This window comes from Chryseobacterium sp. BLS98 (assembly GCF_001045445.1).
Taxonomy (GTDB): Bacteria; Bacteroidota; Bacteroidia; order Flavobacteriales; family Weeksellaceae; genus Chryseobacterium.
Genome location: NZ_LFNF01000005.1, coordinates 346,030 through 403,700 on the forward strand (window position 1 = coordinate 346,030; position 57,671 = coordinate 403,700).

General features: G+C 37.9%; 55 protein-coding genes and 1 riboswitch (2 of these 56 only partly in view). Of the genes, 27 read left to right on the forward strand and 28 right to left on the reverse strand.

What is annotated here, in order from left to right:
* Nucleotides 1-1,686, reverse strand: partial view of a 1,4-alpha-glucan branching protein GlgB gene (glgB, locus tag ACM40_RS18950; protein ID WP_048504520.1) — the 5' portion only. It extends 264 nt beyond the left edge of the window; only the first 1,686 of its 1,950 coding nucleotides appear in the window; its start codon is at nt 1,684-1,686; its stop codon lies beyond the left edge, outside the window.
* Nucleotides 1,687-1,890: 204 nt separating this feature from the next.
* Here glgB and ACM40_RS18955 point away from each other — a divergent pair, with 204 nt between their 5' ends.
* From ACM40_RS18955 to ACM40_RS18995, 9 genes are all read left to right on the forward strand, one after another.
* A complete protein-coding gene (locus tag ACM40_RS18955; protein ID WP_048504342.1) occupies nt 1,891-3,012 on the forward strand; it encodes an alpha/beta hydrolase-fold protein in 1,122 nt (373 codons plus the stop codon).
* A 4-nt stretch (nt 3,013-3,016) separates the two neighbouring features.
* Nucleotides 3,017-4,432, forward strand: a complete 1,416-nt coding sequence (locus tag ACM40_RS18960) for a leucyl aminopeptidase family protein (protein WP_048504343.1) — start codon at nt 3,017-3,019, stop codon at nt 4,430-4,432.
* Between the two features lie 140 nt (nt 4,433-4,572).
* Nucleotides 4,573-5,784, forward strand: a complete 1,212-nt coding sequence (locus tag ACM40_RS18965; RefSeq protein WP_048504344.1) for an acetyl-CoA carboxylase biotin carboxylase subunit family protein — start codon at nt 4,573-4,575, stop codon at nt 5,782-5,784.
* 28 nt (nt 5,785-5,812) lie between these two features.
* Nucleotides 5,813-6,523 carry an alpha/beta hydrolase-fold protein gene (locus ACM40_RS18970; RefSeq protein WP_048504345.1) on the forward strand — a complete coding sequence of 237 codons (711 nt, stop codon included), beginning with the start codon at nt 5,813-5,815 and terminating at the stop codon, nt 6,521-6,523.
* A gap of 58 nt (nt 6,524-6,581) precedes the next feature.
* On the forward strand, nt 6,582-7,535 hold the full coding sequence (locus ACM40_RS18975) for a RimK family alpha-L-glutamate ligase (protein ID WP_048504521.1): 954 nt from the start codon (nt 6,582-6,584) through the stop codon (nt 7,533-7,535).
* Nucleotides 7,536-7,565: 30 nt separating this feature from the next.
* The gene (locus ACM40_RS18980) at nt 7,566-8,684 is read left to right on the forward strand and encodes a carboxylate-amine ligase (RefSeq protein WP_040994761.1); all 1,119 of its coding nucleotides are present in this window, start codon (nt 7,566-7,568) and stop codon (nt 8,682-8,684) included.
* Between the two features lie 35 nt (nt 8,685-8,719).
* Complete coding sequence (locus ACM40_RS18985) at nt 8,720-9,553, forward strand: type 1 glutamine amidotransferase (RefSeq protein WP_048504346.1); 834 nt, start codon at nt 8,720-8,722, stop codon at nt 9,551-9,553.
* Nucleotides 9,554-9,738: 185 nt separating this feature from the next.
* On the forward strand, nt 9,739-10,923 hold the full coding sequence (locus ACM40_RS18990) for a hypothetical protein (protein WP_048504347.1): 1,185 nt from the start codon (nt 9,739-9,741) through the stop codon (nt 10,921-10,923).
* Nucleotides 10,924-11,052: 129 nt separating this feature from the next.
* Entirely contained in the window at nt 11,053-11,547 is a 495-nt protein-coding gene (locus tag ACM40_RS18995; RefSeq protein ID WP_048504348.1) for a MepB family protein, read from the forward strand.
* Between the two features lie 369 nt (nt 11,548-11,916).
* On the opposite strand, the gene cphA is transcribed toward ACM40_RS18995, so the two are convergent.
* A complete protein-coding gene (gene cphA / locus ACM40_RS19000; protein WP_048504522.1) occupies nt 11,917-14,547 on the reverse strand; it encodes a cyanophycin synthetase in 2,631 nt (876 codons plus the stop codon).
* A gap of 200 nt (nt 14,548-14,747) precedes the next feature.
* Between cphA and ACM40_RS19005 the strand changes: the two genes are divergently transcribed.
* The 4 genes from ACM40_RS19005 to ACM40_RS19020 all read left to right on the forward strand — a co-directional run bounded on the left by ACM40_RS19005 (nt 14,748) and on the right by ACM40_RS19020 (nt 17,382).
* Nucleotides 14,748-15,635 (forward strand): cyanophycinase, encoded by an 888-nt coding sequence (locus ACM40_RS19005; protein ID WP_048504523.1) that lies wholly within the window; start codon nt 14,748-14,750, stop codon nt 15,633-15,635.
* A 39-nt stretch (nt 15,636-15,674) separates the two neighbouring features.
* Nucleotides 15,675-16,163, forward strand: coding sequence for a hypothetical protein (locus ACM40_RS19010; RefSeq protein WP_048504349.1), 489 nt, complete (start codon nt 15,675-15,677; stop codon nt 16,161-16,163).
* A 43-nt stretch (nt 16,164-16,206) separates the two neighbouring features.
* Nucleotides 16,207-17,049, forward strand: a complete 843-nt coding sequence (locus ACM40_RS19015; protein ID WP_048504350.1) for an isoaspartyl peptidase/L-asparaginase — start codon at nt 16,207-16,209, stop codon at nt 17,047-17,049.
* 96 nt (nt 17,050-17,145) lie between these two features.
* The gene (locus ACM40_RS19020) at nt 17,146-17,382 is read left to right on the forward strand and encodes a YtxH domain-containing protein (RefSeq protein WP_048504351.1); all 237 of its coding nucleotides are present in this window, start codon (nt 17,146-17,148) and stop codon (nt 17,380-17,382) included.
* 90 nt (nt 17,383-17,472) lie between these two features.
* On the opposite strand, the gene ACM40_RS19025 is transcribed toward ACM40_RS19020, so the two are convergent.
* From ACM40_RS19025 to ACM40_RS19050, 6 genes are all read right to left on the reverse strand, one after another.
* Complete coding sequence (locus ACM40_RS19025) at nt 17,473-18,264, reverse strand: class I SAM-dependent methyltransferase (RefSeq protein ID WP_048504352.1); 792 nt, start codon at nt 18,262-18,264, stop codon at nt 17,473-17,475.
* A gap of 83 nt (nt 18,265-18,347) precedes the next feature.
* Nucleotides 18,348-18,989 (reverse strand): GNAT family N-acetyltransferase, encoded by a 642-nt coding sequence (locus tag ACM40_RS19030; protein WP_228376220.1) that lies wholly within the window; start codon nt 18,987-18,989, stop codon nt 18,348-18,350.
* Nucleotides 18,990-19,014: 25 nt separating this feature from the next.
* Entirely contained in the window at nt 19,015-19,545 is a 531-nt protein-coding gene (locus ACM40_RS19035) for a PH domain-containing protein (protein WP_048504353.1), read from the reverse strand.
* A 97-nt stretch (nt 19,546-19,642) separates the two neighbouring features.
* Nucleotides 19,643-20,992 (reverse strand): histidine--tRNA ligase, encoded by a 1,350-nt coding sequence (gene hisS / locus ACM40_RS19040; protein ID WP_048504354.1) that lies wholly within the window; start codon nt 20,990-20,992, stop codon nt 19,643-19,645.
* Nucleotides 20,993-21,115: 123 nt separating this feature from the next.
* Nucleotides 21,116-21,571: an HRDC domain-containing protein gene (locus ACM40_RS19045; RefSeq protein WP_228376221.1), complete on the reverse strand. Its 456-nt coding sequence runs from the start codon at nt 21,569-21,571 to the stop codon at nt 21,116-21,118.
* Between the two features lie 14 nt (nt 21,572-21,585).
* Nucleotides 21,586-21,918 (reverse strand): single-stranded DNA-binding protein, encoded by a 333-nt coding sequence (locus tag ACM40_RS19050; protein ID WP_048504355.1) that lies wholly within the window; start codon nt 21,916-21,918, stop codon nt 21,586-21,588.
* Between the two features lie 170 nt (nt 21,919-22,088).
* Between ACM40_RS19050 and ACM40_RS19055 the strand changes: the two genes are divergently transcribed.
* From ACM40_RS19055 to ACM40_RS19075, 5 genes are read left to right on the forward strand one after another with little or no spacing between them, the layout of a single operon-like run.
* Nucleotides 22,089-23,000 (forward strand): arginase family protein, encoded by a 912-nt coding sequence (locus ACM40_RS19055; protein WP_048504356.1) that lies wholly within the window; start codon nt 22,089-22,091, stop codon nt 22,998-23,000.
* A gap of 2 nt (nt 23,001-23,002) precedes the next feature.
* Entirely contained in the window at nt 23,003-23,311 is a 309-nt protein-coding gene (locus ACM40_RS19060) for a hypothetical protein (protein ID WP_048504357.1), read from the forward strand.
* A gap of 17 nt (nt 23,312-23,328) precedes the next feature.
* A complete protein-coding gene (locus tag ACM40_RS19065) occupies nt 23,329-23,931 on the forward strand; it encodes an HPP family protein (protein ID WP_048504358.1) in 603 nt (200 codons plus the stop codon).
* Between the two features lie 5 nt (nt 23,932-23,936).
* A complete protein-coding gene (locus ACM40_RS19070) occupies nt 23,937-24,281 on the forward strand; it encodes a hypothetical protein (protein WP_048504359.1) in 345 nt (114 codons plus the stop codon).
* 35 nt (nt 24,282-24,316) lie between these two features.
* Nucleotides 24,317-25,225 carry a TIGR01777 family oxidoreductase gene (locus ACM40_RS19075; RefSeq protein WP_048504360.1) on the forward strand — a complete coding sequence of 303 codons (909 nt, stop codon included), beginning with the start codon at nt 24,317-24,319 and terminating at the stop codon, nt 25,223-25,225.
* A 41-nt stretch (nt 25,226-25,266) separates the two neighbouring features.
* Here the strand turns inward: ACM40_RS19075 and ACM40_RS19080 are convergent, their stop codons facing one another.
* Complete coding sequence (locus tag ACM40_RS19080; RefSeq protein ID WP_048504361.1) at nt 25,267-25,689, reverse strand: MarR family winged helix-turn-helix transcriptional regulator; 423 nt, start codon at nt 25,687-25,689, stop codon at nt 25,267-25,269.
* 48 nt (nt 25,690-25,737) lie between these two features.
* Here ACM40_RS19080 and ACM40_RS19085 point away from each other — a divergent pair, with 48 nt between their 5' ends.
* The 4 genes from ACM40_RS19085 to ACM40_RS19100 all read left to right on the forward strand — a co-directional run bounded on the left by ACM40_RS19085 (nt 25,738) and on the right by ACM40_RS19100 (nt 30,062).
* Nucleotides 25,738-27,993 carry an ATP-binding cassette domain-containing protein gene (locus tag ACM40_RS19085; RefSeq protein ID WP_048504362.1) on the forward strand — a complete coding sequence of 752 codons (2,256 nt, stop codon included), beginning with the start codon at nt 25,738-25,740 and terminating at the stop codon, nt 27,991-27,993.
* Nucleotides 27,994-28,126: 133 nt separating this feature from the next.
* Nucleotides 28,127-28,708, forward strand: a complete 582-nt coding sequence (nudK, locus tag ACM40_RS19090) for a GDP-mannose pyrophosphatase NudK (RefSeq protein ID WP_048504363.1) — start codon at nt 28,127-28,129, stop codon at nt 28,706-28,708.
* Complete coding sequence (locus ACM40_RS19095) at nt 28,709-29,392, forward strand: hypothetical protein (protein WP_048504364.1); 684 nt, start codon at nt 28,709-28,711, stop codon at nt 29,390-29,392.
* Nucleotide 29,393: 1 nt separating this feature from the next.
* On the forward strand, nt 29,394-30,062 hold the full coding sequence (locus ACM40_RS19100; protein ID WP_048504365.1) for a DUF2306 domain-containing protein: 669 nt from the start codon (nt 29,394-29,396) through the stop codon (nt 30,060-30,062).
* Here ACM40_RS19100 and ACM40_RS20430 read toward each other — a convergent pair.
* Together ACM40_RS20430 and ACM40_RS19105 are read right to left on the reverse strand one after the other, a co-directional pair.
* Nucleotides 30,012-30,209: a hypothetical protein gene (locus tag ACM40_RS20430; RefSeq protein ID WP_131705391.1), complete on the reverse strand. Its 198-nt coding sequence runs from the start codon at nt 30,207-30,209 to the stop codon at nt 30,012-30,014. The genes ACM40_RS19100 and ACM40_RS20430 overlap by 51 nt on opposite strands.
* 120 nt (nt 30,210-30,329) lie before the next feature.
* Complete coding sequence (locus ACM40_RS19105; protein ID WP_048504366.1) at nt 30,330-30,776, reverse strand: Lrp/AsnC family transcriptional regulator; 447 nt, start codon at nt 30,774-30,776, stop codon at nt 30,330-30,332.
* Nucleotides 30,777-30,881: 105 nt separating this feature from the next.
* On the opposite strand from ACM40_RS19105, the gene ACM40_RS19110 reads away from it, so the two are divergent.
* Entirely contained in the window at nt 30,882-31,334 is a 453-nt protein-coding gene (locus ACM40_RS19110; protein ID WP_048504367.1) for a carboxymuconolactone decarboxylase family protein, read from the forward strand.
* A gap of 61 nt (nt 31,335-31,395) precedes the next feature.
* On the opposite strand, the gene ACM40_RS19115 is transcribed toward ACM40_RS19110, so the two are convergent.
* Nucleotides 31,396-31,857 carry an Lrp/AsnC family transcriptional regulator gene (locus ACM40_RS19115; protein ID WP_048504368.1) on the reverse strand — a complete coding sequence of 154 codons (462 nt, stop codon included), beginning with the start codon at nt 31,855-31,857 and terminating at the stop codon, nt 31,396-31,398.
* Nucleotides 31,858-32,010: 153 nt separating this feature from the next.
* A riboswitch (cobalamin riboswitch) is annotated at nt 32,011-32,193 on the forward strand.
* A 179-nt stretch (nt 32,194-32,372) separates the two neighbouring features.
* Here ACM40_RS19115 and metE point away from each other — a divergent pair.
* From metE to ACM40_RS19130, 3 genes are all read left to right on the forward strand, one after another.
* Entirely contained in the window at nt 32,373-34,682 is a 2,310-nt protein-coding gene (gene metE / locus ACM40_RS19120; RefSeq protein ID WP_048504369.1) for a 5-methyltetrahydropteroyltriglutamate--homocysteine S-methyltransferase, read from the forward strand.
* Between the two features lie 153 nt (nt 34,683-34,835).
* Nucleotides 34,836-35,849 carry an HNH endonuclease gene (locus ACM40_RS19125; RefSeq protein ID WP_048504370.1) on the forward strand — a complete coding sequence of 338 codons (1,014 nt, stop codon included), beginning with the start codon at nt 34,836-34,838 and terminating at the stop codon, nt 35,847-35,849.
* 112 nt (nt 35,850-35,961) lie between these two features.
* A complete protein-coding gene (locus ACM40_RS19130) occupies nt 35,962-36,408 on the forward strand; it encodes a KTSC domain-containing protein (protein ID WP_048504371.1) in 447 nt (148 codons plus the stop codon).
* A 139-nt stretch (nt 36,409-36,547) separates the two neighbouring features.
* Here the strand turns inward: ACM40_RS19130 and ACM40_RS19135 are convergent, their stop codons facing one another.
* The gene (locus tag ACM40_RS19135) at nt 36,548-37,495 is read right to left on the reverse strand and encodes an NADP-dependent oxidoreductase (protein ID WP_048504372.1); all 948 of its coding nucleotides are present in this window, start codon (nt 37,493-37,495) and stop codon (nt 36,548-36,550) included.
* A 130-nt stretch (nt 37,496-37,625) separates the two neighbouring features.
* On the opposite strand from ACM40_RS19135, the gene ACM40_RS19140 reads away from it, so the two are divergent.
* Nucleotides 37,626-37,973 (forward strand): winged helix-turn-helix transcriptional regulator, encoded by a 348-nt coding sequence (locus ACM40_RS19140; protein WP_048504373.1) that lies wholly within the window; start codon nt 37,626-37,628, stop codon nt 37,971-37,973.
* 80 nt (nt 37,974-38,053) lie between these two features.
* Here ACM40_RS19140 and ACM40_RS19145 read toward each other — a convergent pair whose 3' ends face one another.
* The 15 genes from ACM40_RS19145 to recQ form a co-directional block, all read right to left on the reverse strand.
* Nucleotides 38,054-41,239: an efflux RND transporter permease subunit gene (locus ACM40_RS19145; RefSeq protein ID WP_048504374.1), complete on the reverse strand. Its 3,186-nt coding sequence runs from the start codon at nt 41,237-41,239 to the stop codon at nt 38,054-38,056.
* A gap of 7 nt (nt 41,240-41,246) precedes the next feature.
* Nucleotides 41,247-42,308 (reverse strand): efflux RND transporter periplasmic adaptor subunit, encoded by a 1,062-nt coding sequence (locus ACM40_RS19150; protein ID WP_048504375.1) that lies wholly within the window; start codon nt 42,306-42,308, stop codon nt 41,247-41,249.
* A 9-nt stretch (nt 42,309-42,317) separates the two neighbouring features.
* Nucleotides 42,318-43,670 carry a TolC family protein gene (locus tag ACM40_RS19155; protein WP_048504376.1) on the reverse strand — a complete coding sequence of 451 codons (1,353 nt, stop codon included), beginning with the start codon at nt 43,668-43,670 and terminating at the stop codon, nt 42,318-42,320.
* A 95-nt stretch (nt 43,671-43,765) separates the two neighbouring features.
* On the reverse strand, nt 43,766-44,359 hold the full coding sequence (locus ACM40_RS19160; RefSeq protein WP_048504377.1) for a TetR/AcrR family transcriptional regulator: 594 nt from the start codon (nt 44,357-44,359) through the stop codon (nt 43,766-43,768).
* 241 nt (nt 44,360-44,600) lie between these two features.
* Entirely contained in the window at nt 44,601-45,425 is an 825-nt protein-coding gene (locus ACM40_RS19165) for a S1 RNA-binding domain-containing protein (protein ID WP_048504378.1), read from the reverse strand.
* Between the two features lie 78 nt (nt 45,426-45,503).
* Entirely contained in the window at nt 45,504-46,346 is an 843-nt protein-coding gene (locus ACM40_RS19170; protein WP_048504379.1) for an arylamine N-acetyltransferase family protein, read from the reverse strand.
* Nucleotides 46,347-46,480: 134 nt separating this feature from the next.
* Complete coding sequence (locus tag ACM40_RS19175) at nt 46,481-47,611, reverse strand: cytochrome-c peroxidase (RefSeq protein WP_048504380.1); 1,131 nt, start codon at nt 47,609-47,611, stop codon at nt 46,481-46,483.
* 3 nt (nt 47,612-47,614) lie between these two features.
* Nucleotides 47,615-49,186 carry a DUF6850 family outer membrane beta-barrel protein gene (locus ACM40_RS19180; RefSeq protein ID WP_048504381.1) on the reverse strand — a complete coding sequence of 524 codons (1,572 nt, stop codon included), beginning with the start codon at nt 49,184-49,186 and terminating at the stop codon, nt 47,615-47,617.
* A 9-nt stretch (nt 49,187-49,195) separates the two neighbouring features.
* Nucleotides 49,196-50,563, reverse strand: a complete 1,368-nt coding sequence (locus ACM40_RS19185) for a DUF4876 domain-containing protein (protein ID WP_083996905.1) — start codon at nt 50,561-50,563, stop codon at nt 49,196-49,198.
* A gap of 24 nt (nt 50,564-50,587) precedes the next feature.
* Complete coding sequence (locus ACM40_RS19190; protein ID WP_048504383.1) at nt 50,588-53,326, reverse strand: TonB-dependent receptor; 2,739 nt, start codon at nt 53,324-53,326, stop codon at nt 50,588-50,590.
* 383 nt (nt 53,327-53,709) lie between these two features.
* A complete protein-coding gene (gene lpdA / locus ACM40_RS19195) occupies nt 53,710-55,113 on the reverse strand; it encodes a dihydrolipoyl dehydrogenase (RefSeq protein WP_048504384.1) in 1,404 nt (467 codons plus the stop codon).
* Between the two features lie 129 nt (nt 55,114-55,242).
* Nucleotides 55,243-55,641: a cupin domain-containing protein gene (locus ACM40_RS19200; protein ID WP_228376222.1), complete on the reverse strand. Its 399-nt coding sequence runs from the start codon at nt 55,639-55,641 to the stop codon at nt 55,243-55,245.
* A gap of 38 nt (nt 55,642-55,679) precedes the next feature.
* Nucleotides 55,680-56,024 carry a hypothetical protein gene (locus tag ACM40_RS19205; protein WP_048504385.1) on the reverse strand — a complete coding sequence of 115 codons (345 nt, stop codon included), beginning with the start codon at nt 56,022-56,024 and terminating at the stop codon, nt 55,680-55,682.
* A 60-nt stretch (nt 56,025-56,084) separates the two neighbouring features.
* Nucleotides 56,085-57,164: a glycosyltransferase gene (locus ACM40_RS19210; protein ID WP_048504386.1), complete on the reverse strand. Its 1,080-nt coding sequence runs from the start codon at nt 57,162-57,164 to the stop codon at nt 56,085-56,087.
* A 189-nt stretch (nt 57,165-57,353) separates the two neighbouring features.
* Nucleotides 57,354-57,671 carry the end of a DNA helicase RecQ gene (gene recQ / locus ACM40_RS19215; RefSeq protein WP_048504387.1) on the reverse strand. Its footprint extends 1,887 nt past the window's final position, so the window shows 318 of its 2,205 coding nt (coding positions 1,888-2,205); the start codon falls outside the window, past its right edge; its stop codon occupies nt 57,354-57,356.

Sequence of the window (57,671 nt, forward strand, 5' to 3'; positions counted from 1 at the left end):
CATTAAAACATCATCTCTCCTTTTGCCTTTTCTGAGGTATACGTAAACGGAATTTTCAAGGTCATCGGCCTCTATCCATTCAAAACCATGTTTATCAAACTGATTTTCATAAAAAGCAGTTTCATTGCGGTATAAGTGGTTCAGGTCTTTTACCAGAGCCAGCATTCCTTGATGAACAGGATACTGCAGCAGGTGCCAATCAAGGCTGCGGGTGAAATTCCATTCCCCGGTTTGTGCAAATTCATCACCCATAAAGAGAAGCTTAGCTCCCGGATGGGTATACATATAAACATACAAGGACCTGAGATTCGCAAACTTCTGCCATTCATCCCCAGGCATTTTATAGATCAGGCTTGCTTTTCCGTGTACCACTTCATCATGTGACAGCGGCATCATATAATTTTCATTATACATATACACAGAAGCAAAAGTAATTTTATGATGATGATACTTTCTGTTGACCGGTTCTTCTTTAAAGTAGTCCAGCGTATCATGCATCCATCCCATCATCCATTTCATTCCAAAACCTACTCCACCATCATGAACAGGTTTTGTAAGCATTGGGAAATCTGAACTTTCTTCTGCTATTGTCATAATACCGTCTCCGAATTCCTTATAAACCGCCGTATTGAATTCCTGCAGGAAAGCTTTGGCTTCAAAGTTAACATTTCCACCTTCAATATTAGGTTCCCACTCCCCTTCATTCCTTGAATAATCCAGGTGAAGCATTGAGGTGACCGCATCTACACGGAGCCCGTCTGCATGGTAACGTTCCAACCAGAACATAGCATTGGAAATAAGGAAGGATTTCACTTCATTCCTGCCGTAATTGAAAATATAGGATTTCCAGTCGGGATGAAATCCTTTTCTGGGGTCTTCATGTTCATAAAGGTAAGAACCATCAAAACGATGAAGTCCATTAGCGTCTCCCGGAAAATGGGATGGCACCCAATCCAGAATAACACCAATATCATTTTTGTGAAGTTCATTGATCAGGAACATGAGATCCTGCGGTGAGCCGAAACGAGAAGTAGCAGCATAGAACCCGGTAATCTGGTATCCCCAGCTCGGGTCATAAGGATATTCCATAACCGGCATGAACTCCACATGAGTAAAACCCATTTCCTTTATATAGGGAACCAGTTTTTCAGCAATATCACGATAATTTAAATATTGATCGGGAGCATTGACATCTCTCACCCAGGAGCCCAGATGAATCTCGTAAACGGATAAAGGAGCATTTAAGGCATTGTTTTTCCGGCGGTTCTCCATCCATTCCTTGTCGTTCCATTCATACCAGGTAGTGGAAACCAGCGAGGCCGCCTGCAGATTTTGCTCCCAGCTCAGGGCAAAAGGATCACTTTTCTCCAGGATTTCACCTCTGGCAGTTTCTATAGCATATTTATACAGTGTACCCCATGCAAGGCCGTCAATAAAACCTTCCCAGATCCCGGACCCGTCCCATCGCGGAAAAAGAATATGATCTTTATGATTCCAGTTATTGAAATTTCCTATAACGGACACTTTCGTGGCATTGGGAGCCCACACTGAAAAATAGATGCCTTTTACCCCATCTTTTTCAGCAGAATGTGCCCCAAATTTCCCATACAGCTTATAGTGCCTGCCTTCTTTGAAAAGGTAGACATCATGATCAGTAAACAGCGTATAGGTTTTAACAGAATTCATCAAGATATCGTTGTACTTTATTTTTCTTTGAAACTACGAAAATTCCCTGCAATAACGATTAATTATTGAACAAATAATTATTATGTTAATTCGGCTCTTTTTGGCCCATTTATCAAATATATTATTTTTTACATTCACTTTTTTATGATTTTAAAACAATCTTTTTTATAAATTTAGCTTCAAATTATTTTTTAAACACATACGATGAAGTTCGAACTTTATACTGAAGAAAGCGACGACAGACCGGTATACATCACCGGAAATTTCAACAACTGGAATCCCAGAGACTCCAATTATCAGCTTAAACAGCTGGATCCGAACAATTATTTCATAGAGATTGACGACCAGATCCTTCCCGATACCGTAGAGTACAAATTCACCAAAGGAGGCTGGGAAAATGTGGAGCTCGATAAATACGGGAATATCACACCGAACCGGAAAGCTGAAAAAACAGCCGGTAAAACATCGGATATCATAGAAAAATGGAGGCTCAACTGGGGCCCTTTTAAAAAAGAGTTTTTCCCGATTGCAGAAGTTATTTCGGATGAATTCTACATTCCGCAGCTTGACCGTTACCGGAAAGTATGGGCTGTACTTCCTTATGATTATTACGTTTCTGAAAAAAGCTATCCTGTGCTTTACCTTCAGGATGCCCAGAATCTTTTTAACGAAGGAAGCGGCTACGGAAACTGGGAAATAGATAAAAAACTGTCTATACTTGCTGAATACGGCCGTGGAGACATCATTATTATCGCCATAGAACATGGCAGTGAAGAACGTATCAAAGAATATATTTTCGATAATGATAATGTAGCGAACGGCTCAGAGGGCAAGAAATACATCCGCTTTATCACGGACACCCTGAAACCCTTCGTGGATGAACATTACAGAACCAAGAAAGACCGCGATAATACAGGTATAGGCGGAAGCTCCTTAGGGGCTTTGATCAGTATTTACAGTGGATTTCTTTATCCCGAAGTTTATTCCAAATTACTAATTTTCTCTCCCTCGCTTTGGGTAGAACCCAACAATAATTTCCCGATGATGAACTTCAGAATTCCATTTAAAACAAAAATATATTTGTACGGAGGAGGCCAGGAAGGATCTAAAATGGTAAAAAGGATCTATGTATTTGAAGAATACTTAAGACGTTGGGAAAAGAAAAACCTTTTTGACTTTGAGTTCAAAACCAGCATCAATCCGGAAGGAACCCACAGTGAATTTTACTGGTCGCAGGAATTCCCGAGAGCCATTGAATGGCTTTTCTATGACAACACAGAAAATCCTGTAGAAGTAACACCGCAGCAACAAAGCATTAAAAATTAAGCTTATGAAATTAATCAATAAAAAAAATAAAAAATATACCCAGATCTTTCAGCTTTTTACAGAGGAAGAATGGACAAAATCCGGTAAAAATTATAATAAAAATATTTCTTCCTTTTTCTCCGGAAAGAAATATGAGGTTTTCATTCTTACTAACGAGGAAAGCATTACCTATCTGATTGGGCTAGGGAAATCGGCAATGCAGAATTTTGAAATTCAGCAGGTTGCCATTAAATTTTCTCAAACGCAGAAAGAAAAAATCCAGATAGTTCCTACTCTTGTTTTAGCAGATTTCCTGAAAGAAAAACAGTTTGAAGAATTTGTAAAAGGACTGCTTTTCGGGACATACAAGTATCCTTTTGATAAGAAGCATGCATTTTGGAACCCTAAATTTGAGATTCATTTTGAAAATTTAAGCCAGAAAAAACTGGATTCAATCGGTGCAAAATCCGAAGCACTGGCGAATGGTCAAACTGCCTGCCAGGAATGGCTGAATAAACCCGCCAATTTTAAGAAGCCTGATATTCTAAGCTTATATTTAAAAAACCTGGCCAAGAAGTATGACTTAAAATATACCGTATTTAACAGAAAAAAATGTGAAGAGCTCGGGCTTGGTGCTTATCTTTCCGTTAACCAGGGAAGCGCTTATGATGCAGCGTTCACTATCATTGAATATAAAACAACAGTTAAAAATGCCAAAACATTTGGTCTGGTAGGAAAATGTGTTCTCTTTGATACGGGAGGTATTTCCCTGAAAGACCATAACAATATGCACTATATGAAATCCGATATGGGAGGCGCTACGGCCGTTATAGGAACCCTGATTTATGCAGCAGAAATGCAGATTCCCGTTAATATTGTAGCCATACTTCCTATCACAGACAATGCTATTTCTGAAAAAGCTTTCCTTCCAAGCGATGTCATTACGGCCTACAACGGTAAAACCATTGAGGTTCTCAATACAGATGCGGAAGGCAGGATGATCCTTGCCGACGGGCTTTCCTATATGGCTAAAAATTACAAAACAGATTTTCTGATTGATCTTGCCACACTTACTGGAAGCTCTGTCAGAATGTTTGGTGATACCTGCGGAGCTCTGTTTTCCAATAATGATGAGCTGAAAAACCTTCTGATAAAAACAGGAGACCAAACCAATCAGAGGCTGTGGAATCTTCCTTTATGGGAGATATGGAAAGACGATATCCAATCTGATGTGGCAGACCTAAAAAACATCTCTATGAAGCCTATTGGAGACTGCATTATAGCAGCCAAATTCCTGGAACAGTTTATAGAAAACCATCCTAAATGGGCCCATCTCGACATTGCAGGAGTAGCATTCGGAAGCACGGGATATTCAAAAGAAAAAGCAGCAACCGGCTTTGGAGTGCAATTATTGGCCGATTTAATTGAAAATTATCATTAAAAATTAGTTTTTTTCAAAATTTCTCTGTATACTTGATTAGGTGTTTTCAAAAACGCAGTTTATTATGATTTTTAACATTAATTAATCAATAAAAAATTGCTTTTATTTTTGATAATTTACCAAAAACTAAAAAACATTATATGGAGGAGAAAACTATAGTATGTATTTCGTGCTATTACAAGGGCTATGATTTCATGGATGAAATGAAAAAGCTCGGTAACAAAATTATCCTGGTAACATCAGAAGGCCTTAAAGAAAAAAACTGGCCATGGCATGCTATTGATGAAGTATTTTATATGGCTGAATTAAAGCCGTCTGTCTGGAACCTCGACCATCTTGTTCAGGGATTTTCACACCTGATGCAAACCAGAAAGGTAGATGCTGTAGTTGCATTAGACGACTATGATGTAGAAAAGGCAGCCCTGATCAGGGAAACATTCCGTATTCCAGGGATGGGACAGACTACACACCGCTATTTCAGAGATAAGCTGGCTATGCGTCAGAAAGCAAAAGATTCGGGAATTGGCGTTCCGGAATTTACAGCTGTTTTTAATAATGATGAAGTGAACAGCTTTACAGAGAAAGTTCCTGCTCCCTGGGTATTAAAACCCCGCTCAGAAGCATCAGCATCAGGAATTAAGAAATTTTCTTCCAAAGATGAGCTCTGGAACGAACTGAATGCCCTTGGTGAAGAACGGCATTTGTTTCTGCTGGAAAGCTTTAAACCCGGAGATGTCTATCATGTGGACAGCCTGACTTTTAATAAAGAGATTATATTTACTTCTGCTTCAAAATATCTTGCCCCACCCATGCAGGTCTCTCATGAAGGCGGTGTATTCAGGTCTAAGACCTTAGGAAGATATTCTGATGAATTTAAGGCACTTGAAGAAGCTAATGCCAAAGTTCTTTCCAGCTTCGGATTAATGAACGGAGCTACTCACACTGAATTTATCCGCGGAAAAGCGGACGGAAAATGGTATTTCCTTGAAACATCCTCCAGAGTTGGCGGTGCACACATTCCGGATCTTGTTGAAGCTTCAAGCAATATTAATATCTGGCGGGAATGGGCCAGGATTGAAGATGCCCTTCTCCGTGGAAAAAGCTATCAGGCTTCAAAACCCACAGGCTATTATTCAGGGCTCATCATTGCCCTGATAAAAGATAAAGAGCCCGATTACAGTGTTTTCAAAAGCGAGGAAGCGGTAAAATTTCTTCCTATTGACCATCATGTAGGAATTGTTTACAAATCCAGCGATCCGGATATTATACAGCAAAGGTTGGACAGCGCTGCCGAAAAGATCCAGGCTGAAATGCTGAATATTCTTCCACCCAAAAGCAAACTGACAAGCTAAAACACAAAATAATAAAAGAAACTAATCAATGCCGCATATAGAACATACAGATTATTATTCAAACATATTAGGAACAAGTCTTAAAGTAGAAGTTACGGGACATTACGGGTATCCCATTGTTATGTTTCCTACTTCCCAGGGACAATATACCCAAAATCACGACTTTCACCTCAACGGAAGCATCAACTGGTTTATAGAACAGGGAAAAGTAAAGCTTTATAATATTCAGACTATTGACAGCTGGAGTTTTTATGATGAAAAAATTTCTCCCCAGCAAAGAATTAAGAATTATGAGCTTTACGTACAGTTTCTGATTCAGGAATTCATCCCGTATATCCAGAAGATCCATCAGACACATCGGGTCGCAGTGGCGGGAGCAAGTTTCGGGGGGTATCATGCTGCCAATTTTGCTTTCAGATTTCCGGATGTGGTTTCTCATCTGTTCTGTCTTTCGGGAGCATTCAGCATCAGGAATTTCATGGACGGATATTCAGACGAGCTCGTTTACTTTAACTGTCCGAGGGAGTTCGTCAAGAATGACGAAGCCTGGAAATACAAACATATGCACATTGTACTGAGCACTTCAGATCAGGACATCTGCAGGGATAAAAACCTTGAAATGGCAGATATCTTAAGTTCAAAAGGAATTGATTTCTGGTACGATGAAAGAAAATGGATCAATCACGACTGGCCCTTATGGAGAATGGTCTTTCCAACCTTTATAGGTGCATTTTTTTAAAAACAGTATATCTAAGAAAATTAAAATAATAACATACACCAATTTAAAAACAGAAATTATGGCAAAAAAAGTGGGAATTCTATTCGGTATGGAGGATACATTTCCTTGGGCGTTTATCGACAAAGTAAATGAGCTGGGCGGCGGTGAGATTATTGCCGAAGCAGTAAATATCGACAAACTGGAGCAAGGTGCTGATTACGGCTATGCAGTCATTATCGACAGAATTTCGCAGGATGTTCCTTTTTACAGAGCTTATTTAAAAAATGCCGCACTTAACGGAACTTATGTAATTAATAACCCATTCTGGTGGAGCGCTGATGAAAAGTTCTTCAACAATGCGCTGATGACAAAACTGGGAATTCCACTTCCTAAAACAGTTCTGCTTCCTTCGCACGAAAGGCCTACAGACACTTCCGAAACATCATTCAGAAACCTGAAATTCCCTCACGACTGGGAATATATTTTCAATTATGTAGGATTTCCGGCTTATATGAAACCTCATGACGGAGGCGGATGGAAAAGTGTATACAGAGTAGAGAACCCTGAGGATCTTTGGGATAAATTAAGTGAAACCGAGCAGCTGGTGATGATGGTACAGGAAGAGATTGTCTTTGATGATTACTACAGAGTTTACTGCCTGGGTAAAAAATATGTTCACATCATGCCTTACGAGCCACGTAATCCGCATCATCTGAGGTATGCCACTACCCACCAGACTCAGGGCGAAGATCTTGAAAAATTATTAAAAACAATCCACGATTATACGATTAAAATGAATGAAGCTCTCGGCTACGATTTCAATACCGTGGAATTTGCCATCAGAGACGGGATTCCATATGCTATCGATTTCTGTAATCCGGCGCCTGATGCCGACAGAAATTCTGTAGGTGAAGAAAACTTTGCCTGGATCGTAGAACATGCAGCCCAACTTGCCATTGAAAAAGCAAAAGAATATGTTCCCGGAAAACCTAATATTTCCTGGGGAACTTTTGTAAAAGACTCCGTAAAATAAAACATTAAAAATAAAAAGACACGAAAAAAAATGCATCAATTTACTATAGGAATCGAGGAAGAATATCAGATCATTGATGTTGAGAGCAGAGACTTAATATCTCATGTTTCGAAAATTATTGAAGGAGGAAAAGCTGTTTTAAGTGAGAACTTAAAACACGAAATGCATGAGTCCATGATCGAAATGGAAACCGGCATCTGTCAGAATATTAAAGAAGCCAGAACGGAATTAACAAACCTGAGAAGGCACTTAATCAATACAGCTCATGAACAGGGACTTCGGGTATCCGGAGGAGGAACCCATCCGTTTTCAAACTGGGAACATAATACCATTACTAACGGCGAGCGTTATAATAAAATTGTAGATGATATGGGTGATGTTGCCCGCGGAAATTTAATTTTCGGGCTCCATGTTCATATCGGAATTCCCAACCGTGAAGAAGGGGTAAGAATCCAGAATGTAATGCGTTATTTTCTTCCGCATGTGTATGCTCTTTCCACCAATTCTCCTTTCTGGATAGGAAGGAGTACCGGATTTAAGTCTTACAGGCAGGAAATTTTTGTAAAATTCCCGAGAACAGGTATTCCCAGTTACTTCAATTCCCTTGCTGAGTTCGATAGTTATGTTGATCTTCTGGTAAAAACAGGAACCATAGACAATGCCAAGAAGATCTGGTGGGATCTGAGGGTGCATCCATTCTACCCTACTATTGAATTCAGGATTTGTGACATGCCTTTAAGATTAGAGGAAACGGTTTGCCTGGCAGCCATTATGCAGAGTCTGGTAGCCAAAATTTATAAGCTTCATCAGCAAAATTTAAGTTTCAGAAGCTATAGAAGATTGCTGCTGAACGAAAACAAATGGAGAGCCTCCAAAAGCGGCATTGAGGCCCATCTGATTGATTTTGGAAAAGAAGAATCCGTTCCTTATCCTCATCTTTTGAAAGAACTTCTTGAATTTATTGATGACGTTGTCGATGAGCTCGACTGCAGAAAAGAAGTTGAGTATGCCTGGACTATTTTAGAAAACGGAACAGGAGCCGACAGACAGCTTAAAGTGTTTAATGAAACAGGTGATCTTACTAAAGTAGTAGATTATATGATCTCGGAAACAGAGTATGGCATAACACATGGCGAAACCGCTTCATAATATTTTTGGTAACTTTGCAAAAAATATGAAGTAGTATGAAAGATATTCGAATTGCATTGATAGACATGAACAATAACCATGTAAATCAAGGCTTTAGAAATATTAAAGAAATTTCAGAAGCATTCCAGCAGAGTTCTGAAGAAAACGTGACCATCGAAACATTTGATGTAAGGTTCAAGAATGAAATGCCGGACATTAATGATTTTGATATCTTTATTTCTTCAGGAGGTCCCGGAAACCCGCACAGAGAAGGTTTTGAGTGGGAAGATAAATATGCTGCCTTCCTGGATGCCGTTTTAGACCATAATCAATACAATGAAGATAAAAAATATCTGTTCCTGATCTGCCATTCATTTCAATTGGCGAGCATCCACTGGAAACTGGGTAATATCTGCAAAAGAAAATCTTATTCTTTCGGGGTAATGCCGGTTCACAAAACAGAGGAAGGTGAGCAGGAGTTTTTATTTAAAAACCTTCAGGATCCTTTCTATGCTGTAGATTCCAGAGCTTATCAGTTCATTGAACCGGACATGGACCGTTTTGATGAATTGGGAATGAAAATTATGGCTATTGAAAAATTCAGACCACATATTAACCTGGAAAGAGCAGTTATGGCTGTACGTTTCTCAGATGAAATATTCGGGACACAGTTCCATCCGGAAGCAGATCCGAAAGGCATGATCGAAAACCTGAAAGACGAAAAAAATAAAGAAGCCATGATCGAGAACTTCGGAATGGAAAAATACCTTGAAACGGTAGACAGAATAGATGATGAAGACAAGATTATTCTTACCAGAAGCCAGATCCTGCCGAGATTCCTTCAGTCTGCAAAAAAAAACATTTTGAAGGGAAGTGAAGCTTTGGCTTAAACTTTTTATTGAATGAAATATGCTTCGACTGCGCTCAGCATGACAACGCTAAAAAGACAATTCCTATTAGAAATGTCATGCTGAACGGAGTCGGAGCAGTAATAAATAAGACATTCTTTTAATCATCATGAAATTAAATCGGGCACACAGCTCGATTTTTTAAATCAAAACCACAAAGAAAAAATATGATCCCAAAATACAGAAAACAGTTCAACCAGGAATTTTCACAGGAAAAATACGATCAGCTTAAAGAAAAACTTGCTCAGAAAGGAGGTATTGCACCGGCATTCAGAATTTCAGAAAGCCCGTTATTTCTTTCCAATGAATTTAAGAACAAACTTCTTGATGCCAGCGAAAGCATTATTGACCAGATTAAACAACTTCCTGCTGAAACCCTCTATAAAGCTGTTCCGGACAACTGCAGAGTTCCCAATGACACGCTTCAACCTCACTTTTTCACTATTGATTTCGGGATCTGCCGAAGCGAAAACGGAAACATTGAGCCACAACTGATAGAACTGCAGGCTTTTCCTTCATTATATGCCTTTCAAAAGGTATTTGAGGATACTTTTTGTGAGGTCTACCCTTTCCTCTCGGATATCAGGAATACAATGCCGCATTCTGAGTTCAAAAATCATTTAAAGAAGCTGATCATTGGTGATGAAAATCCTGAAAACGTTGTTCTCCTTGAAATATTTCCTGAAAAACAGAAAACGGCAATTGATTTTGCATTAACAGAACAATTATTAGGAATAAAAACGATCTGCCTGACGAAAGTAAAGAAAGAAGGAAGAAAATTATTTTATGAAAACAATGGAAAAACCGTTGAAATCAAAAGAATTTACAACCGTGTTATCTTTGATGAATTAGACAGAATTCCGGATTTAAAAGCCGGCTTTGATTTCCGTGATGATATTGATGTAAAATGGATTACTCACCCTAACTGGTTCTTTAAAATATCTAAATTTCTTCTTCCGATCCTGAAACATCAGTTTGTTCCTAAAAGCTACTTTCTGCATGAGTTTCCAGAGCATGAAAATCTTGAAAATTTTGTACTGAAACCTTTATTTTCATTTGCAGGAAGCGGAGTGAATTTAAATCCGACAAAAGAAATCACAGAAGCTATTGAGGATAAAGAAAATTATATTTTACAGAGAAAAGTAATTTACGAACCGGTTTTTGAAGACATCAACGGTGAGTTTTCAAAAGCGGAAATCCGGTTGCTATACATCTGGCATGAAAACGACGAGCGACCTATCCTGCTTAAAAATCTTGGAAGAATGACCAAAGCGGCAATGGTGAACGTGGATTTCAATAAAAAAGATGCGATCTGGATTGGAAGTTCCAATGCTTTTTTTGCAGAGGAATAATCTGGGATTAAAATATCATGCAAATATTCAAATAACTATCCTTCTGAGTTCAGAGGGATTCGTTATTTTTGTGAGATCACGCTTATATGATTTGTCTTAAATTATATTTGACATAACAAAATAAAAATAATGACTCTTAAAAATGCTGATGAACTGGTTTTTCAACCGCTTGGTCTGAAACTTTCAGATATTGAAGAAGATATAGAATCTAAAGATTATTCCGGCTGCAGCTTTACCTTAAATGAACTCAATATTAAATTCCGAACAGCGAAAATAACACCGACTAAAACAGGCCAGTTCGTTACCATCTGGAAACGTAATGAAAAAGGAGAAACAGCTCCGTTTGATTCCAATGACCCATTTGATTTTTATTTGATTTCCGCTTCTACCAATCATAACAGAGGAATTTTTATATTTCCTAAACATATCCTGACAGAAAAAGGAATTTTATCCCACGGCAAAAAAATGGGTAAAAGAGGAATAAGGGTATATCCAGGCTGGGATATTACGGAAAGCAAACAGGCAATTGCCACCCAAAAATGGCAAACCGTTTATTTTATTGATCTTTCTCAGATTGAAAAATCATATCTTCAAAAAGCCAGAGTATTATTTGATCTGAAGTGACTTATCCTTATTTTTTAAAACGCAAAGAATCTATTTCATCTGCCTTATTTTAAGTAAGCTAAGAATTGAATCAACTACATTGATTTGACTAAGCGGATATTATAACCAAATACCTTAATCAGCGGCTTTGCTGCTTTATTTGTTTATCTTTAAATAGAAAGCATTTTTCATAAAACTTCGCGTTAAAAAGAATTATCTAATTATAATAGTTAAAAAATAAAAGTGATTTTTTAATTTCTCGCAGATCAAACAGATGTTTATGTTTATCAGGTTTAATTTGTGATATGAAAATTAAAAATCTGTCATTTCAATGTATAAAATAAAAACGGCTGAAAATTCAGCCGTTTTTTATTTTATATCATTTAATTTTCAAGAATTCTTGTCTTCTTCCAAAAGCTCTCGGGCCTGATACTCCTGCACCAGATCAATGGCATTGGAAATAACATCGCTCAGAGCTGTAATGAAAGTTCCTTCTTCAGCCATTCCCATAGCATGCTTTAACGCTTCAATTTCTTTAGGAATGATCTCATAGCTCACATCTCTTCCGGCTTCGTTGATACCGTCAATAATGAGTCCGTTGATCTCATCTTCCGTTCTGCCTCTCAGATGCTTTTCATTTCTGATGATGATATAATCAAACATTCTTCCTGCAATTTTTCCGCACTCCCGGATATCATTGTCACGTCTGTCACCTACGCCTGAAATAATCCCGATTTTCTTAGTCGACTCTACATTTTTAAGATAATCCTCAATAGCCTCATATCCCGCAGGATTGTGAGCAAAATCAATCAGTACCTTAAAATTTTTGAATTTAAAGACATTCAGCCTTCCCGGTGTAAGCTGGGCACTTGGTATGAAAGTTCTTAATGAATTGGAGATATCTTCGATTCCAAAACCGTACAGATAGCTGGCCAAACTCGCTGCCAACACATTTTCAATCATAAACCTAGCCTTTCCTTCCATCGTGATTGGGAAATCTTTGGCTTTTCCTATCCTGATTTTCCAGTCGCCTTTTTTAATGGTTACAAAGCCTTCTTCGTAGATGCAGGTAATTTTTCCTTCTTTGGCAAATTTTACAATATGAGGATTATTTTCATCCATACTGAAAATGGCGACATTGCTGTCAAGATCATTAATAATCTTCATAGAATATTCGTTATCGGCATTCAGAACGCTCCATCCGTTTTTCTTTACACTGTCCAGAACTACTCTTTTTACTCTGGTAAGGTCTTTCAGGTTGTGAATGTCATTCATTCCCAAATGATCTTCTTCAATATTCGTCAAAACACCAATATCGCACTGCGAAAATCCTAAACCTGAACGCAGGATTCCGCCTCTGGCAGTTTCCAGAACAGCAAATTCCACAGTAGGATCTTTTAAAACAAATTCAGCAGAAAGAGGCCCTGTAGTATCCCCCTTTGATAGCATTGTATTCTGAATATAAATACCATCTGAAGTAGTAAAGCCTACGCGGTAACCATTGCTTTTTACGATATGGGAAATCAGTCTTGTTGTCGTTGTTTTTCCGTTTGTTCCCGTTACGGCAATAATTGGAATGGTAAATGGTTTTCCGGGAGGATAAAGCATGTCAACTACCGGCGCAGCAACGTTTCTTGGAAGGCCTTCGCTTGGAGCCAGGTGCATTCTGAATCCCGGTGCAGCATTCACTTCTATGATGGCTGCCCCGCTTTCTTTAAGGGGCTGTGTAAGGTTTTCCGCCATAATATCGATGCCGCAGACATCCAGGCCTATAATTTTAGAAACCCTTTCAGCCATGGTGATATTTTCGGGATGAACCATATCGGTAACGTCAATTGAAGTACCACCCGTAGAAAGATTTGCAGTGGATTTCAAATAGACCACTTCCCCTTTCTGAGGAACAGTTTCCAGGGTATATTGAAGTTTTTCCAAAAGTTCCAGTGTATCCTTATCAACTTCTATTTCAGTAAGGACATTTTCGTGGCCATAGCCTCTCCTAGGATCTTTGTTTTCTTTATCTATCAGTTGTTGAAGAGTCAATTCACCATCACCCACAACGTGCGCAGGAACTCTTCTTGCAGCGGCTACCATTTTATTATTAATGACCAGGACTCTGAAATCATATCCGGTAACGTATTTTTCTACGATAACTTTCCTTGAATATTTTTGGGCATGTTCCAATCCTATTTTGGCAGCCTCCCAATCGTTCACATTGATGGATGAACCTTTGCCGTGATTGCCGTCTAATGGTTTCAGAACAATAGGATAGCCAATCTTTCTGATGACATCGGTTAAGCCTTCTTCATCCACTACCAAATCTCCAATAGGAACTGGGATAGCAGCATCGTGAAGCATCTTTTTCGTCAGTTCCTTATTACATGCAATATCTACTGCAATGGAACTTGTTTTTCCTGTAATAGTAGCCTGAAATCTCTGCTGGTTTACGCCATAGCCAAGCTGTACCAAAGAATTGGTTCCCAATCTGATCCAGGGAATTTTCCTGGAAACAGCTTCTTCTACAATACTTCCCGTAGAAGGCCCAAGGCGTACACGCTCCCGGATCTCCTTCAGTTTTTGTATACAGCCGTTAATATCATATTCGGTATTATCCACCAGAGATTGTGCTATATTAACTGCTTCCTCAGCGGCATAAATTCCTGCATTTTCTTCAATATAATTAAATACAACATTATATATTCCCGGCGATTTTGTCTCGCGGGTTCTTCCGAAACCTACGTCCATACCTGCCAAAGTCTGTATTTCCAATGCTATGTGCTCGATGACGTGCCCCATCCAGGTTCCTGTTTCTATCCTGTGAAAAAAACCTCCTTCCACCCCTTCGGAGCATCTGTGAGTATACAGAGACGGGAGCAGTTTTTCAATTCTTTCCCGGAAACCGTCGATTTTGTTGGTAGGATAGTTTTCCATTTCTTCCAGATCCAATCTCATCTGTATCAGCTTCTTTCGTCGGATACTCCAGATATTTGGGCCGCGTAATGCCTGTATCTTCTCAATTTTCATATCTATTTGCATTTTTATCAGTTAACAATAACTCCTTCAAAAATCAAAGATAATGTAAAACCCTAAACCAAACTATACCACGTTTAAAGATTTCTCAAAAAAAAATTCAAATAAATCAACAATTCTAAAACATTAAGAATCATTAAAATGTGGTATGAATTTCGCTTAATGTCAATTATTTTTTAAATTTGCACACTATGATGAAACCCGTTGGAAAATTAATTATAATCGGAGGAGCTGTAAACAAAGGAAGTTTTGCAGAAACCGATTTCGACCAGAATATTGAAAAAAACCTTAATTTTTTTGAAAGAGGAATTCTTAGAAAGATCATCAATGAATCGAAGCTTAAGGAAGATTCCGTAATCGAAATTGTAACTACAGCCTCCCAAATCCCACAAATTGTAGGCACAGAATACAAAAAAGCTTTTGAATTTCTTGGCGCCAGAAATGTAAATATCCTTGATATTCATAACCGTGAAGAAGCCAATTCCGATGCCATGGCTGCCAGAGCCAATGCAGCAGATGTCGTGATGTTTACAGGCGGAGATCAGCTGAGGCTGACTTCTATTCTTGGCGGTACAAGATTTCATGATACCATTTTACTGAAATACCAGGAACAGGACTTTATCTATTCTGGAACTTCTGCCGGAGCTGCTGCTGCTTCTGAAAATATGATCTACCAGGGAAGCAGTTCGGAATCTCTTTTAAAAGGAGAAATTAAAACAACGCAGGGACTGGGCTTAATAGACAATGTCATCATTGATACACACTTCGTACAGCGTGGCAGAATCGGACGTCTCTTCCAGGCTGTAGTCAACAATCCAAGAACACTGGGAATAGGTCTGGGAGAAGATACGGGACTTTTCATCCATAATGACGTGATGACTGCAGTAGGTTCAGGTCTTGTTATTCTGGTAGACGGAAGATTTATTAAAGACACCAATCTTACCAATATCAACCTTGGAGAACCCATCTCTATTGATAATTTAACGGTACATGTTATGTCGATGAATGATCATTACGATCTTACGACAAAAACTCTTACGATTGAAAATTCACAGTTTAATCCAATCCCGCAAGATAAATAGTCAAAAGTAATTCTTATTTTAGTTGAAAAATAAAACTAAATGAGAGAAGAAAAAATTGAACAATTTATAAACCTTCTTCTGGAAGGTTATGATGTGGACAATAAAGGAGAAATTATTTCAAACTGTTCTTTATGCTATTCAAATCCGGCTCAATATATAAAAAATAATGATGCAGAATGGGTGATTGAAAGTGATGAAGACGGTGCATTTGAATTTTCACTGACTAATGAGCTTTTTGATTTTCTGATCCGGGGTGATAAAATAGATGAAGTTCATGAGCTTATTGATGAAAGCCTCGATAATCTGATCGGGGATTTTCCAGCAGGGATAAGATATGCGGGTGATTATTTTAAATGGCTGCAGCCTATTCTTGATCAGGAAGACCCACCACTTGAAGTTATTGAACTTGCAGACAGCTATTCTGATGAATTACAACTCATCATTATAGAAAAGCATAATGTAGAAAGCATTTCAAAACTTTGTCAGGAATTGAAGGTTCATTTTAAAAGAACTTCAATACCATATTAACTATATCTAAAGAAATTAAAAAAAATAAAACTCAACTTTATTTATGAAGCTCATCATTCACGGTGGTTTTTTTTCAGAAAGCGATCAAAGCCACGAAGTAAAGACTGCCAAGCAGAATTCTTTAAAAGAAATAGCCCAAAAAGCTTTTGATTATCTTAAAACACATTCTGCTTTCGATACCGTTGCTTACGCTGTTTCACTGTTGGAAGACGATCCTTTATATAATGCCGGCATAGGCTCTCAGATACAGAGTGACGGAGTAATCCGTATGAGTGCTGCAATTATGAACGGAGATACTCAAAAGCTAAGCGGAGTAATCAATATTCAGGATGTAAAGAACCCTATTTTTGTAGCTAAAAACCTGATCAGCGAAGATGACAGGGTTTTGGGAGGAAATGGCGCCAAAATTTATGCATCCGAACACGGTTTTGAAAACTTCTCTACTGAAATTCCTCAGAGAAGAAGTGAATATGACGCTAAGCTTCATAACGGAGGTAAAGGAACTGTAGGCTGTGTAGCTCTTGATAAAGAAGGAAAGCTCGCTGTGGCTACCTCTACAGGAGGGAAAGGCTTTGAAATTCCGGGAAGAATTTCAGATTCTGCCACAGTGGCCGGAAATTATGCCAATTCAGTATGCGCCGTAAGCTGTACGGGCGTAGGAGAAGATATTGTGAGCAACGCGACTGCTGCTAAAATTGTAACAAGAACTACTGATGGAATGAGTCTTGAGCAGGCTTTTAGCAAGACATTTGAAGAATTAAAAACCATAGACGGCTTCGCAGGAGCGATTGCCATTGATAAAGACGGAAATATTTATCATCAGGATTCTTACCCTACTATGGTCTTTGCCAGTTTTGATGGTGAAAATTTTCAGGTCTTTCAATAATTTTAACATTTTTTTATTACCCTATTTAATTTTTTGGCACGTATTTTACATGTTTAACTATAACAAGTTTAATATAAATCATTAAAAATAAAAATCATGGGAAATAAGACAAAAGGGTTATTAGCCTTACTAGGTATCGGTGCTTTAGCATTTTGGAAATATAAAAATTCTACTCCTGAAGAGCAGCAAGCTGTAAAGGATAAAATTAATAATGCTAAGGACAATTTGAACAAATGGGGAAGTGATATTAAGAGCAAAGCTAATGATGTTGCATCTCAGGTTCAGAACAAAGTAGATGAAGCTAAAACAAAAGCTGAAGATTCTTTAAGCTAAGCAAATTAGTTTTTTTAACATTCATATATAGAAAGTCATCGTAATCTCAGGATTATGATGACTTTTTATTTTTCGTTAAGTTCAATGAAACTACTTTTTATGTCCTTTTAAAGCGTACACCAAAGGTAATTTATTGCCGAATTTTGAAATTCTCCATTTTCCTTGTTCAAATTCTTCCACATGATTGAAACAAGGATATGGTGACCAGTCAAACTCCTGGAAAATTTCCAGTTCTATCCCGTGTTTGATCAAATTCTGCAATACCTCGGCTAATGAATGATTCCACATGACATATTCCTGAACGATATCTGCAGACTTATCAGCATAAGTTCCTTCGTAAGTTTCTACAATAGGCTTTTCATTAAAATAATTGTAGGCAACTTTTGTAAAATCATCATCAAACATCCAGACCGCAGGATGAAATTCTGCCATCACCAACTGTCCATCCGGTTTCAGAAAATGGCTGATAGTTTCAGCCCATTTATCCAGATCCGGGAGCCAGCCTATGACTCCGTAGCTTGTGTACACCATATCAAATTTTTCATCCAGAATATCCGGAAGACTGTATACATCCGAACAGATGAATTTTGTATCTGTACCACACTTTTGGGCAAGCTCCTTCGCTGCTTCAATAGCTTTATCCGACAGATCTATGCCGGTAACTTCAGCTCCTATCCTTGATAAGGAAATGGAATCCTGCCCGAAATGACACTGCAGATGGAGGATACTTTTGTTTTTTATATCGCCTAAAAGATCAAGTTCTATCGTGTTGAGTGAACTTCTTCCCTTCAGGAAGTCCTCTACAAAATAGAAATCCGAGTGAAGATGCGGATCTACTTTGGCATTCCAGGAGTTTTTATTGATTTCCAGGTAATTTTCCATGGTGATATTGTTTAAGTTAATTGAACAAATGTTCTTTAAATCTTTTTAAATGGATTATTGTGTTTTTTAGAGTAATGAGTTAATTAGATTCCAGGAATAACGATTGATGTATAAGGGCTGTAAAGCTCCCATCCAATTGATTCGTAAAGCGCTTTTCCCTCTTTCGTCGCCACTAAAAAATTATTACGGATACCATTTGCTAATGCATTTCTCTCAAGCTCATGCATCAAAAAAGTAGCAAGACCTTTTCTGCGGTGTTTTTCGTCTGTGACTATTCTGTCGTAAACCGCAAAATCATCCACAAGAACAACATGGCCGGAACAGGCCAGATCACCATTCTCAGCAATGATCTTCAGCAATAGGGCCGAATTATATTTTTCATATTCCAGACGGTAGCCTTTATACAGAACGGAATCAGGATTTTTCATCGGCTGGAAACAGGACATCATATAACCCGGCGGTTGTATTTTCCATCTTTCAGGGACTGCATCTTTTACCTCATCAGGCGGAACACAGACTTTAAGGTGGATCCAGGGCTCGGTAGTGATTTTTGAAAGGTTAAGAAAATCGTCATTCAGTTCAGAAAAAACATATCTTATTTTTTGCTTTTCCTCTCCTACTTCTACTTTAAAACCGGATCCATATTTTACCGGAAGAGGAAGTTTTCTTGATAAAGACCATCCTTTTAACCATTTTCCTATAATATCATTCATTATTCTGCTCATTATATTGATATTTGTAGTTTGAAAATCAGCCAAGCAATCTCTTTTTCTGTTCTGTAAATTCTTCCTCAGTCAAAACACCGCTTTCTTTTAGCCTTCCTAACTGTTCCAACTGATCTAAAACTGTGGGTTCTGTTTTATTTTGAAAATATTCTTTTGGACGGGCCATAAAATCCCTTACTTTTTCACAAAATAATTCTGCATAATATTTTCCAACATTATCTATTTCAAGAACATTATTTGCAATGTGAATATCTACGGAAGCCAGCATTAACGACTTTTCATATTGTATGGAGCTTACTTTATCGTAAGAAAAATCTTCTACTTTCAACCCGTACATGAATTCTTTATCTATAAAAATCAATCTTCTTTCAGTTGCCACTAAAATGATATGATTATTGTTCAGCTTATTTCTTCCCTCAATCAGGTAAACAATTTTCTCATCCTCCGAAAGTACATCCGGCAGGGCATGAATTTCTTTTCTGGCAAAAATGGTAGGATTAATATCTAATGTTTCCAGCTCATCCTTTATTTCGTCAAGTCTTGATTTTTCACTCATTATTTGTTTTTAAATGGTTAATTACAAATTTAATTTTTTCTAAAATACAAAAAGCATTATCTGGTGATAATGCTTTTCATTTTATATTGTATAGAGCTTATCCTAAAAACTCTTCCAAAGAAACTGTTTTTTGTTCTCCGGCATCAAGATTTTTAAAGGTAACCGTTCCGTTTTTGATCTCTTCTTCTCCTAAGAAAACCAGGTTTTTAATACCTTTCTTTTCAGCATATGTAAACTGTTTATTCAGTTTTGCGTTTTCCGGATATAGTTCAGCGGAAATTCCTTTTTCTCTCAGCTGCATGATCATCTTTAAAGCTTCTACGGTTCCTTCGCCTCCGAAATTAGCAAACAGATATTCTACCTGGGTTGTAGCCTCCTGAGGGAAAAGCTCAAGCTCTTCCATTACCAGATAAACCCTGTCCAAACCAAATGAAACTCCGATCCCAGGAATATTTTTCACTCCGAAAACCTCTGTAAGGTTATCATATCTACCGCCACCGCCAATAGATCCCATGGCCACCTCATCTGCTTTCACCTCAAAAATAGCTCCTGTATAATAATCCAAACCTCTGGCCAGGGTAATATTGAACACAAGATTCTGCATATCTACTCCCAGATTCATAGACTGTGTAAGAACAAATTCCAGTTCCTCTACCCCTTTCAGCCCAATTTCATTGCCTGCAAATTTCTCTTTCAACTGAAGAAGGTTTTCCAAAGCATCATCGGACTGATTAAACAAGAATTCCAGTTTATCAATCGATTCCTGAGAAATTTCTCTTTCCAGCAATTCCTTAACTACTCCTTCTTTCCCTATCTTATCAAGCTTATCCAGAGCCACAGTAAATTCAATCAGTTTGTCTGTAATACCTGCATACTCAGCCAGACCGGAAAGAATTTTCCTGTTGTTCATATGAATCGTAACAGGAATTTTGAGATCGGAAAATGATTTCAGATACAGCTGAACCAGATCAACTTCCTGCAATAAGCTTTCGCTTCCCACCACATCTGCATCACACTGATAAAATTCTCTGAATCTTCCTTTCTGCGGACGGTCTGCCCTCCATACAGGCTGAATCTGATAACGCTTGTAAGGAAATGTCAGCTTCCCATGATTCATAGCTACAAATCTGGCAAAAGGCACAGTAAGGTCGTAACGGAGTGCTTTATCTGAAATTTGAGGGATAAGTTTCTGGTGATTCTTATGATCCCAGTCTTCCTGATTTACTTTAGAAGCATACTCTCCTGAGTTTAAAATTTTAAAAATCAACCGGTCACCTTCCTCTCCGTATTTTCCTGTCAGTGTCGAAAGATTTTCAAAACTCGGTGTTTCTAATGGCTGAAAACCGAACAATTCAAAATTATTCTGTAAAATATTGATAATATATTTTCTTCTTGAAACTTCCTGTGCGGTAAAATCTCTCGTTCCTTTTGCTAAGCTTGGCTTCATGTACTGTATGTCATTTTGATAATGCAAAAATAAGGAATTGAAAGGACTTTTCCGAAATATAAAAAAGCTGGAGAATATCATTTCTCCAGCCTTGATGCATCATCATTGTTAAATCCGAAAAAATCAGACACTTTCGAGAATTTCAAGAATCTCTTCACCATAATTTTCAATCTTATGCTTTCCGAAACCTTTGATCTCCAGGAGCTCTTCTTTTTTAGCAGGTTTATACTTGGCTACTGACATCAGTTCTTTATTGCTCGCGATAAAGTAAGTAGGAAGATTCTGTTCTTTAGCCTTCTCAGATCTCCAGTATTTCAGGGCATTTAAAATTTTCTCTTCATCGGAGTTTAAAACGTCATTATCTGCAGAGTACTTTACTGCCTTTGGTTCTTTCACCATACTTTTAGCTGTTTTCAGCTCTTCAAAATACAGGATTACGGACCAATAACATTCATCATTTACAAAAGCGGTTTCCACTTTTATAATTTCGTTCACTTCAAGGAAATCATCAAGCATTTTCTGATCTCTGTGGAGGAATTCTTTAGCAAGTCTGATTTTAAGAACTTTTACTTTCATCATTTGTGTTTTTAGAATTATTTGCCTCCTAAAAGCAGGATTTCATCGATTCTGATTTCTGTAATATAGCGCTTAACACCGTCCTTGTCATCATACGATCTGTAGGTAAGCTTCCCTTCAATGGCAATTTCTTTTCCTTTGGGCACATACTTCTGCAGGATTTCAGCTGTTTTTCCAAAAGCAATCAGATTATGCCATTGTGTTTCCTCTACCTTTTCACCTTTTGCATTCGTGTAATGATCGCTGGTGGCTAAAGATACGCTTGCCTTTACATTTCCACTTTCGAAGTTTACGGTTTCAACTTCTTTACCTGTGTAACCAATTAATGTTACTTTGTTTCTTAGTGACATAACTTATAAATTTTTAAGATTAATAATACAGATAAGAGACGTTCACTGTTTTCTCAAATCTCTGTTGCAAAGATGGTTACCCCAACCCATGTTAGTCGGTTATAAACTATTTAAATTCGTTTGTAGTCGTTTGCAAACGAATATTTCCGTATCTTTGATCAAATCAACCTATGAAAAAGGACATCAGCATTTTCGAGTTTCCTTTTAATCTTGGACTCACTAAAAAAGAGGATGAGACAGAACCTGGAGTAAAAAAACTTCCTGATTGGCTCAGGAAATTTGGTTTTCATCAAGGAATCAGTCCTAAAAGTATTTTCAGATTGGAAGCTCCGGAATATGTAATGGATTTTGATAAAGAAACCGGAGTTAGAAATCCTTATCAGATTATTGAATATGCAAAAAAGCAATCCGAGCTTATTCTAAAGAATTTTAATAAAGATACCTTTCATCTGATGTTGGGTGGTGATTGCAGTATCCTGATTGGGAGTGCTCTTGCCTTAAAGCAGCTTGGTCATTTCGGTTTGTTTTATCTTGACGGTCACACAGATTATATCCCTCCAAAGTTATCTCCCAGCGGAGGTGTTGCAGGAATGGATTTGGCAATTGTTTCAGGATTGGGTCATCAAAAACTGACTAATATTGATGGTCTCAAGCCCTATTTCAAGGAAGAACATATTTTCTGTGTGGGAAATGCGGAAACGGATGATGATGAATATGTAGGGGAAATTCTAAATTCCAAAATTCATTATTTTGACCTGGAGAATCTAAGGAAGAATGGTTTTAGAAAAACTGCAGAAGATTTCCTGAGAATGGCGGAAGAAAAGAACCTTGACGGATTCTTTATCCATCTCGATGTAGATGTGCTGAAAGATGAAATTATGCCCGTTGTAGACAGCAGAATGGAAGACGGAATTGATTATGAAAATTTAAAAGAAATACTAATGCCATTGATAGTGGATGAAAGATGTTTTGGATTAGAAATCACTATCCTGGATCCTGATTATGATACAGAAGGGATTTACACCCAACCTTTCATTGAAACTTTAATTAAGATTATAAATAAACCAAGCAAAAGAATCTAAATATGAAAAAAATTACAAGAATATGGCACGGGATTGTCCATGCTGAAAAAGCAGATGAATATCTCAGATATGTTGAAGAGACAGGTATCTTACAGTATAAAAATACTCCAGGAAATCTTTCGACCAAAATACTGAGAAAAAAAGATAAGGAAATCTGTCATTTTCTGACTGTTACCGAGTGGGACTCTTATGAAAGTATTAAGAAATTTGCAGGAGATAATTATGAAAAGGCAAAATATTATCCTGAGGACAAAAATTTTTTACTGGAATTTGAGGAAAGTGTCACCCATTATGAAACTTTTGAATATTGATTAAATAGAAATAAATTTTGAAGAAAACAATTAAAAGAACACTTAGAGTTTCGAAATATGTGATTTATAAAGAAACCCTGGTTGATTATAAAGAGCATTTCTGGTCTTTTCTGGGAGCATTCGTCGGAATCGGGATTATTGCCTTTATTCAGTCCCATACTTTGGCTGCCACTGAAAATATATTCCTGATCGGGTCTTTTGGAGCCTCAAGTGTTCTGATTTATGGAGCCATCCAAAGTCCCCTAGCCCAGCCCAGAAACCTGGTAGGTGGTCATGTTCTTTCGGCATTGGTTGGCGTTACCATTTATAAAATTGTGCCTGATATCATTTGGCTTTCCGCACCACTGGCTGTAGCTTTTTCCATAGTGCTGATGCAGTATACCAAAACACTTCACCCGCCCGGCGGTGCAACAGCACTGATTGCCGTGAGCTCTACCGGGAAAATTCCGGAGCTGGGGTATTGGTATGTTCTTTCTCCTGTTTTGTCCGGATGTATCATTCTTTTACTGGCTGCTCTTTTATTCAACAATATCACCCCGAACAGAAGCTATCCTACTCATACAAGGTTCAAAAGGTTATTGAGGAAAAAACATCAGCATATCCACAAACTGAAAAAATAAAAATTATGAACTGTCTTGAATGCGGCGAAAAAATTATCGGCAGAGCAGACAAAAAATTCTGCAACGATGCCTGCCGGAATGCCTATAATAATAAGCAGAATAAGGATTCTACCAATTTAATGCGGAATGTCAACAATAAGCTTCGCAAAAATTACCGCATCCTTTTGGAGCTGAATACGGACGGTAAAGCAAAAATTCCCAAATCCAGAATGGATGGCTTAGGTTTTGATTTCGATTATTTTACCAACCTGAAAGTTTATAAAAATGGCTCTGAATACCGTTTCATCTATGACTATGGCTATAAATTTTTAGAAGATGATTTTGTACTGATTGTAAAGAATCAGACATAATCTGCACATCACCCACAAATATTGTATATTGTATTATGAAAGAAATTGTCCTTATCACCGGTGCCGGCGGAATGATCGCTAGAAAACTCTCTAAAAAGCTGGAGAAAGAATACACAGTAAGATTCCTGACCCGGAAGAAAAAACATGACAACGATTTTGAATGGGATATTAAAAACGCAACCATGGATGAGTCTGCTCTGGACAATATTTCCCACATCATTCATCTGGCAGGAGCCAATATTTCGGAAAAACGCTGGACTAAGGAAAGAAAGCGGGAACTGATATCCAGCCGTGTAGATTCTGCAGGACTTCTTTTAAAAACCTTAAAAAAGAAAAAAATAAAGCTCAAATCTTTTATTTCCGCTTCAGGAATCAATTATTACGGAACCGTAACAACTGAAAGAATTTATTCTGAAAATGATCCTCCGGGCAATGATTTTCTGAGTGAAGTGGTGGTTTTATGGGAAAGGGCAGCAGATGATTTCAAGGAACAGAACCTGGCTGAAAGAGTGGTTAAAGTACGGACCGCCGTTGTTCTTTCCAGGGAAGACGGTGCATTAAAGAAAATGGTTCCTACCATACAATACGGTATAGGATCTGCTTTGGGAAGCGGAAAACAATATATGCCGTGGATCCACATTGAAGATATCTGTTCAATTTATGAAGCTTCTTTAAAAGATACTACTATTGACGGGGCATATAATGCTGTTTCTCCTCAACATACCACGAATGAAAATTTAACCAAGAAGATTGCTGAAGTCCTTGATAAACCTCTTTTTATGCCTCATGTTCCCGCTTTTGTTCTGAAGCTGATATTCGGAGAATTGGCAGATGCATTACTGGAAGGCTCAAGGGCATCTTCACAAGAGATCCAGGAAACAGGGTTTCAATTTAAATTTCCGGATCTGAAAATGGCTTTAGAGAATCTTTTGAAAGAAAGGTAATAATAATCCCGTAGAAGCCAAATCCAGTCAATTGTTCTTTTTTATATCTTGATGCTTTTCAAGGCCTTATTCAGCAGAAATGTGAGTGTTTGTAATTCAGCATGATCCAAAGCTCCCGAAACCTGATCAGCAACCGTTTTCCGGAAGTTCTCCGAATTATTGATCAAAAACTGCCCTTTTTCTGTAGCAGAAAGATTAAAGATTCTTCTGTCGGAAGTACTTTGCTTCTGCACTATAAGGTCATTTTTAATTAAAAATTTAATCTGCTTCGACACTGCTGCCTGACTGACATTAAATGCCTTAGAAATCTGCTTTCCGGTAACTTCCTCTTTCCGGTATATATATTCTATAATATTGTAATGGGTGGCGGTAACTCCGCTGATATTTCCTTTATTCATATTGGCCAGTATAAAGCACTGCCAATCTGTAAAGGCATTAAAAAAATCATCATTCTGTTGTTTCATAAAAAACACTTAACTTAGTTAACTATTAACAAAGTTAATGAAATTATTATGAAAGAGATTATCATCACCCACGCCCGACAGAATAATTTAAAAAATATTTCATTACGCATTCCAAAGAATAAAATAACGGTTTTCACAGGGGTTTCCGGATCCGGAAAATCTTCTTTGGTATTTGAAACCATTGGAGCTGAAGCCCAGCGTCAAATCAACGAGACACAAAATAGCTTTATAAGAAACCGTCTGCAGCACTTCGGGGTTCCCAATGTTGATAAAATTGAGAATCTGAACGTCCCTTTCATCATCAATCAAAAAAGATTAGGTGGAAATGCACGTTCCACAGTAGGAACAGCCACGGACATTTACGCCTCCCTCCGGTTGCTTTTTTCCAGAATTGGAAAACCGTTTGTAGGCTATTCCAATATATTCTCATTTAACAATCCACAGGGAATGTGCCGTGAATGTGAAGGGTTAGGCTATGTACAAACCGTAAATATAGAAACTCTTTTTGACAAAAATAAATCGCTGAATGAAGGCGCCATACAGTTTCCAACATTTCAGCCCGGTGGTTGGCGGCTCACCCGGTATATTCATTCAGGTTATTTCGATAATGACAAAAAGCTTAAAGATTTTACTAAGCAAGAATGGGAACTATTGCTGAATGCAGAAGAACACAGTCCGAAAAATCCCGGTAAGGAATGGGGAAAAACAGTAAAATATAAAGGCGTTATTCCAAGAATTGAAAATTCATTTCTGAAAAAAGATTCTAAAGAGAATATAACCAGAAAAGATACTTTAAAAAAAGTCATTATTACCAAAGAATGCCCTGTCTGCAAAGGGCAGCGCCTCAATTCAAAAGTACTGTCATGTAAAATAAACGGCAAAAACATTGCCGACTGTACAGCCTTATCCATCGATGACCTGTTAAACTTCATCCGGGAAATACTATCTGAATCGTATGTTTCCGTTATACTGGAACTTGAAAAAAAACTTCAAAACCTTCTTGATGTAGGTTTACAGTATCTGAGCCTGGACCGACAAACGGACACGCTTTCAGGAGGAGAATCCCAAAGGATAAAAATGGTAAAGCAGTTAGGAAACAGCCTTGTAGACCTGTTGTATATCTTTGATGAACCCAGCATTGGCCTTCATCCTAAGGATATAGACCATATCGTAGACATCATCAGAAAAATAAGGGATAAAGGAAATACCGTTCTGATTGTGGAACATGATCCGGACCTGATCAAAATAGCAGACCTGGTCATCGATATGGGACCCGGTTCAGGGAAAAACGGAGGTGAAATTATGTATCAGGGAACCTTTAAGAGTTTAAAAAATGCTAAAGGCAAAACAGGCAGCTATTTCAATAAAGAAAGGGTTTACAATGTAAATCCGAGACCTGCCAAAGGCTTTCTTGAAATAAATAACGGTAATCTTCACAATTTAAAGAACGTCAGTATCAAAATACCCACCGGAATCATGACTGTGGTAACCGGTGTAGCAGGCTCAGGAAAAAGTACGCTGATCAATAAAGTTTTACCTTTATTTTATCCTCGAGTCACCGTAGTGGACCAGTCTGTTTTCACAGCGAGCAGCCGTTCAAACCTTTTAACCTACCTTAACCTGTCAGATACTGTTAGAAAGCTTTTTTCAACCTCCAACGATGTCTCTGAAAAACTATTTAGCAGAAACGGGCAAGGCGCATGCCCCAATTGTAAAGGTTTAGGTATTGAAAAGATAGACCTTGCATTTATGGATGATATCGAACAGCCTTGTGAAGTCTGCCATGGATCAGGATACAAACCCGAAGTTTTAAAATATGAATATCAGGGGAAAAATATCGCTGACATTATGAATATGACCGTTTTTGAAGCCCTCCATTTTTTCCCGAAATCCGGCTTCGAACATGAATTTGGTCTGCTGATCAAATTGGGCTTGGATTACCTGACCCTCGGACAAAGGCTGGACAGTTTCTCAGGCGGTGAAAGGCAGCGCCTGAAACTAACCAGAGAATTGAATCACACCAATAAAATTATTATCCTGGATGAACCCAGTACAGGCCTCCATCCTATTGATAATGAGAAGCTCCTTTCTTTTTTCCAGGAATTAATCAATAAAGGAAATACCCTGATCGTTATTGAACATAATCTGGATATTATTGCCCAAGCGGATTGGATCATTGATATTGGTCCCGGGGCTGGGAAACTTGGCGGGAAGATTGTATTCGAAGGAACCGTAGAAAAACTGCTGTCTGCCAGCGATTCTGCAACCTCCATTTATTTAAAGAAACACCTGAAAGGCAAATAAATTATTTTAACTAAAAACTGTCTGTTTATTATATGTTGATCACCTTATTTTAAAGGATGATGAGGCTTGTTGAAAAAGAAATATTAATTTAGCATTCCCATCAGGGCACCACAATATAACATAGAAATATCCAATGCAGAATCCTAACATCAACATTCTTAAAACAGAAATTTTATCAGATAACTGGTATACTTTAAAAAAAGTTACCTACACCATTGAAAAAAAGGACGGAAATAAAGAAACCCAAAGCAGAGAGGCCTACGACAGGGGAAACGGAGCGGTTATCCTTCTTTATAATAAGATTTCCGGAACCGTAATTTTAACCCGACAGTTCAGGCTCCCAACCTTCATCAACGGAAATACTACAGGTGTGCTTATTGAAGCCTGTGCAGGTCTTCTGGATAATGACAACCCTGAAGAATGCATCAAAAGAGAAACGGAAGAAGAAACCGGCTATAAAATCTCAAAAGTTGAAAAAGTGTTTCAGGCCTATATGTCACCCGGCTCTGTAACGGAAATCCTGCATTTTTTTACCGCTGAATATTCTCATGAAATGAAGATCACAGAAGGAGGCGGACTTGAAGAAGAAGGCGAGAACATCGAAGTTTTAGAGCTGCCTTTTGAAGATGCTCTTGCAATGATAGACAAGGGAGAGATTATGGATGCCAAGACCATTATGCTGCTACAGTATTTACGCATTAAAAACATTGTGTAGATGAGAAAATTAGTCCCAGCTTTGGTTATACTTATCCTGGCCAGCTGTAAAGAAGAGCCACAAAAAGAAACATACACACCTGTAAGTAATAAAATTAGTGAAGTTCCCAAAACTGAGATTGTAAAAGATGCGATATATTCTGAATTCAAGCCTGAAAACATTACCGGCTTAAAAATTAAAGGATTTGATGTTGAAAAAGCTTTTTCTGTCGGGGAAAATAAGATTGTAACAGGAAGCTATCCATTTATTGATGGGAAAGCTACTTTGCCGGATACTGAAAAAGATTGGGGAAACAGGCTTTTAATGCTCAATAACAAAAACGAAATCATTTACACATCCAAAGGATCCGGGGAAACCTATCTTTATGAACCTTATTTTTATAAGAACAATCAGAACGGCCATATTATCATTGTCTGCCAGCAAGCTTTTGAATATTTCTTTGGAGGTGAAGCCTTTTTATTGGAAAAAGGGAAAATAAAATATCTTGGAAATTTAGATATTGAACCTAATGATGAGAGAAAAAAATTAACTGATATCTTAAGAATCCAGGAATCAAACAAAGAGATCAACTTTACTTTTGATGCAGATTCATTGGTCTTAAAACCAGGAAATGAAGATATTGTGATCAGAAACAATAATGCAAAATATATCTATGATCAACACTCCCTAACATTCCATCAATAGAATGGCCATTAAAATCTTCAGAATAGGGGCTGTTGCAGCTATTTTAATCTTCAGCATGCTGATGCTGAAAACCATATCCCAATATACCGGTTTTGATAAAAACGTTGGCTTCCTGCAGTTTAAGCAAAAAGTAGTCAGCAATCCTTACTGGATGGCATTTTTTTATATCCATATCTTTTCAGTCACGCTTTGTCTCTTAGCAGGACTTACCCAGTTCTCAAACCGTTTTTTAGCAGAAAACAGAACTCTTCACCGCCTGATAGGAAAAATATATGTTTACAATATTTTAATCATTAATGTTCCGGCATGTTTTGTACTCGGATTATTTTCAAACGGCGGGATCATTGGAATCACGGGGTTTCTGTTGCAGGATGTTCTCTGGGCTTATTTTACAGTGGCTGCTGTTTCTTTCATTAAAAAAAGAAATATTTCCGCCCATAAAAAATATATGGCCTTAAGCTATGCAGTTACTACTACAGCCATTACCTTCAGAATTATTAAGAATCTTATTTATCAGGAAAACCTGCATGATTATGAGCTGTTTTACGGTTTAAATGTGTGGGTTTCCCTCATTATTAATCTGTCTGTAGCATACCTGATTATCAGGAATCAAAAAGGATTAGCGCTCAAAGCTGACATTGGTAATGAAAATAAAAAAAGCAATGAATAGTAACAGGGCAAAAGAGGCAATGAAGATCAGCCCGTTCCATACTGTTTTATATTGGGATTTAGCCGTCCATCGGTTGAAAAAGCGCATGATAACGTAAGCCAAACCGCCGAATATGGCCAGAATAAAAATCATAAACAGGAATTCCATAGAAATTAATTTTTATCAAAACTATTATTTTAAAATTAAAAAACAATACCCAGATTAATATTTGTAAAAAATAGACATTCCTGAAAATAGTATGGTTGAAAAACCAACGACGGCATTCGCTTATTGAGTTTGAAAAAAACGATTGGTCTTTATTTCAGACAGCTGAACTGATGTAGAAGGAATTCCAAACTTGATCAGCCTGTCGATAATATCTTCAAGGTGAGCACTGTCCTTGAGTACACATTCAGCAATGAGGCAATATTCGCCTGTAATCCTTTTACAGCTGATGATCTCGGGAAACTGTTTCAGATGGTCGATAAATACTCTGAACTCGTCATTTTTAAATTTAAGATGAATAATCACTTTCAGGCTGTATCCTAGAAGCCCATAATCAACATCTGCTGTAAAGCTTTTAATCACACCGGTATCAATAAGATTCTGTACTCTCTCTTTTGTGGCAGACTGAGACAGCGAGATTTTGCGCCCTATTTCGGCATAGCTTAACCTGGAATTTTCAATCAGCAAACTTAAAATTTTATAATCAAATTCATCTAAAACTATTTTCATCGCATTTTTATATTAAATCAGTGGAAATCTCCAAAATTATAAAATTTAACCGTTAAATCCATTTTAAAATACTATGAATTAAACAGAAATTTGACATAAAAAAATATGACAACAATTGAATTTTCCAACCATGGAAATACACCATTTGAAAAACTGATCGGGCACAACCCGGAGATACTGGCGAAATGGAACAGTCTTGAAGAGGTTTTCTTTAAAAATACAACATTAGATCCCAATCTGCTCGAACAGGTGCGAAGGTCTCTTGCTTTTGGAAACGGCTGTGAATACTGCATGGTGAAAGGCGGAAAAGCGGATTTCAGCCAGTCAGAGCTTAAAATATCTGTAGCCGTGAGTTTTGCCGAGCTTTTCTGTAAAGACCACCGTTCCATACTCAGAGATCATTTCAGTATGCTGAGGGAATTTTTTTCTGAAAAAGAAATCTCAGAGCTTTGTACGTTTGTCAGCTTTATCAGTGCTTCTCAAAAATTGGGAAAGATATTTAACCTAACGGAGGACTATCAGCCCAATGCCGTGATAAAAATGGAACATCTGTCTTAAAATTCAAAAAACCAACTTTTTTAATCCGAAATAGCATCTGAAAACAGTTGCTATTTTGTATTTATATACTCACCCCATGAATATTCTTAACCTCAGCCATCACGAAAGTACTGTGCGCACCCCCGATAGAATCCAGCGATCCAAGCTTATTGAACACAAAATCCTGGTAGTGCTTCATATCTCTTACCTGAACTTTAAGGAGAAAATCGAAATCTCCTGAAATATTATAGCATTCCGCCACTTCATCAATCTGTAAAACATCTTCAACAAACTGATTTCCTACCGCACGGTCATGCATTTTAAGCTTGATCTGGCAAAAAACAGTAAAGCCCCGGTTCAGCTTTTCAGCCTCCAAAACTGCTGCATAATGCTTGATGTACCCATCCTGCTCAAGCCTTTTCATCCGTTCAAAAACAGGTGACGGCGAAAGGTTGACCTCTTTCGCAAGCTCTTTTACGGTTAATTTGGCGTTTTTTTGAAGGATTCTGAGCAGCTGAAGATCCTTTTCATCAAGTCTTTCCACAGGATAATATTCTTTTTGGAGATTACATTTTCAAAAATACAGAATAATTAACTTAATAATAAGTATCGAGAAGAATTATTTTCTTATTTTCCAACAATAGACCAATGAATTCACTTTAATAGCTAAATTTATCCCGGATTTGTTCTTTAACATTCTTCATCAAACAGAATAGGTTTTACCTAACGTAGATTAATAGGGAATCGTGTGAGAATCACGAGCTGTCGCGCAACTGTAAGTAATACCCAAAGGTTTTATCCGGGAATATCCACTGCCAAAGCGGGAAGGATGATAAAACCGTTACAAGCCAGGAGACCTGCCTATTCTGAATGGACAATGCTTTCGCGGTCTGAAGCTTCAGGTCATACAGATGATACTTTTTGAGCGTACTTCACGTTAATAGGAAGATTACGTCCTTTTTGTATCCGTTTCATTCCCTGAAAACCCTTCCCGGCAGCATTGCGAAGCATTCTAAAGAGCTTTTAAAATCATTATTGTTTAATTTAAAAGTGTAAAACATGCAAACGCACATTCTTGGCAGCCCGCGTATTGGCCGCCACCGAGAACTCAAAAAAGCCTGCGAGCAATATTGGTCAGGCAAAGCATCATTAAATGAACTCCTTGAAACCGAGAAAACCATCTGCAGGCAGAACTGGAAGATGCAGCAGGAAGCAGGAATTGACCTGATCCCCTGCAACGATTTCTCTTATTACGATCAGGTTTTGGATATGACCTTAACTGTTGGAGCTATTCCGGAGCGCTACAGCGAAATCAGAACCTCACATTCTGAACTTGACCTTTATTTTGCAATGGCCAGAGGTTACCAGCATGAAGGTCTGGATGTTACCGCTATGGAAATGACAAAATGGTTCGACACTAATTACCATTATATTGTCCCCGAATTTCAAAAAAACCAGCAGTTCAGATTATTTTCAAAAAAAATCATCAGTGAATTTATCCATGCAAAACAGGCCGGAATAAATGCCAAACCTGTAATCATAGGACCTCTAACCTATCTTCTTCTGGGAAAAGAGAAAGAAGACGGCTTTGATAAACTTGACCTTATAGAAAATCTTCTTCCGGTATATATCGAAATTCTGAAAGAACTGGAAAGCCATGGAGCTGGTTGGATTCAGCTTGATGAACCTTTCTTAGGTCTTGACCTTACGGAAAAAGCAAAAGAAATTTATCAATCCGCTTATGCCGAAATCAGGAAACAGTTCCCGGATCTTAAATTCATTCTCGCGACTTATTTTGAAGGCTTAAAAGACAACCTTTCGCTGGCCGCATCGCTTCCTGCAGACGTTCTTCATATTGATCTGGTACGCTGCCCTGAACAGCTGGATGAAGTTCTACATACCATTCCTCCAACATTAAGCCTGTCTTTAGGCATTGTAGACGGAAGAAACATCTGGAAAAATAATTTTGAAAAATCTTTGGCCTTCATTGAAAAAGCAGTGAATACTATTGGTTCTGAAAGAGTCTTTATTGCTCCTTCATGTTCTCTTCTCCACTCACCCTTCGATCTTGATCTGGAAATTGACGAAAAAATGCTGTCTCCTGAAATTAAGCAATGGATGGCTTTTGCCAAACAGAAAGTACACGAGATTGTAGCCTTAAAAAAGCTGGCATCAGGAAACGCAGATTATCAGGCATTACAGCACTATGCAGAAAATAAAAAAGCTGTTGATACCCGAAAAACTTCCCCTCTCATTCATAATCAGAAAGTAAAGGACCGTGTAGAGGTAATCACTGAGGATGATGCACGGAGAAACAATCCGTTCAGGATTAGAAAAGAAGAACAGCAGAAAATCTTACAGCTTCCTTTATTTCCCACTACAACAATTGGTTCTTTTCCCCAGACCAAAGAGGTAAGAACCTGGAGATCAAAATTCAAAAAAGGGGACCTGACTGCGGAACAATATGACACCCTTCTAAAAAAAGAAAAGGAACGAACCATCCGCTGGCAGGAAGAAACCGGAATTGATGTACTGGTTCACGGAGAATTTGAACGCAACGATATGGTGGAATATTTCGGGGAACAGCTTTCAGGCTTTGCCTTCACACAAAACGGATGGGTCCAGAGTTACGGAAGCCGTTGTGTAAAACCTCCGGTCATCTATGGTGATGTTCACCGTCCGCACCCTATGACGGTTTACTGGTCACAATATGCCCAGTCTCTGACGCAAAAATGGGTAAAAGGAATGCTTACAGGCCCAGTCACGATCCTGCAATGGTCTTTTGTGCGTGATGACCAGCCTCGTTCTTTAATCTGTAAACAGATCGCACTGGCGATTCGCGATGAAGTAAACGACCTGGAAAAGGCAGGGATCAGAATTATACAGATTGATGAACCGGCCATCAGAGAAGGACTTCCCCTTAGAAGATCCGGATGGGAGGAATACCTGAAATGGGCAGTGGAAGCTTTCAGAATTTCGGCAAGCGGTGTGGAAGATGCCACACAGATTCATACGCATATGTGCTATTCCGAATTTAATGATATTATCCAGAATATAGCAGACATGGATGCCGATGTCATCACTATAGAATGCTCCAGAAGCCAGATGGAACTGCTGCAGGCTTTTGCAGATTTCAAATACCCGAATGAGATCGGGCCGGGAGTTTACGATATTCACTCTCCGAGAGTTCCTTCAAAAGAGGAAATGATTGAGCTGTTGAAGAAAGCACAAGCCGTTATTCCCGCACAGCAGCTGTGGGTAAATCCTGACTGTGGATTGAAAACCCGGCACTGGGATGAAACGGAAAAAGCACTGACTGCGATGGTAGAAGCTTCGAGGGAGGCAGCCACCGTTCATATAAAACAGTAAAGCTAAAAAGATAATGGTTATAAAGAGGCTGTCTCACTTTTGAGACAGCCTCTTTTATTTTTTTAAGTAAATATTTCTTAACTAGGCTAAGTTGATAATATTCACAAGATTTGCTATTAATCAAAAAATATTTTAGTTTAGATAAAAAAACGAATGACTAAATATTTTAATCAAATTTGTGAGTTTAGGCAAAACAATCCTATAATTAAGGGAAATGCTATCAAAACTGACAATCCAATTTTGGATGATGTTAAAATTGCCCTCAATAATTTAAAAGTAGAACTCGAAAGAAGATATAATAAATTTGATGGTATTGATTTTACTATAGAAATATCTAAAGGAGCAGCTAATTTCCCCAATGTAGCTCACGTTTGTATTCTTCCTCCCGGACAAAAAGTCTCAAACGGAATATATGTGGCAATTTGCTTCGATAAATTAGGAAGAGGAGCCGTTGTTGGCTGCGCAGAATCTAAAACCAATTCTAAAAATTTAAATATAGAAGTTAGAAAAAAAGGAAACCATATTCCTATTCTTGATGTGGATGGAGGTAGTGAAAAAACCAAATATAATAATGTGTATGAAAATCCAAAAGATTTTTATTATAAACTAGAAAATGTTGTCGAATTAGAAAATCATATCAAAACATCGATGAGTTTATGTTTATATAACCTTAAAAAAACAAGTGGCTCCAATTATCTTCAAGTTAAAAATTATTTAAATTCTACAATAAATGAGAATGAAATAGAATATTTTAATATAAATGGTATTATAGATGATAGAAAAAAAATTGCCATTCAAATTCATGCAAGGAGAGGACAAAAACTATTTAGAAAAAAACTTATTGAAACTTATAATAAAAAATGTGTGGTGACAAATTGTGAAATTATCGAAATGTTAGAAGCTGCCCATATATATTCTTTTAAAGGTTCTGATACCGATAAAATTCCTAATGGACTTTTATTACGTTCCGATATCCATACATTATTTGATTTAGGACTTATTAGTATTAATCCAACTAATTATTTTATTCAAGTAAGTAATAAGATAATTAATGATGAATATTATTCTAAATTACATGGACTGAGAATTAATCTACCTAAAAGAAGGGAAGATTACCCAAGTCAAGATTCTCTCAAGTATCATTTTGAAAATGTTTTTGAAAAATAGATTGTTATTAAATTATTATCAGTTGACTTCCAAATAAATTAATACTGAATAACTTACGATTTTCTCAATTAAAAACCTTAATTTTGCACCCCGAAATAAGGATTCTACAGTTATGAAAAAATTAGGCGAATACAGAAAGCTTCTTGAGGTTGATAAAACCGTTACTTTAAAGGAATTAAAGACCATTTACAGGAATACGATGAAAGATACGCATCCTGATAAATTTGCCAATGACGAAGCCGGAAAGCTGGAAGCGGAGGAAAAAAGTAAGTCTATCATTGAAGCCTATCACTTTCTGGTGAGCATTAATCCGGAAACGCAGGAAAAATATAAGGAAGAATATACTGAAACGATTACAAAATCCAATATTCAGGACTTTTATCTTGAGAAAGCCGTTTTGAAAGTTCAGCACCTGAATGGAAATATGTATGAATACCTTGGAGTTCCAAGAAATACATACATTAAAATGGTCAATTCCGATTCTCCAAGCCGTTTTGCAAGAAGACATATCTATGGAAGTTTTATCTACAGAAAAGCTGGCGAAGCTATGGCAGATTAATTTTCAAAATAAAATAAGTAAAAGGCTTTCAGTTATCCTGAAAGTCTTTTTTTATGGTTAAAATAAAGCTCTCAATCAATTAAAAAAGCACATCAGAAAATCTGATGCACTTTAATCCGAAGCTTGAAAAATATACTTTTTATAAGGTTACTACTATTTTACCCACTACCCTTTTTGTTTCCATTTCCAGATGGGCATTGGCCATTTCCTCAAAAGAGAAAACCCGATGGATATGGGGAATCAAATATTTATTTTCAAGTAAGTCTGCAATGGCCTTGATGGTTTCTTTTTTGGAAGCCACCATCATGAACTCAAGATGTATATTCTGTTTAGCTGCTTTATCCTGTATATCTTCCGGAATTTCAGGCGAAGGCAATGTTACAATGATTCCTCCGGGCCGCACTGCATCAATTGATCTCAGCAATGTTTCTCCCTGGATGGTATCCAGGACAATATCGATATCTCTAACGCTATCCAGGCTGTCTTTTCGGGTATAATCAATATGTTCATCCGCACCCATTGACAGAACAAAATCCTTATTACTGAGAGAAGAAGTCCCTATTACGTAAGCTCCGAAATATTTGGCAATTTGTACCGCAAAATGACCAACTCCTCCCGACGCCGCATGAATCAGAACCCTATCATTCTTTTTGATTTTAGCAAGATCCACCAGAGCCTGATATGCTGTTACCGCTGCCAAGGTAGCCGCAGCAGCCTGTTGAAATGTCTGATTTTCAGGAATCAGGGCCAGATGGCTTTCAGGAGCAGCCACATATTCTGAATAGGCTTTTCCATTCCCGAAAAAGTTGACCATTCCAAAAACCCTGTCTCCAATTTTAAAATCGCTTACTTCCTCTCCCGTTTCGCTCACCTCTCCTGCGATATCCCAGCCTAAAACTACCGGTCTTATATCACCGTATATCCAGTTCAGAACACTATCATATGCTCTGGCATTGACATCAACCGGGTTGATTCCTATTGCCTTTACTTTTACTAATACTTCGTTACTTTTTATTGATGGTTTTTCAGTATCAGTCAGTTGAAGCTTATCAACACCTCCTGTTTCATTTAAAATAATTGTTTTCATTATATTTTTACTTTAAGGTCAAAACAAAAGTAAATTAATGCTATATTACAGCCAAGTATGCACTTTTTTGTACCCTACAGACTAAAAACATACTATTACTGATTATCAATACATTAATTTTAATATAATCATGAAAAAATATTTAACCAACGAACCTTCCTGCCCTGTAGACTATGCATTCAGGAGAATTGGCGGAAAGTATAAAGGAAGAATCCTATGGTATCTTCATGTAAAAGCCGTCATGCGTTACGGTGAATTACGGAAAACACTCTCCGATATTACCCCGAAAATGCTTACTCAGACTTTACGCGAACTGGAAGACGACAGCCTTATCAGCAGAAAAGTATACCATGAAGTTCCTCCAAAAGTAGAATATTCTTTAACAGAAGTAGGCCGGCAGCTCATCCCTTTCATTGATTATTTACGGATATGGGGAAATGAGCAGATGGAAAAACAAAAGGCTCAACAAATAGTTTAAATCTCATTTAAGTAATTGCTCTAAAATTAAAAAGCGCCTCAGAAATCTGAGGCGCTTTTAGGTTAATTAAGATTGTTATATTAATCTACGTGCTTAGGAGTATATCCGTCATCACTTAGTTCTTTATGTACATAATCTGCCTTCATTTCGGCTTCGTAGTCTACTTTTTCATGTTTACCCATTCTTCTTAGAATTGAGTCGAATAATGAATACACTACCGGCACGATAATCAGGGTAAGGAATAGAGACGATGTCAAACCACCGATAACTACCCATGCAAGACCTTTGTTCATCTCAGCTCCTGCTCCGGTTGCCAATGCGATCGGTAACATACCGAAGATCATTGCAATCGTTGTCATCAAAATCGGACGAAGACGGGCGTGGTTAGCCTGAACCAATGCATCATGCGTATTCGCTCCTGCTGCTTTTCTGGCATTGGTAAAGTCTACAATCAAAATCGCGTTTTTCGCAACAAGACCAATCAACATGATCATCCCCAACATCGTAAAGATGTTCAGTGAATTCGCTGTCAAAGCAAGGATTACCATTACCCCGATCATTGCCAGCGGAATTGAGAACAATACCACGAACGGATACACAAAACTGTCATACAATGAAACCATTACCAGGTATACCAATACGATAGCCGCCAATAAAGCAATTCCTAAAGTACCGAAACCTTCCTGCTGGTTTTCCATATCCCCACTCCAGATGTAATCTACTCCTACAGGTTTGTTTTTGCTGTCCATGAACTGGTTAGCCCATTCATTAGCCACGTCACCCACAGGTCTACCCACAGCCTTAGCTCTTACTTTTACGGAAGGAGATTTATCTCTACGTTCAAGCAAACTCGGTCCTGAACCCATTTTCACTTCTGCAAACTGGCTCAGACGAACCTGCTCTCCCTGAGGGTTGGTAAACATCAGGTTTTTAACATCATCAATAGACTGTCTGTTCGCATCACCGAAACGGATGTTAATGTCATATTCATATTCTCCTGCTCTGAATTTTCCATCTGTATTCCCGTTAAATGCAGTCTGCATCGTTTGTCCTACGCTTGAAAGATTCAATCCTAAAGAAGCCATTTTATCTCTGTCGATATTCACCTGAACCTCCGGATTACCTGTATCTGTAGATAATTCAGCATCCACTGCTCCGGGAACTTTTTTCAGTAATTCTAAAATTCTCGTAGCTTCTTTTACTGCTGTTGCGTTATCCGGAGCTGTCACTACCATTTCGATCGGGGCATTTTCAGCACCCATAATACCGATTGGAGCAGTTTTAAACTCAACTCCTGTGAATTTTTCCTCTAAAGCTCTTTTTACTTTTGCAGCTTTGATGTTGGTACTTTCAGAACGTTCAGATTTATCTGTTAAGTTGACCTGAACCTCAGATTGGTACGTTGTAGCCTGAGCTCCACCGAAACCGGTAGACTGCTGACCAACTGTTGTGATCAGATCCACAACATCTTTATCGTTTCTTAAAAACTTCTCAACATCTAATGTCAGCTGGTTTGTTTTTTCAACGGTTGCATCTTTTGATAATTCCATCTGAACCAGGAACTGTCCACGGTCAATTGGAGGGAAGAATTCACCACCGATGAATCCGAATGCCACCAGCATAAATGAAGCGATCAAAACAATGAATGTAATCACCACTGTTGATATTCTTCTTAATGTAGATTTCAGACACCATTCAAGGATTCCTGTAATCCAGTGCGTGAATTTATCAATCAGTCCTTCAAACCAAAGGATGAATTTCTGAAACCAGTTTTTACCCGTTAAATGCTCAAGCTTACCAAATCTTGATGATAACCAAGGAATAATGGTAAATGAGGCCAACAATGATAACATGGTCGCAATAACCACCGTGACGCAGAACTGGGCAAGGATATTGGCCACAAGACCTGAACTCATCGCAATCGGCAAGAATACCACCACAATTACCAAGGTAATCGCCGCAACGGTAAACCCGATCTCTGAAGCACCATCATAAGCAGCTCTGATCTTACTTTTACCCATCTCCATGTGACGGTAAATGTTTTCCAGTACTACAATCGCGTCATCCACAAGGATACCTACCACGAGCGACAGCCCAAGTAAACTCATCAAGTTTAAGGTATAGCCCATTAAATTCATCCCGATGAACGTTGCCACCAAGGAAGCCGGGATAGAAACCATTACGATGAATGCGTTTCTGATACTGTGAAGGAACAATAACATCACAATCGCCACCAGGATAATCGCCAGGAATAAATCGAAAATAACGTGGTTGGCAGATTCAAGGGTAAAGTCTGTGGTATCGTTGACCACTTTTACTTTTATTCCCTGAACTTTATAGGCTGCTTCTACTGTTGCAATGGTTTTCTGAACACTTTCGGATACAGCCACCGCATTGGCATCAGACTGTTTTTTAACCTGCATCAAAATCGTAGGAAACTGGTTGAATCTTGCTACTTTTTCAGCATCTTTCTGAGAGTCGAAAACCGTTGCAATATCTGATAAACGCACCTGAGCTCCATTTTTATTGGAAACTACAAGGTTGTTCATTTCCTGAGTAGATTTATATTTTCCTGATAATCTGATGGTAGATTTTGTTGTTCTAGTCTTCAAGCTACCTGTCGGGAAATCAAGGTTTGAGGAAAGGATAGCTTGCTGTACGTCTCCAATCGAAAGTCCGTAACCCTGAAGCTTTTTCTCATCAAGATTCACCTGGATTTCTCTTTCCTGTCCCCCTACAAGATCAACCTGTGCCACACCGTTTACACGGGAGAAAATAGGTTCGATCTTTTTATCCAGAAGGTCATAAAGATCTTTACTGTTCAGCTTATCAGATGAAACACTCATCGTGATAATCGGTAAATCGTCCAGAGAGAATTTATTCAGGGATGGTGCGTCCACATCATCCGGAAGGTCTGCCAGAATTGCATTTACCTTTCTCTGGGCATCGTTCAAAGCATAGTCTACATCCGCCCCATCGTTCAGCTGAACCATAATAACGGATAAGCTTTCGTATGAAGAGGATTCTACTTTTTTCACGTTCTCCAGGGAACCAACGGCATCTTCAATTTTCCGGGTAACGGAGGTTTCCACCTCTGCAGGGGAAGCTCCGGGATATACTGTGGAAATCGTTACCATGTTGGTTTCAAACTTTGGAATCAATTCGTACCCCATCATGGTGTAACTCAAGATCCCGCCCAAAGTAAGTATCGTAAATAATACGATAACCAGCGAGGGTCTTTTAATCGATATTTCTGCTAACTTCATACCCTTTCTACTTTATAATATTCACTTTAGACCCGTTGTCTAAGTTGATCTGTCCGCTCGTTACTACCTGCTCACCTCCATTCAGCCCGCTTAATACCTGAACTTTATCTCCGTAAACTTTTCCAACCGTTACTTTGATCAGCTTGGCAACACCGTTCTGAACAACAAATAACTGACCTGAACTTACTCCATTTACGAATGCTTCTGCCGGAACAGTCAGCATATTTTGAGTTTCAGCTCCGTTGTTTGTTTTAAATGTAGCGGTAGCATACATCCCTGCTTTCAGGTTTCCTCTGTTCTGAACTTCAATTTCAACCGGGAAATTTAAAGAAGCATCACTTTTAGGTGCTATGAAGGTAATTCTACCTACGAAAGAATCCTCCGGTAAAACATTTACTTTAATCGGAACTTCCTGACCTAGCTGGATTTTCCCAATCTGGCTTTCGTCTACTAAAACAGATAGTTTCAGGCTGTTGATATTTACAATTTCAAACATTGAGCTTCCTACTGATACTACTGTTCCAGGCTCTACCATTTTTTTGTTGATGGTTCCGCTGATACCTGCACGGATGCTGGTATCGTTTACCCTTACACCCTGAGCTCTTACGGCTGCCTGTGCATTTTTCAACTGCAATCTTGAGTTATCAACCTGCTGTTTTGTAACACCTCCGGTTTTAAAGGCATTTTCATAACGCTGATTATCAACAATTGCATTTTGAAGATTATTCTGAGCCTGCGTAATATCAACTTCGATAGCATCTCTTTTGATTGTTGCCAGAGTTTGACCGGCAGAAACTCTTGATCCTTCTTTTACCAGAACGTTTACGATACGTCCTGCAATTTCAGAGGACTGGTTCATTTCCTGCTTTGGAATAAAAGTTCCGTTTGCTGAATAATCGGTATCAATATTTTCTCTTGCAACCGTTACAACGTTCACGTTGATCTTATCTACCTGTTTAGCAACTTCTTTTACTTCCTGTGTCTGTTTTTCTTTATTACCTGCAATCTTGTAGGCTGCCAAACCTATCAGCACAGCTGCTACGATGATATATATTAAAGTTTTTTTCATTTTAGTTTATTATAAGTTTTGTAGTGTGTTCAGTTCTCCTTTAGCTTTAATGAGTTTGATCTCAGCCTGCTTGTAATCCAGTAATGCATTTGAATAGTTCTGTTTTGCCTGTGTTAAAGCATTTTCAGAATCCAGTACTTCCGTAAGGGTTGCCAAACCGTACTGGTAGTTGGCCTGAGTATTTTTCTGTACTCTTTCTGCCAGATCCACATTATCTTTCATACTTTGAATATTAATCAATGCATTTTCCATATTGGTAATGGCATTTTTATAATCCAAACTAAGGCTTAACTGGGTATTCTGAATATCCACATCTAGATCCTGGATATCAATCTCAGCCTGGTTAATCTTAGCTTTTGTAGCGCCTCCTGTGAAAATCGGGATATTGATATTTAAACCGATTGCTGAATAATCGCTCCAAAGAACGCCATTATTAAGACCATTGGTTAAAGGAAATTTCTTACCCATTCCGGACCAGCCATAGTTTGCAGTAAGATTTACGGTAGGATAAAGGTAAGCTTCCGTGGCTTTTTTGTTGAATTGAAGAAGCTCTCTGTTTTTATTCAGTACTTTAAGCTCTGTACGGTCTTCCAGGTTTACATTACTGGCAATAAGTTCCGGCTTCGGCTCTATTGTTTTCTCTTCAAGCTCAATATCCGTACTTATAGGAACCCCCATGTAGAATTTCAGAGCATTTTTTGAAAGCTCAACAGAATTGATTAGTTGCTGTTTATTCGAACCGATATTGGTAAGCTGTACGTTGGTACGGTCTAAGTCGATGGCTTTTGCCAAACCGTTATCCACCAAACTTTTGATTACATTTCTTACTTTTTCAGTATTGGCATAGCTCGCTTCCACAGTTTTAAGGTTTTCTTCCTGTACAAAAACCTGGTAGTAAGCTGTTGCTACATTTTCAATGATCTGTTCATTGGTTAACTGGGCATTCAGAACGTAAAATTCTCTTGTGGATTTTGCCGCTTTAAGACCTGTGAAAACTCTTTGGTCAAATATGGCCTGCTGAAGCTGAACTACAGCACTTGAGCTCCATGGCTGTCCCAGCTGGGCTCTGATCCTTTCACCTCCAAATTCTAGCAAAGATTCCTGAATAACAGGGTTATAAGTTAATCCTGCAGTAGCGCTTATCTGTGGTAGGGCGCCGGCTCTGGCCTCATCAATCTTATATTCAGCTTTTTTGATCTGCAATGCCGCTTTTTTAGCTTCTGCCTTATTCTGCAGTGCCTGCTTGATGGCTTCCTGTAAAGAAACCTGCTGCTGGGCAGAGACCGATGAAAAGCCGAAAATCATAAATGCTGCAGCTATCCCAATTTTTAGCTTTTTAGCAGTTATACGTTTTCTTTTCATAATTTTATACTTCGTTTATTTTTTAATGTAGTTTTTCTTTTCAAGGCTTTTACTTCTAAATGACGGATCATTTCATAAAATACCTTAACATTTTTTTAATTTTTGAAAAGCATATTAATAATGATGTCTTTTCTTTCAGAAATGATTTTATCATATTCCTCATCACTGATCATGAGATTCTCCATAAATAGAGGTCTCACAGCACTTGGAAAAACAAGTAATGAAACCATATTCAGAATAAACTGAACGGGAGCCATTTTTTCTATGTTTCCCAACTCCATTTCTTTTTCGATGTCTTTATAAAGGGTTTCCAGTACGTCTTCTTCTATGTCTTTCTGATGACAATTTCCTTTATTGATCTGTGAAACGATGTAAGTTTCCAGATACGGATACTGAAGGCTGGTGGAAAGACTGCCTTCTATAAATTTGCTGATCTTTACTTTGAAAGGCAGATCCGCATTCTGGATAATTTTAGATTTTTCCTGTTCCACCCGCTGGGCCTCATCAAAAATGATCTGAATCAGATTATCTCTTGAACGGAAATAATAATTAATCAGTGTCCTGTTTACACCGGCTTCATCTGCAATCTCCTGGGTAGTAGCATCAAACTTCCCTTTCACAAAGAATAAATTCTTCGCTGTCTCTTTGATCAATTCCTGTGTTTGGTCTTTTTTTGCTTGATTTGACATTATTGTTAAACAATTTTGTGCAAATGTAAATTAAATTTTATTTTTGACAAAATTGTTAAACAAAATAATTAAACAAAATTGTTATGATTTGCATCATGTTTTGATGATTTAAAATAGGGGTGATTAATCTGAAGAGAAAATTTCAGGTATTAAAAGACTTCGGCGGCCCAAGGGGCCGCCGAAGTCTTTATAACTATATTAAAAATAATAAAAAAGGCTATCTTAACGACAGCCTATATTTTTATAATAATTTTATTTTATCTTCTGAAATATCAACGATTTTGTCTTTATAAAGTCCGCCGAGTGCTTTTTTGAAATTCTTTTTGCTCATCTGAAGCTCGTCTTTGATTTCTTCAGGAGAAGATTTGTCCGAAAGATAAAGCAGACCATAGTTCTCTTCCAGCTTATTCAGAATTTTCTGCTTGAATTCATCTATATTTTCAAACCCTTCCGGTTGCAGAGAAACATCAATTTTGCCATCTTCACGGATCGCCTTGATATATCCGCTTTCTTCAGATAAAGGATACAGTTTCTTGAATACATCCGATGCATATACAAGCCCGATATATCTTTTATTGATCACCACATTCCAGCCCAGCTCACTTTCATTCATCATAAGTAAGTCTACTTTATCCCCTTTTTGAAAAGGAAGATCCTGATATTGGGGATTTCTTTTGAATTTTGTGGTTCCTGTAATCAAATCCAGATCTTCATCTACATAAAGATAAACCAGGTATCTTTTCCCTTCAATAATTTTGGATTTCTGCTGTTTGTAAGGGATAAAAAGATCTTTAATAATTCCCCAGTCCATAAAGGCTCCGCTTGGAAGACTCTGTACACAGCTCATGACAGCATACTCGCCTACTTCAGCCAATGGAATTTCAGTGGTTGCTTTTAATTTGCCGTCATCCTGATAGACAAAAACTTCAACATCGTCATCAATTTCTTTTTCATCACTGGTGAAAACCTTAGGCAGGAAAGCTTTTTCACCTGATTCATCCGTCAAGATCCATCCTGAATTGTTTTTATCTGAAATTTTTAAAGTCTGGGTTTTTCCGAGTTGCATTGAATATAAAATTAGCCACAAAGGTACGGAAAATTGAAGATTTTAAACTATACATCCTGCTTTCCTCTTTATCTTCCGCTATTGTACGACATTAAAATGTGTCTGAATGTCTTTTAATTTCTCGTCTATCTTACCCAACAGCTCATCAGAGAGATGATGAAGGTTAAAATAATTTTTCAGTGTAGAAGCCAGCTGATCCGGCCCTGAAATCTCTGAACTTTCTTTTCTGCCGTCATTCCGGCGGACATTCAATGTATTATTAAAAAGAGCATATCTGGCTTCTTCATCCACCCTTGTAATCATCAGAAATTTAATGAATACGGAGCCCGGACCGGTAGCAATATACCAGTTTGCCATTTCCAGATCTGAGAATTCTGCCTCTTCCAGTGTAAATTTATAGATTGGCAGCCATTCATCCTTTAAAACTTCAAGTCTGTAAAAACCATCTGTGTTGATGAGCCTGAATAGCCCGTTTGGTGTTTCCTGCTCAATATCTATTTTCAATACAATCGGGGAAGTAAGGGTCATGGAACCGAAGCCGACATCAACAAGGTATTTAACATTATCAATATCCGTGGTAAGGAGCATATGGGAACGCGCAGTTCCGGTTCCGTCTTTACTGCCCCATACGACTCTCGCCAGATGTATTTTTATACTGAAACCGAGACTTTCCAAAACATTTTTGAACAATAGATTCTGTTCATAGCAATACCCTCCTCTCTGAAGCTTTACCAATTTGTTGAATATATCTTCGGCCTGCAATGAAGGTACCTTTCCTGTAAACGAATCCATATTTTCAAATGTGATATTTTCAGGATGCAGGCGGTGAAGTTTTTTCAGAAGTTCTAATTTCCCGATATTGTCTTCCAGGCTTCCTGATCCGATTCTTTCTAAATAAAGATCCAATTCCTGATTTTCCATAATTTAAAATTTATTCTTATTCAAATATCGGGATTGTTGGTATTTAAAAATAGGTCAAAAGAGAGAATTATATGGACAAATCAATCATTTTTTCTATACCACAAAAAAAAGAGAAGCTTGTGCCTCTCTTGTATTTATTTCGGGAGCTGTGGAGCTCTCATTTTGTATTGATAACTGTGCAGTGTTTTCAGGAAGTTTTCCAAATCCGTGAGTTCAGTATCGGTAAGATTCAGTTTTTCCAGCATACCGGATTTTTTCGGGGCCAGCGGGCTGTCTCTGTTTCTTTTTTCGTTCGGCATTCCTGCGTTGTACATATTCAGGACTCCCCTGATGTTCGGAAACAGGCCGTTATGCATATAAGGAGCCGTCTGCGATACCTCTCTTAAAGTAGGTGTTTTAAATTTCCCTACATCTTCATTCTTTTTACTGATATTATAAAGCCCGAGATCTTCATATTCCCTTCCGAAATAGGTAAGACCTACATTATGAAATTTCTGATCTGAAAAATAAGGTGTATTGTGGCAATTGATACAGTTCGCTTTTGTTCTGAACAGATGAAGTCCGTTAATCTCCGAATCCGTCAGTATATCCTTCTCACCTCCTACAAATTTGTCAAACTTTGATTTTGGACTGACAATCGTTCTTTCAAAAGTAGCAATGGCTTTAACGATATTTTCTTCTGTAATTTTATCATCACCAAAAGCTTTCTGAAAATACTCTTTATAACCTTTGATCTTGGCAATTCTTTTCACAGCAAGCCTTGAATGAAGATTCATTTCCACCGGATTTTCTATAGGTGCTTTTGCCTGTTCTTCCAGGGTTGCAGCCCTTCCGTCCCAGAAATATTCTTTGGCGTAAATAATATTCAGGATTGTGGGTGTATTTCTTGTTCCCTGCTGCCTGTCGTGGCCATAAGCTACCCTTCTTCCATCTGCCCAGGCCAGTTCAGGATCATGGCAGTTGGCACAGGAAATCTGTCCTGATGCGGAAAGCCTCGGATCAAAGAAAAGTACTTTTCCCAACTCTTCCTTATCTTTGGAATAGGGATTGTCTTTGGGAAACTCAGGTTTGGACATAGGACCTATATCTTTAAACCCTTCTTGGGCTTCATCAAATAAATGAGGTTTCGGCCAAAGGTCGTAATTTCCGCTTCCATACAGGTCTCTCAATTCCTGATTGGTATACCCTTTCCGGATATTTCCAAAATCAGAAAAGGAATAAATGGCAAACAATACTGCCGAAAGCGGCAAAAAATATTTCTTCATCTTCTAATAAAACAGGGATATGCCCGCATTAAAATACAGATTCGGGTTTCCGTTGTATTCTGTATTCTGTTCCAGTCTTTTGTTCAGCGCGAACAGTGTTGCAAAATTAGTAAATATTTTCAGGTCTGTTTTAGAAGTTACCTTCTGATAAAACTGAAGTCCGAACTGAGGTCCCATTTTTGAAGTACTGTCGAATTCATGATCGTTCCGGATCACATTATCATACAGCAAAGTATTGGACGAGGCCGTCTGGTAATCAAGGCTTGTACTTAAAGAAAAATAAGACATTGCTCCTACTTCCAGATTTACTTTCTGCTTGTCTGTAAAGTAAATATCTTTATTGAATTTCAGATTAATGCTCAGGCTTTTCACATATTTATACGTTGAGCCAAGGAGATCAATTGCGGAAAAGTCGCTGTAAACTGCTTCCAGTGTAGTTCCCAGCTTTATTTTTTCCCCTTCTCTCAAAAGAAAATGGTTGGCCGTTGCTACTCTGTCCAGTGTCATCCTGTAGTTTTGCCCGAACTCTGCATTATTGTAATTGTCACCTGTAATACTTTGGAAATTCACGTTGGACATGAAATCCATTTTGTCTCCTTTGTACCAGTAATTGGCATCCGTACGGTAATTGACCAAACGGTATTTCATTTTTTCCAGGCTTTCGTCAAAGTAGGTGGATCCTACTGCTGAATTTCTTTTTTCACCATCGTTTCCGAAAAGGTCCTGCATTTTTTTGCTGTAAGAAAAATTGATGTTGAAGAAATTTCTCCCGTTCTCAAATGCATATCCTCCTCCAAAGTTTTTATCAATAGTTCTGTAACTGTAATCCGTATACGACGGGAAATAAATCAGCCTGCCGTATCCGTTGGAAAATCTTACGTAATACTCGTTATTTGCCGGTGCATTAACAGATTCATTCACTGCCATCAGATCATAGGTTTCTGATCTCCTTCCCAAACCTCCGAAAACTGAAAGCTGATGTTTTCCCAAGCGGTACCCGGCAAATAACTTCCCTGAATAATCTGCCGTATTGATATCCGGTCTCGGATCGGATTTTCTGTATGAACTCTGGTTTTTATAATCAATCACAGCTCCAAGTTCAAGGCCTTTCCAGGCATTATAGGACATTCCTCCCTGTACATGGTAGTTTTGTGTTTCCCAATTGGCTTTTTTAGGTACAAAAAGATAATTCGGGTTCAGTACGGGCTGATCCTCGGTTCTTCCGTTCGTGAGATTGAAACCAAGATTTTTTTCTGTGATAAACTGATAGTCAAAACTTCCTAAAAGTCTTAATTTTTCAGAGATATTAAAGATGCCCTGTGTTTTAAAACCATATTCGTAAGAGCTTTCCGCTGTTTGTACTCTCTTCATATTGAGATCCTTTACCATAGCGCTCAGTTCAGTTTCTGTAAAATCTGAAAACTTCTGCTTCGAAAACTGGATGGGGTTTTCCCATATTCTGCCTAACTGGTTGTAATAGACCTGGTTTCTTGGGATAAAAATGCTGTCATGCAGCTGCGCCGAAGCACAACCGAATGACAGTATAGGAATTATATATAAAGTCTTAAATTTCATTTCCTTTTATTACTGGAAACCTCTTGGGTTTGCCGTTTGTTTTACAAAATCGTTTGCTGAGTTGTTGGTATCTTCCAGAACTTTTCTTTTGCCTCCGTTATTAGGAAGATCTACCAATGCTTTTGTCTTTCTGATCACAGCCTGGGAATTAAAGGCAGCATCACAGGCGATGGATGCAGCATCAATGGAAGCACTTAGCATTTTTGGTCTCTGAGAATTGGGATTATTGTGCTGAAGATCTACCCCGTCAATAATGGCGCTGTTTGGAATTTGCTTAAAGTATCTGGTATTGGAGTTAACGGTTGTTACCGACGGATCGGAATAATTAGGAAGTGCATTCAGATCATCAATTCTGAAGATCACAAAGCTGTCTCTTCCTAAGTTGTCCATAATAAAATCGTTATTCGGGCTCCAGTATCCTGTTCTTCCCCAGTAAGCAATCTGCATATCCGGTACTGCGGGATTCTGAATATCAAATTTATAAACGGGCTGACCGATAGAAAGATTATAATCTCCTAAATACACTTCAAAATTAGCGGTACTCAAATCTACCGTCAGTGAAGGGTTTTGAATGGTAATCGGGTTTCCTGTGTTATCTACTAAAGGTGCTTTGTGATTCACTCCGTTTTGGGCAATCACAATGCTTTCTCCTGGCAAAATCGGATATTGTGTTCCGTTTCCTGGAACTTTTAAAATATAATCAGCATAAGCATAGTCTGTATTGGCTGTATTTCCCATCGTCATACCGATAGATTTGCTCCAGTCGAACTGTCCGTTAGCCTGAGAATAACTATTGTTGGTTGCCGTATTTACTTTTCCATAAAGTTGTCCAATGTAAAGCCCATCTGCATAGATGATCTGATCAGAGTTGTTATAAATTTCAATAAACTGGTCTCTGAAACTTGCTCCCTGCAAAGCATGTGATCCGGCATAATAAATCTGCTTAATCAAAAGATCACCTACTCTGGCTCCTTTCACCTCTACGAAAGTGGATTGTATATTGGCGCTGACAATGGCATTTTCCTGAACCCCGTTAAAGCTCATTTCCCCGGAAGCCGCCTGGTATCCGAATGTTGTAAGAAATTCGTCTGCAAGCATTTTTTTAGATACGGTAATTTTGTAAGTCCCTGGAATAACATTCTGAAAATTGGCATATCCATTCGCATCAGTATCCAGTGTATAAGTGTCCCCTGAATTATTATTGGTCATTACCACCGTTGCTTTTTTAGTCTGCTTATCTCCGTAAACTGCTTTATCATATGATACCTTTACCTGGTAAGCAACCGGCTGCAAAGAGGTACCGCCGTTTCCAAAATCGTCATCACGACAGGAAACAAGCATCAGTATTATTGTTAAAAAACTCAATAACTGTTTCATAGTGTTTATTTTTTATAGTAAGTATTAAAATTGATATTCTATTTTGGCTCCGAAAGAAAGTTTCAGAAGATCGGTTTTCAGTGTTTCAATAGTTGCCCCGTTCTCGGTTTTTGTCTGGATCTGCTTTAAATCAAGGAAATTATTGGCATAAAAAGAAAATTTAAATCCGTTTTGGAAGTCTTTGGAAATTTTAAGGTTGAAATTATGAAAGACCTTTCCCAACTTTGAATTTTCCTCATCCACATCATTATCCTTAATGCTGGTAAACTGTGTAGGATCATTGATCTGCTCAGGAGTCAGCATTACTTTTTCCATATTGGTATTGATGTATGCATATAGAACTTTCGGGTTATAGATCAGCTTATCATCGATGAAGAAATGCTGGGTACGCAAGGAAATAACGAGTCCCGCTTTCGGGAGATGGTAATTCACTGCAGCACTTACCGTCATTTGTTTGTACTGTGATTCCACAGATCTGTATAAGCCGTATATTGCTCCGTCAGCAAGAGTTTTGGAGTCTTTATAACGGTCTACACTGGAATTGTTCTTTGTTTCCACATAACTTCCGTTAATATCCAGACTGATATTTTTTATCGGAAGCTTGTTAAGATTCATCATTAATTCCAGTCCTTTATCTTCTGATTTAAGGCTGTTGACAATCCTGTTCTGCAGATAGTAGAAATTATTATACCCGATTACATCATAGGTCGGCGTATTGGTTCCGTCATAATTGATCTGAAGCTTTGCCTGCTGTCTTTTTGATGCATAATATTCGTTGGTAAAGCCATCATATAGTTTATTGTAGTAAGCTGTAAGCCCTACGTTACCATAGGCAAATTTATAATCGACTCCTATTTCAGAACGGATACTTTTTGATGGTTTCAGATCTTTATTGTCAGCAAAATCTACAAAAGTCTGTACTACACCAAGGTTATAATATCCTGGAAGCCTTACATCGGCGAGAACCTGGTCATAGTATCTTGGTCCTGTATAGATCATATTGATGGATGGGGCTTTGGATGCAATTCCAAAACCTCCCCTGAATTTGAAATTCTTATAGATAAGGTATGAATTGATTCTCGGCTGCAGCACAGAAGCTCCGAACTGATTATCAAATCTCACCCCGACATTTAAATTGAAAATATAATTCCCGAATCTTTTGAATACATTGTCTTCTGCATAAACAGAGTATTGATATTCAGCCCTTACATTCTGCCCGAAATTATAGGGTCTGAAAGCCTGACCGCCACCCGCAAAAGGAGTAATAAGCGTTTCCGGAGTTCCCAGTCTTCCTGCGCCTTTATTGTCGCTGCTTCTTAATGAGGTTCCCACTAAGAAATTATGGATCCATTCACGTTCTGTTTTAAGATTCTTTTTAAGCTCGGCAGAAAGAAACATGGAAATAGGCTTTCCTTCCACTTCCTGTACCTGTCTGTAATTAATCGGGGTATACGAGCCTGTGTAAACGCCATCTGCAGTACTTGTTCCTACAATCTTACCTCCGGTATTCACAAGTTTGGAATCATAGGTATTCTGGTAAGCCTGGCTGTAGTTTGCATTGATGCTTAAATTATCTACGAATGCATCTTTGAATCTCCAGTTAAAACGGTTCGATATTTTGAAGGATATGTTTTTATTTTTAATGATCTGCTTGGAAGCATCTTCTTCCTCGAAATTGGCATTGTCGAAATTATCACCATAATCCAGGGAAACGGAATTGCTGATGTTCTTGTTTTTGTTGTAAACCGTCCACATCAAGCTGGTAGTTACCCTTTGATAGTGGTTGAACTTCGTTCTGGGATCTGAATTTGAACTTAAATAATTGACATTAACATTTAAGAATCCTAACTTATCATTAATCTTAAGCCCTTTATTAAGGTTAAACTCCTGTGTTCCTTCTCTTAAAGCAATATAAGCCCTGTATGGGGTCTTCCCGCTTTTCTGCTGGATATTAACCAGACCGGAAGTAAGGTCTCCGTATTTAGCAGACGGAATTCCCTGAACCACCTCCACACTTTCAATATTTTCTACAGGAATCTCTCTGAGGTCGACTCCGAAATTAGCGTTGGAAAAATAACCGTTATAACCGTTTCCCTTTCCGAATCCCAGCATATTGGGATTGAACAGTGAACCTTCATTACTTAAAACCGGTGATATGGTAGAATAATTTCCAGTATATCCCTGCATATTCTCATTATTGGAGATAGGAATCCCGTCTACAACAATCGCAGTACCGAAGGACTTATTCCCGAAGCCATCTGCACCTGTTCTTGTTAAAGATTCAAGATTTGTTGAACGGAAAACAATCGGTTTAAATTCATTAAGGGAAAGGTTTCTCTGTTTCTGCCCTGGAATCTGCTCCAGAACCTCGTTCAGTGAAAATGCCTGGATATTTTTAAGAGCCTCTTCCTTAATCTCAATCTCAGAATAATTTTTCTTTTTGGCAGCCAGTGCAATTTCCTTAATACGGATTGACGCAGCCTGCATTTCTACAGTGATTCCCTCAGCAGGTACAACGGTATATGTTTTTCTTTTTTCAAGAAGTCCGGATCTTGAAAATACCAGCGTCTCATTAGTTTGATAATTAATCTTAAATAGTCCCGAATTGTCAGTTACCGTCCAGATTCCGGTATTATCCACACCGACCTTAACTCCCGAAACAGGCTTCTTACTATCCGCTGCCACTACAATTCCGGTAATAGTCTGACCACTTACGGAAAGAATAACGAACTGAAAAGCAAGCAGTAATACTTTTTTCTTCAACTTTAACAATTTTCGGCAAAACTATTTATAATTTTTCTAAATAAAAATAAAAACCATCTAATTTTTCATGATTTTTTTCTTCACAAATTGTGGAATTATTTAATCTGGCCTATATTTTAATTAAAAATCAATAAAAGCCCTGAAATAATAGAGTAATAAAAAATTATGATTTATGAATCTTATACACTAAAAGAGATTTATGTATAAAAATGAAGAAATAATAAACCTTTTAGAATAGAAAATAAACAATAATGTAAAAGGCTAAAAAATTATCATTTAAAAGTTACAGACTGGAATATTATATGTAAAATAACAGGAACAAAAAAAGAGAAGCAAAATGCTTCTCTTTTAATATTTGAATTTTAAATCTTTCAATAAAAAAATTACATATGGATCGGTCTTTTCGCCGTAGCATCCAATGCCGCTTCTTTAATAGCTTCTGCATAGGTTGGGTGAGCGTGAGAACTTCTTGCGATATCTTCAGCACTTGCACGGAATTCCATTGCAATTACCCCTTCAGCAATAAGGTCGGCAGCTCTTGCTCCAATAATGTGCATTCCTAGAACCTCATCTGTTTTTTCGTCAGCAATGATTTTAACAAGCCCGTCGATATCACCACTTGCACGGCTTCTTCCTAACGCTCTCATCGGGAAAGATCCTACTTTGTAAGTTATTCCTTCCTCTTTTAACTGCTCCTCAGTTTTACCAACTCCGGCAACTTCAGGCCATGTGTACACTACACCAGGAATAAGGTTGTAGTTGATGTGAGGCTTCTGTCCTGCCAGTATTTCAGCAACCAGAACTCCTTCTTCTTCAGCTTTGTGAGCAAGCATTGCCCCTTTGATAACATCACCGATTGCATAGATGTTGGCAACGTTAGTCTGTAAATGATCGTTGGTTTTAACTCTTCCTCTTTCGTCAAGTTCCACCCCTGCTTTTTCAAGGGCAAGACCGTCTGTATAAGGTCTTCTACCTACAGAAACCAAACAGTAATCTCCTTCTACAACTACTTCTTCTCCTTTTTTATCTTTAGCGGTAACCTTTACGGTATCTCCGTTTCTTTCTACAGCAGAAACCGCAGTAGAAAGCATAAATTTCATTCCCTGCTTCTTAAGAACTTTAGTCAATTCCTTGCTTAAAGCTCCATCCATTCCCGGAATGATTTTATCCATAAATTCAACAACAGTTACCTGAGCGCCTAGTCTTAAGTATACAGAACCTAATTCAAGACCGATAACGCCTCCACCGATTACTACCAGGTGCTTAGGAATTTCCTTAAGGTTTAATGCTTCTGTAGAAGTAATCACTCTTTCTTTATCAAGAGAAATGAAAGGAAGTGAAGACGGCTTGGAACCTGTTGCGATAATGGTATATTTGGATTCGATAGTTTCTGAAGAACCATCATTTTTAGTTACTTTGATCTGAGTGGCAGATTCGAAGCTTCCCAATCCTTCAAAAACAGTGATTTTGTTTTTGCTCATCAGGTAGTTGATTCCATCTGTATTCTGTTTTACCACTTCATTCTTACGCTCGATCATTCTTGCGATATCAGCCTGTGGCTCATTGATAATGATTCCGTGGCCTGCGAAATTATGCTTCGCGTTCTCGAAATGTTCAGAGCTGTCTAAAAGCGCTTTTGACGGAATACATCCAACGTTAAGACAAGTTCCGCCTAAAGTTGGATATTTTTCAATAATTGCTGTTTTGAAACCTAATTGTGCCGCACGGATAGCAGCTACATAACCTCCAGGACCGGAACCTATTACGGTAACATCGAATTGACTCATGTTATTTTATGAATTTGTTTATTATTATCTTTCTTAATTCTCACAAATTTACATATAAATTACCAAGCACCAAAGTGAGTTTTATCAATTTTGAGATTGATAATTCAGATGATTTGATTTGAGGAATATCTATTTTAATAATTTTATATTTTCTTCATCCCCTTCTTTCAGATAGATGGCCGTGAAAACAAGCGGCTTTTTTGCTGATGCGTTATCAAAGTGAAGAATTTTTACATTTTTTGGTTCATAGAAAGCTTCTCCTTCATGAAGAATCACTTTCTGCTGACCTTCTATCTGGAAAACAGCTTCTCCGGATTTTATAATTCCCACCACGGGACAGGGATGAAGATGCGCAGGAACCTGCACTCCTGCAGGTATCGTTATCTCCTGAATTTCTGTAGAATTAATTTTTTGGTCAATAGCAGTTTTTAATAATTCCCTTCTGGAAATGGTTTTCTGCTGAGCCATCATTACAACAGAATTCAGTATCAAAACAATGATTATAAATGGCTTTATTAAATTTCCCATTTTTATATTATCTTAAATTATATTCCAGGTCTTTATGGTCACACATTCAATTTTCCCTGTCCAATAGTTCCTGTACTATCAAAAAAGGAGCCTCCATAAACATACCATTCAAGGCTTTCCAGATATTCTACTGCATTTTCGGGGGTGATCTGCGAACGGTCTTTTTTTGAAACAATTCCTTTGTACCACTTTCCCGATTTGGAATGATGCTCATATTCAACAAAGTAATGAATCCATATTCTCTGACACAGCTTACACTGCTGAATCGTTACTTCTCCATATCTTCCGTTCGTATGATCTATTCCTAATTCCGAGCTTCTGTATTCTGTATAATTGAAATCAGGCTTTTCACAAGCGCATCCTATTTTGGGAATTTTCTTCATTGACTGTTATTGATTTTACCTGGTTCAAATCTAAGAAAATAAAACTCCTTAAGACAAATCTTACTTCATTAAATCCAGCAAAACCTTCTCATATTTATCCAGGATAATATCTTTTGAAAACCTTGATCTGATAGAATTTTTTATCCCGTCACGGTTATAATTTCCCTGTAAGACTTTCATTATTTTCTGAGAGAAATGATCATAATTTTCAATATCAGAAACCTCACCGTTTACCTGATGCTGAATAATTTCATTGATGCCACCCGGACAATTATTTGCCAGAGAATAGGTTCCGCAGGCACCTGCTTCCAGAAGAACATTCGGAAAGCCCTCATACCTTGAAGAAAGGATAAAAAGATCTGCATACTTTAAAAATTGGTACGGATTATCCTGCCTGCCATGGAAAATGACATTTTTCAATCCCAGAAAATCCTTCATCTGATGCAATACTTCTTTGTCTTTGCCATCACCTAAAATATGAAGCATAATGTTTTCGTTTTTAAGCCTTGAAAATACTTTCAGCAGGTTATCAAAACCTTTTCTGGCAGAAAGATTTCCTATCGCCACCACATTTTTATAGTTGTATTTATAACTTTCCGGCTTTAAGGAAACGGCCAGTTTTTCATTGATAAAATCAAAATCAACGGGATTGTTTATTTTGACGATTTTTTTCTTTTTTATATTGAAATTATCCACCAGATCGTGCATCATATCATCACTCTGTGCAATGATTTTCTGATAGTTATTGTAAAAATTGTAGAAGAATTTAATTTCTTTACGGGTTACATGCTGTGTTACCACATTGGTTTCACGGGCGATGAATTTCGTTCTCGGAAATAATTTGATAAAAAGGGCCAGATAAGCATTCACCTCACCAAAACCTGAAAACACAATATCCGGTTTTCTGCGGTAGATTTCGCCTAAAATAGGTTTTAAGGAATGCCTGATCCGTTCTGTATTGATGTCTATGATTTCAACATCTTTTTTAAGAAAATTAAGATATCCGCCCTGTTTGCGAAGCAGCAGGATTTTTGGTTCGAACCGGTCTCTGGAAAGATGATTGGCTATGGTGGTAACAATTCTTTCTGCACCACCGGTTTCCAAATCCGGCAGAATAAATATGACAGATATTTTTTTCATCAGTTAAAGTTAGTAAAAAGTTTTATTAAGTTTCAAATATTGCCAACCCGAACATTTTCATGAAACGACAAGGCTAAAAACATAAGCTTTGAGGGATGATCAGCTCTAAGTTTCAATAAATATTTCACAAATTTACAATAAAAAAGCTCTTCCGGGGAAGAGCTTTTTCTATTAAATAGATTATATATCTTAGTTGGCTACATCGCTGATAAATTTTATCCTCAACATTCGCACTTCCTCATCAGAAAGTTCGTCTCCGAATTCGTCAAGGAGCACTTTCATGCTATCGCTTTCAGATTCGGTCATGAATTCCATGAAGCCATCTACAATATCTTCATCAAAATTGTCTTCGATGTAATAATCGATATTGAGTTTTGTTCCCTGATAGACGATACTTTCCATTTCTTTCAGAAGTTCGTTCATGGAAAGGTTCTTGGCTCTTGCAATATCTTCAAGATCAATCTTTTTATCGGTACTCTGGATAATAAAAACCTTATGGCTGGATTT

What these genes read in the sequence shown, in the direction of transcription:
- ACM40_RS18955 (WP_048504342.1), top strand. Translation starts at nt 1,891, where the DNA reads ATGAAGTTCGAACTTTATACTGAAGAAAGCGACGACAGACCGGTATAC.
- ACM40_RS18960 (WP_048504343.1), top strand. Translation starts at nt 3,017, where the DNA reads ATGAAATTAATCAATAAAAAAAATAAAAAATATACCCAGATCTTTCAG.
- ACM40_RS18965 (WP_048504344.1), top strand. Translation starts at nt 4,573, where the DNA reads ATGGAGGAGAAAACTATAGTATGTATTTCGTGCTATTACAAGGGCTAT.
- ACM40_RS18970 (WP_048504345.1), top strand. Translation starts at nt 5,813, where the DNA reads ATGCCGCATATAGAACATACAGATTATTATTCAAACATATTAGGAACA.
- ACM40_RS18975 (WP_048504521.1), top strand. Translation starts at nt 6,582, where the DNA reads ATGGCAAAAAAAGTGGGAATTCTATTCGGTATGGAGGATACATTTCCT.
- ACM40_RS18980 (WP_040994761.1), top strand. Translation starts at nt 7,566, where the DNA reads ATGCATCAATTTACTATAGGAATCGAGGAAGAATATCAGATCATTGAT.
- ACM40_RS18985 (WP_048504346.1), top strand. Translation starts at nt 8,720, where the DNA reads ATGAAAGATATTCGAATTGCATTGATAGACATGAACAATAACCATGTA.
- ACM40_RS18990 (WP_048504347.1), top strand. Translation starts at nt 9,739, where the DNA reads ATGATCCCAAAATACAGAAAACAGTTCAACCAGGAATTTTCACAGGAA.
- ACM40_RS18995 (WP_048504348.1), top strand. Translation starts at nt 11,053, where the DNA reads ATGACTCTTAAAAATGCTGATGAACTGGTTTTTCAACCGCTTGGTCTG.
- cphA (WP_048504522.1), bottom strand. Translation starts at nt 14,547, where the DNA reads ATGAAAATTGAGAAGATACAGGCATTACGCGGCCCAAATATCTGGAGT.
- ACM40_RS19005 (WP_048504523.1), top strand. Translation starts at nt 14,748, where the DNA reads ATGAAACCCGTTGGAAAATTAATTATAATCGGAGGAGCTGTAAACAAA.
- ACM40_RS19010 (WP_048504349.1), top strand. Translation starts at nt 15,675, where the DNA reads ATGAGAGAAGAAAAAATTGAACAATTTATAAACCTTCTTCTGGAAGGT.
- ACM40_RS19015 (WP_048504350.1), top strand. Translation starts at nt 16,207, where the DNA reads ATGAAGCTCATCATTCACGGTGGTTTTTTTTCAGAAAGCGATCAAAGC.
- ACM40_RS19020 (WP_048504351.1), top strand. Translation starts at nt 17,146, where the DNA reads ATGGGAAATAAGACAAAAGGGTTATTAGCCTTACTAGGTATCGGTGCT.
- ACM40_RS19025 (WP_048504352.1), bottom strand. Translation starts at nt 18,264, where the DNA reads ATGGAAAATTACCTGGAAATCAATAAAAACTCCTGGAATGCCAAAGTA.
- ACM40_RS19030 (WP_228376220.1), bottom strand. Translation starts at nt 18,989, where the DNA reads ATGAGCAGAATAATGAATGATATTATAGGAAAATGGTTAAAAGGATGG.
- ACM40_RS19035 (WP_048504353.1), bottom strand. Translation starts at nt 19,545, where the DNA reads ATGAGTGAAAAATCAAGACTTGACGAAATAAAGGATGAGCTGGAAACA.
- hisS (WP_048504354.1), bottom strand. Translation starts at nt 20,992, where the DNA reads ATGAAGCCAAGCTTAGCAAAAGGAACGAGAGATTTTACCGCACAGGAA.
- ACM40_RS19045 (WP_228376221.1), bottom strand. Translation starts at nt 21,571, where the DNA reads ATGATGAAAGTAAAAGTTCTTAAAATCAGACTTGCTAAAGAATTCCTC.
- ACM40_RS19050 (WP_048504355.1), bottom strand. Translation starts at nt 21,918, where the DNA reads ATGTCACTAAGAAACAAAGTAACATTAATTGGTTACACAGGTAAAGAA.
- ACM40_RS19055 (WP_048504356.1), top strand. Translation starts at nt 22,089, where the DNA reads ATGAAAAAGGACATCAGCATTTTCGAGTTTCCTTTTAATCTTGGACTC.
- ACM40_RS19060 (WP_048504357.1), top strand. Translation starts at nt 23,003, where the DNA reads ATGAAAAAAATTACAAGAATATGGCACGGGATTGTCCATGCTGAAAAA.
- ACM40_RS19070 (WP_048504359.1), top strand. Translation starts at nt 23,937, where the DNA reads ATGAACTGTCTTGAATGCGGCGAAAAAATTATCGGCAGAGCAGACAAA.
- ACM40_RS19075 (WP_048504360.1), top strand. Translation starts at nt 24,317, where the DNA reads ATGAAAGAAATTGTCCTTATCACCGGTGCCGGCGGAATGATCGCTAGA.
- ACM40_RS19080 (WP_048504361.1), bottom strand. Translation starts at nt 25,689, where the DNA reads ATGAAACAACAGAATGATGATTTTTTTAATGCCTTTACAGATTGGCAG.
- ACM40_RS19085 (WP_048504362.1), top strand. Translation starts at nt 25,738, where the DNA reads ATGAAAGAGATTATCATCACCCACGCCCGACAGAATAATTTAAAAAAT.
- nudK (WP_048504363.1), top strand. Translation starts at nt 28,127, where the DNA reads ATGCAGAATCCTAACATCAACATTCTTAAAACAGAAATTTTATCAGAT.
- ACM40_RS19095 (WP_048504364.1), top strand. Translation starts at nt 28,709, where the DNA reads ATGAGAAAATTAGTCCCAGCTTTGGTTATACTTATCCTGGCCAGCTGT.
- ACM40_RS19100 (WP_048504365.1), top strand. Translation starts at nt 29,394, where the DNA reads ATGGCCATTAAAATCTTCAGAATAGGGGCTGTTGCAGCTATTTTAATC.
- ACM40_RS20430 (WP_131705391.1), bottom strand. Translation starts at nt 30,209, where the DNA reads ATGGAATTCCTGTTTATGATTTTTATTCTGGCCATATTCGGCGGTTTG.
- ACM40_RS19105 (WP_048504366.1), bottom strand. Translation starts at nt 30,776, where the DNA reads ATGAAAATAGTTTTAGATGAATTTGATTATAAAATTTTAAGTTTGCTG.
- ACM40_RS19110 (WP_048504367.1), top strand. Translation starts at nt 30,882, where the DNA reads ATGACAACAATTGAATTTTCCAACCATGGAAATACACCATTTGAAAAA.
- metE (WP_048504369.1), top strand. Translation starts at nt 32,373, where the DNA reads ATGCAAACGCACATTCTTGGCAGCCCGCGTATTGGCCGCCACCGAGAA.
- ACM40_RS19125 (WP_048504370.1), top strand. Translation starts at nt 34,836, where the DNA reads ATGACTAAATATTTTAATCAAATTTGTGAGTTTAGGCAAAACAATCCT.
- ACM40_RS19130 (WP_048504371.1), top strand. Translation starts at nt 35,962, where the DNA reads ATGAAAAAATTAGGCGAATACAGAAAGCTTCTTGAGGTTGATAAAACC.
- ACM40_RS19135 (WP_048504372.1), bottom strand. Translation starts at nt 37,495, where the DNA reads ATGAAAACAATTATTTTAAATGAAACAGGAGGTGTTGATAAGCTTCAA.
- ACM40_RS19140 (WP_048504373.1), top strand. Translation starts at nt 37,626, where the DNA reads ATGAAAAAATATTTAACCAACGAACCTTCCTGCCCTGTAGACTATGCA.
- ACM40_RS19145 (WP_048504374.1), bottom strand. Translation starts at nt 41,239, where the DNA reads ATGAAGTTAGCAGAAATATCGATTAAAAGACCCTCGCTGGTTATCGTA.
- ACM40_RS19150 (WP_048504375.1), bottom strand. Translation starts at nt 42,308, where the DNA reads ATGAAAAAAACTTTAATATATATCATCGTAGCAGCTGTGCTGATAGGT.
- ACM40_RS19155 (WP_048504376.1), bottom strand. Translation starts at nt 43,670, where the DNA reads ATGAAAAGAAAACGTATAACTGCTAAAAAGCTAAAAATTGGGATAGCT.
- ACM40_RS19160 (WP_048504377.1), bottom strand. Translation starts at nt 44,359, where the DNA reads ATGTCAAATCAAGCAAAAAAAGACCAAACACAGGAATTGATCAAAGAG.
- ACM40_RS19165 (WP_048504378.1), bottom strand. Translation starts at nt 45,425, where the DNA reads ATGCAACTCGGAAAAACCCAGACTTTAAAAATTTCAGATAAAAACAAT.
- ACM40_RS19170 (WP_048504379.1), bottom strand. Translation starts at nt 46,346, where the DNA reads ATGGAAAATCAGGAATTGGATCTTTATTTAGAAAGAATCGGATCAGGA.
- ACM40_RS19175 (WP_048504380.1), bottom strand. Translation starts at nt 47,611, where the DNA reads ATGAAGAAATATTTTTTGCCGCTTTCGGCAGTATTGTTTGCCATTTAT.
- ACM40_RS19180 (WP_048504381.1), bottom strand. Translation starts at nt 49,186, where the DNA reads ATGAAATTTAAGACTTTATATATAATTCCTATACTGTCATTCGGTTGT.
- ACM40_RS19185 (WP_083996905.1), bottom strand. Translation starts at nt 50,563, where the DNA reads ATGAAACAGTTATTGAGTTTTTTAACAATAATACTGATGCTTGTTTCC.
- lpdA (WP_048504384.1), bottom strand. Translation starts at nt 55,113, where the DNA reads ATGAGTCAATTCGATGTTACCGTAATAGGTTCCGGTCCTGGAGGTTAT.
- ACM40_RS19200 (WP_228376222.1), bottom strand. Translation starts at nt 55,641, where the DNA reads ATGGGAAATTTAATAAAGCCATTTATAATCATTGTTTTGATACTGAAT.
- ACM40_RS19205 (WP_048504385.1), bottom strand. Translation starts at nt 56,024, where the DNA reads ATGAAGAAAATTCCCAAAATAGGATGCGCTTGTGAAAAGCCTGATTTC.
- ACM40_RS19210 (WP_048504386.1), bottom strand. Translation starts at nt 57,164, where the DNA reads ATGAAAAAAATATCTGTCATATTTATTCTGCCGGATTTGGAAACCGGT.